Origin of the sequence: Candidatus Villigracilis vicinus, assembly GCF_016702885.1 — a bacterium.
Classification (GTDB): Bacteria; Chloroflexota; Anaerolineae; order Anaerolineales; family Villigracilaceae; genus Villigracilis; species Villigracilis vicinus.
The window spans coordinates 115,344-173,014 of the sequence record NZ_JADJDD010000026.1; the positions used below are offsets into that span (position 1 = coordinate 115,344).

52 protein-coding genes and 1 pseudogene (3 of these 53 running past the window's edge) are annotated in these 57,671 nt (G+C 51.0%); 30 read left to right on the plus strand and 23 right to left on the minus strand.

The annotated features are described in order from the left end of the window. Window positions 1-3: the end of a hypothetical protein gene (locus IPG80_RS19230; RefSeq protein WP_345110478.1), read on the plus strand. It extends 297 nt beyond the left edge of the window; the window shows 3 of its 300 coding nt (coding positions 298-300); its start codon lies beyond the left edge, outside the window; the stop codon is at window positions 1-3. After that, on the plus strand, window positions 1-1,319 hold the 3' portion of the coding sequence (locus IPG80_RS19235) for a CpaF family protein (protein WP_345110480.1). Its footprint begins 1 nt before the window's first position; 1,319 of the gene's 1,320 nt are visible here — the last part of the coding sequence; its start codon straddles the left edge of the window (only 2 of its three bases are visible, at window positions 1-2); the stop codon is at window positions 1,317-1,319. The genes IPG80_RS19230 and IPG80_RS19235 overlap by 4 nt, the downstream gene beginning before the upstream one ends. A 41-nt stretch (window positions 1,320-1,360) precedes the next feature. Continuing rightward, window positions 1,361-2,035, plus strand: a complete 675-nt coding sequence (locus tag IPG80_RS19240; RefSeq protein WP_345110482.1) for a helix-turn-helix transcriptional regulator — start codon at window positions 1,361-1,363, stop codon at window positions 2,033-2,035. A 5-nt stretch (window positions 2,036-2,040) separates the two neighbouring features. Further along, window positions 2,041-2,562, plus strand: coding sequence for a hypothetical protein (locus IPG80_RS19245; protein WP_345110484.1), 522 nt, complete (start codon window positions 2,041-2,043; stop codon window positions 2,560-2,562). Then, complete coding sequence (locus IPG80_RS19250; RefSeq protein WP_345110487.1) at window positions 2,559-3,431, plus strand: GNAT family N-acetyltransferase; 873 nt, start codon at window positions 2,559-2,561, stop codon at window positions 3,429-3,431. The genes IPG80_RS19245 and IPG80_RS19250 overlap by 4 nt, the downstream gene beginning before the upstream one ends. After that, window positions 3,428-4,033, plus strand: coding sequence for a 4-vinyl reductase (locus IPG80_RS19255; RefSeq protein WP_345110489.1), 606 nt, complete (start codon window positions 3,428-3,430; stop codon window positions 4,031-4,033). The genes IPG80_RS19250 and IPG80_RS19255 overlap by 4 nt, the downstream gene beginning before the upstream one ends. Window positions 4,034-4,035: 2 nt before the next feature. Continuing rightward, on the plus strand, window positions 4,036-4,878 hold the full coding sequence (locus IPG80_RS19260) for a lysophospholipase (protein ID WP_345110492.1): 843 nt from the start codon (window positions 4,036-4,038) through the stop codon (window positions 4,876-4,878). 86 nt (window positions 4,879-4,964) lie between these two features. Beyond that, entirely contained in the window at window positions 4,965-5,714 is a 750-nt protein-coding gene (locus IPG80_RS19265) for a thioredoxin domain-containing protein (protein WP_345110495.1), read from the plus strand. Window positions 5,715-5,770: 56 nt separating this feature from the next. On the opposite strand, the gene IPG80_RS19270 is transcribed toward IPG80_RS19265, so the two are convergent. The 7 genes from IPG80_RS19270 to IPG80_RS19300 all read right to left on the minus strand — a co-directional run bounded on the left by IPG80_RS19270 (window position 5,771) and on the right by IPG80_RS19300 (window position 19,278). Further along, window positions 5,771-6,436, minus strand: a complete 666-nt coding sequence (locus tag IPG80_RS19270) for a response regulator transcription factor (protein ID WP_345110497.1) — start codon at window positions 6,434-6,436, stop codon at window positions 5,771-5,773. A gap of 2 nt (window positions 6,437-6,438) precedes the next feature. Then, on the minus strand, window positions 6,439-10,182 hold the full coding sequence (locus IPG80_RS19275) for a two-component regulator propeller domain-containing protein (RefSeq protein ID WP_345110500.1): 3,744 nt from the start codon (window positions 10,180-10,182) through the stop codon (window positions 6,439-6,441). Between the two features lie 287 nt (window positions 10,183-10,469). Beyond that, window positions 10,470-11,507: a COX15/CtaA family protein gene (locus IPG80_RS19280; RefSeq protein WP_345110503.1), complete on the minus strand. Its 1,038-nt coding sequence runs from the start codon at window positions 11,505-11,507 to the stop codon at window positions 10,470-10,472. 138 nt (window positions 11,508-11,645) lie between these two features. Then, entirely contained in the window at window positions 11,646-13,961 is a 2,316-nt protein-coding gene (locus IPG80_RS19285; RefSeq protein WP_345110506.1) for a tetratricopeptide repeat protein, read from the minus strand. A gap of 109 nt (window positions 13,962-14,070) precedes the next feature. After that, entirely contained in the window at window positions 14,071-16,884 is a 2,814-nt protein-coding gene (gene polA / locus IPG80_RS19290) for a DNA polymerase I (RefSeq protein WP_345110509.1), read from the minus strand. Window positions 16,885-17,013: 129 nt separating this feature from the next. Beyond that, complete coding sequence (locus tag IPG80_RS19295) at window positions 17,014-18,639, minus strand: transposase (protein ID WP_345110511.1); 1,626 nt, start codon at window positions 18,637-18,639, stop codon at window positions 17,014-17,016. 99 nt (window positions 18,640-18,738) lie between these two features. Beyond that, a complete protein-coding gene (locus IPG80_RS19300; protein ID WP_345110513.1) occupies window positions 18,739-19,278 on the minus strand; it encodes a hypothetical protein in 540 nt (179 codons plus the stop codon). 20 nt (window positions 19,279-19,298) lie between these two features. Between IPG80_RS19300 and IPG80_RS19305 the strand changes: the two genes are divergently transcribed. Then, on the plus strand, window positions 19,299-20,309 hold the full coding sequence (locus IPG80_RS19305; RefSeq protein WP_345110516.1) for a glycoside hydrolase family 18 protein: 1,011 nt from the start codon (window positions 19,299-19,301) through the stop codon (window positions 20,307-20,309). Further along, on the plus strand, window positions 20,303-20,929 hold the full coding sequence (locus IPG80_RS19310) for a hypothetical protein (protein ID WP_345110519.1): 627 nt from the start codon (window positions 20,303-20,305) through the stop codon (window positions 20,927-20,929). The genes IPG80_RS19305 and IPG80_RS19310 overlap by 7 nt, the downstream gene beginning before the upstream one ends. Window positions 20,930-20,959: 30 nt before the next feature. Here the strand turns inward: IPG80_RS19310 and IPG80_RS19315 are convergent, their stop codons facing one another. Beyond that, entirely contained in the window at window positions 20,960-22,423 is a 1,464-nt protein-coding gene (locus IPG80_RS19315) for a pyridoxal-phosphate dependent enzyme (protein WP_345110522.1), read from the minus strand. A gap of 143 nt (window positions 22,424-22,566) precedes the next feature. Between IPG80_RS19315 and IPG80_RS19320 the strand changes: the two genes are divergently transcribed. Further along, window positions 22,567-23,007, plus strand: a complete 441-nt coding sequence (locus IPG80_RS19320) for a hypothetical protein (RefSeq protein WP_345110524.1) — start codon at window positions 22,567-22,569, stop codon at window positions 23,005-23,007. A gap of 117 nt (window positions 23,008-23,124) precedes the next feature. Here the strand turns inward: IPG80_RS19320 and IPG80_RS19325 are convergent, their stop codons facing one another. Further along, complete coding sequence (locus tag IPG80_RS19325) at window positions 23,125-23,556, minus strand: hypothetical protein (RefSeq protein ID WP_345110526.1); 432 nt, start codon at window positions 23,554-23,556, stop codon at window positions 23,125-23,127. 115 nt (window positions 23,557-23,671) lie between these two features. Further along, window positions 23,672-24,184, minus strand: coding sequence for a nitroreductase family protein (locus IPG80_RS19330; protein WP_345110528.1), 513 nt, complete (start codon window positions 24,182-24,184; stop codon window positions 23,672-23,674). 179 nt (window positions 24,185-24,363) lie between these two features. Here IPG80_RS19330 and IPG80_RS19335 point away from each other — a divergent pair, with 179 nt between their 5' ends. The 11 genes from IPG80_RS19335 to tsaD all read left to right on the plus strand — a co-directional run bounded on the left by IPG80_RS19335 (window position 24,364) and on the right by tsaD (window position 35,692). Continuing rightward, on the plus strand, window positions 24,364-25,206 hold the full coding sequence (locus IPG80_RS19335; protein ID WP_345110531.1) for a trypsin-like peptidase domain-containing protein: 843 nt from the start codon (window positions 24,364-24,366) through the stop codon (window positions 25,204-25,206). Window positions 25,207-25,292: 86 nt separating this feature from the next. Then, the gene (locus IPG80_RS19340) at window positions 25,293-26,300 is read left to right on the plus strand and encodes a MoxR family ATPase (protein WP_345110534.1); all 1,008 of its coding nucleotides are present in this window, start codon (window positions 25,293-25,295) and stop codon (window positions 26,298-26,300) included. Further along, complete coding sequence (locus IPG80_RS19345; protein ID WP_345110537.1) at window positions 26,269-27,168, plus strand: DUF58 domain-containing protein; 900 nt, start codon at window positions 26,269-26,271, stop codon at window positions 27,166-27,168. Before IPG80_RS19340 ends, IPG80_RS19345 begins: the two co-directional genes overlap by 32 nt. A gap of 8 nt (window positions 27,169-27,176) precedes the next feature. Beyond that, window positions 27,177-28,181, plus strand: a complete 1,005-nt coding sequence (locus IPG80_RS19350) for a VWA domain-containing protein (protein WP_345110540.1) — start codon at window positions 27,177-27,179, stop codon at window positions 28,179-28,181. 60 nt (window positions 28,182-28,241) lie between these two features. Beyond that, window positions 28,242-29,300, plus strand: coding sequence for a VWA domain-containing protein (locus tag IPG80_RS19355; RefSeq protein WP_345110543.1), 1,059 nt, complete (start codon window positions 28,242-28,244; stop codon window positions 29,298-29,300). A 116-nt stretch (window positions 29,301-29,416) separates the two neighbouring features. Then, window positions 29,417-29,830 carry a hypothetical protein gene (locus IPG80_RS19360; protein ID WP_345110546.1) on the plus strand — a complete coding sequence of 138 codons (414 nt, stop codon included), beginning with the start codon at window positions 29,417-29,419 and terminating at the stop codon, window positions 29,828-29,830. Beyond that, window positions 29,814-31,172, plus strand: a complete 1,359-nt coding sequence (gene selA / locus IPG80_RS19365) for an L-seryl-tRNA(Sec) selenium transferase (RefSeq protein WP_345110549.1) — start codon at window positions 29,814-29,816, stop codon at window positions 31,170-31,172. The genes IPG80_RS19360 and selA overlap by 17 nt, the downstream gene beginning before the upstream one ends. A 42-nt stretch (window positions 31,173-31,214) precedes the next feature. Further along, window positions 31,215-32,468 (plus strand): Xaa-Pro peptidase family protein, encoded by a 1,254-nt coding sequence (locus IPG80_RS19370; RefSeq protein ID WP_345110552.1) that lies wholly within the window; start codon window positions 31,215-31,217, stop codon window positions 32,466-32,468. A gap of 62 nt (window positions 32,469-32,530) precedes the next feature. Further along, a complete protein-coding gene (locus IPG80_RS19375) occupies window positions 32,531-33,340 on the plus strand; it encodes an AAA family ATPase (RefSeq protein WP_345110556.1) in 810 nt (269 codons plus the stop codon). A gap of 13 nt (window positions 33,341-33,353) precedes the next feature. Further along, entirely contained in the window at window positions 33,354-34,667 is a 1,314-nt protein-coding gene (locus IPG80_RS19380; RefSeq protein ID WP_345110559.1) for a TAXI family TRAP transporter solute-binding subunit, read from the plus strand. Then, the gene (gene tsaD / locus IPG80_RS19385; RefSeq protein WP_345110562.1) at window positions 34,664-35,692 is read left to right on the plus strand and encodes a tRNA (adenosine(37)-N6)-threonylcarbamoyltransferase complex transferase subunit TsaD; all 1,029 of its coding nucleotides are present in this window, start codon (window positions 34,664-34,666) and stop codon (window positions 35,690-35,692) included. The genes IPG80_RS19380 and tsaD overlap by 4 nt, the downstream gene beginning before the upstream one ends. A gap of 232 nt (window positions 35,693-35,924) precedes the next feature. On the opposite strand, the gene IPG80_RS19390 is transcribed toward tsaD, so the two are convergent. From IPG80_RS19390 to uvrC, 7 genes are all read right to left on the minus strand, one after another. Next, entirely contained in the window at window positions 35,925-36,533 is a 609-nt protein-coding gene (locus tag IPG80_RS19390) for an L-threonylcarbamoyladenylate synthase (RefSeq protein ID WP_345110565.1), read from the minus strand. Next, window positions 36,523-37,701 carry an HD-GYP domain-containing protein gene (locus tag IPG80_RS19395; RefSeq protein WP_345110568.1) on the minus strand — a complete coding sequence of 393 codons (1,179 nt, stop codon included), beginning with the start codon at window positions 37,699-37,701 and terminating at the stop codon, window positions 36,523-36,525. The genes IPG80_RS19390 and IPG80_RS19395 overlap by 11 nt, the downstream gene beginning before the upstream one ends. A gap of 22 nt (window positions 37,702-37,723) precedes the next feature. Further along, on the minus strand, window positions 37,724-38,587 hold the full coding sequence (gene prmC, locus IPG80_RS19400) for a peptide chain release factor N(5)-glutamine methyltransferase (protein WP_345110571.1): 864 nt from the start codon (window positions 38,585-38,587) through the stop codon (window positions 37,724-37,726). A 46-nt stretch (window positions 38,588-38,633) separates the two neighbouring features. Next, window positions 38,634-39,710 carry a peptide chain release factor 1 gene (gene prfA, locus IPG80_RS19405; protein WP_345110574.1) on the minus strand — a complete coding sequence of 359 codons (1,077 nt, stop codon included), beginning with the start codon at window positions 39,708-39,710 and terminating at the stop codon, window positions 38,634-38,636. A gap of 121 nt (window positions 39,711-39,831) precedes the next feature. Further along, window positions 39,832-39,981, minus strand: coding sequence for a hypothetical protein (locus tag IPG80_RS19410; protein WP_345110576.1), 150 nt, complete (start codon window positions 39,979-39,981; stop codon window positions 39,832-39,834). Between the two features lie 11 nt (window positions 39,982-39,992). Beyond that, on the minus strand, window positions 39,993-40,367 hold the full coding sequence (locus IPG80_RS19415; RefSeq protein WP_345110579.1) for a response regulator: 375 nt from the start codon (window positions 40,365-40,367) through the stop codon (window positions 39,993-39,995). Further along, window positions 40,364-42,235, minus strand: coding sequence for an excinuclease ABC subunit UvrC (uvrC, locus tag IPG80_RS19420; RefSeq protein ID WP_345110582.1), 1,872 nt, complete (start codon window positions 42,233-42,235; stop codon window positions 40,364-40,366). Before uvrC ends, IPG80_RS19415 begins: the two co-directional genes overlap by 4 nt. A gap of 267 nt (window positions 42,236-42,502) precedes the next feature. Here uvrC and IPG80_RS19425 point away from each other — a divergent pair, with 267 nt between their 5' ends. After that, window positions 42,503-43,195, plus strand: coding sequence for a Yip1 family protein (locus IPG80_RS19425; RefSeq protein WP_345110584.1), 693 nt, complete (start codon window positions 42,503-42,505; stop codon window positions 43,193-43,195). A gap of 33 nt (window positions 43,196-43,228) precedes the next feature. Here IPG80_RS19425 and IPG80_RS19430 read toward each other — a convergent pair whose 3' ends face one another. The 4 genes from IPG80_RS19430 to IPG80_RS19445 all read right to left on the minus strand — a co-directional run bounded on the left by IPG80_RS19430 (window position 43,229) and on the right by IPG80_RS19445 (window position 46,821). Next, entirely contained in the window at window positions 43,229-44,197 is a 969-nt protein-coding gene (locus tag IPG80_RS19430; protein ID WP_345110587.1) for a HAMP domain-containing sensor histidine kinase, read from the minus strand. A gap of 100 nt (window positions 44,198-44,297) precedes the next feature. Then, entirely contained in the window at window positions 44,298-44,978 is a 681-nt protein-coding gene (locus tag IPG80_RS19435) for a response regulator transcription factor (RefSeq protein WP_345110591.1), read from the minus strand. Window positions 44,979-45,087: 109 nt separating this feature from the next. Continuing rightward, the gene (locus tag IPG80_RS19440; protein WP_345110594.1) at window positions 45,088-45,570 is read right to left on the minus strand and encodes a hypothetical protein; all 483 of its coding nucleotides are present in this window, start codon (window positions 45,568-45,570) and stop codon (window positions 45,088-45,090) included. Between the two features lie 285 nt (window positions 45,571-45,855). Continuing rightward, on the minus strand, window positions 45,856-46,821 hold the full coding sequence (locus IPG80_RS19445) for an NAD(P)-dependent alcohol dehydrogenase (protein ID WP_345110597.1): 966 nt from the start codon (window positions 46,819-46,821) through the stop codon (window positions 45,856-45,858). A 300-nt stretch (window positions 46,822-47,121) separates the two neighbouring features. Between IPG80_RS19445 and trxB the strand changes: the two genes are divergently transcribed. The 3 genes from trxB (at window position 47,122) to IPG80_RS19460 (ending at window position 50,600) form a co-directional block, all read left to right on the plus strand. Continuing rightward, window positions 47,122-48,063, plus strand: coding sequence for a thioredoxin-disulfide reductase (gene trxB, locus IPG80_RS19450; RefSeq protein WP_345110600.1), 942 nt, complete (start codon window positions 47,122-47,124; stop codon window positions 48,061-48,063). A gap of 212 nt (window positions 48,064-48,275) precedes the next feature. Then, window positions 48,276-49,211, plus strand: a complete 936-nt coding sequence (mdh, locus tag IPG80_RS19455; protein ID WP_345110603.1) for a malate dehydrogenase — start codon at window positions 48,276-48,278, stop codon at window positions 49,209-49,211. Window positions 49,212-49,283: 72 nt separating this feature from the next. Further along, on the plus strand, window positions 49,284-50,600 hold the full coding sequence (locus IPG80_RS19460) for a citrate (Si)-synthase (protein ID WP_345110605.1): 1,317 nt from the start codon (window positions 49,284-49,286) through the stop codon (window positions 50,598-50,600). Between the two features lie 58 nt (window positions 50,601-50,658). On the opposite strand, the gene IPG80_RS19465 is transcribed toward IPG80_RS19460, so the two are convergent. After that, complete coding sequence (locus tag IPG80_RS19465; RefSeq protein WP_345110607.1) at window positions 50,659-52,728, minus strand: S9 family peptidase; 2,070 nt, start codon at window positions 52,726-52,728, stop codon at window positions 50,659-50,661. Between the two features lie 58 nt (window positions 52,729-52,786). After that, window positions 52,787-53,314 carry a DinB family protein gene (locus tag IPG80_RS19470; RefSeq protein ID WP_345110610.1) on the minus strand — a complete coding sequence of 176 codons (528 nt, stop codon included), beginning with the start codon at window positions 53,312-53,314 and terminating at the stop codon, window positions 52,787-52,789. A gap of 62 nt (window positions 53,315-53,376) precedes the next feature. Here IPG80_RS19470 and IPG80_RS19475 point away from each other — a divergent pair, with 62 nt between their 5' ends. The 4 genes and pseudogenes from IPG80_RS19475 to IPG80_RS19490 form a co-directional block, all read left to right on the plus strand. Beyond that, window positions 53,377-53,685, plus strand: a complete 309-nt coding sequence (locus IPG80_RS19475) for a hypothetical protein (RefSeq protein WP_345110613.1) — start codon at window positions 53,377-53,379, stop codon at window positions 53,683-53,685. A 106-nt stretch (window positions 53,686-53,791) separates the two neighbouring features. Continuing rightward, window positions 53,792-54,892 carry a succinylglutamate desuccinylase/aspartoacylase family protein gene (locus IPG80_RS19480; RefSeq protein ID WP_345110616.1) on the plus strand — a complete coding sequence of 367 codons (1,101 nt, stop codon included), beginning with the start codon at window positions 53,792-53,794 and terminating at the stop codon, window positions 54,890-54,892. Window positions 54,893-55,051: 159 nt separating this feature from the next. Beyond that, window positions 55,052-56,011 carry a deoxyribose-phosphate aldolase gene (deoC, locus tag IPG80_RS19485; protein ID WP_345110619.1) on the plus strand — a complete coding sequence of 320 codons (960 nt, stop codon included), beginning with the start codon at window positions 55,052-55,054 and terminating at the stop codon, window positions 56,009-56,011. A gap of 117 nt (window positions 56,012-56,128) precedes the next feature. After that, a pseudogene (locus IPG80_RS19490) lies at window positions 56,129-57,671 on the plus strand (aldehyde dehydrogenase family protein); it runs 889 nt beyond the window's last position.

Genomic DNA, 57,671 nt, shown 5'->3' on the forward strand with positions numbered 1-57,671 from the left:
TGAACAGTCAAATTCAGGGGATACCTCAACGATTGACCGGGCAGGATCTCATCCGCCTCAAAAAATATCTTGCCGATAATCTTCTGCGTGCGTTGGAAGTTGAAGGAGTGGATGCCTCACAACGCGTCACATTTATTCAACAAAATATAGGTCGCATCTTCGATACGACCCAGCTCAAACTTCCCGAAGACTTAAAAAAAGAAATTTATAAGCAGGTGCTCAATGACCTGCTTGGGTTTGGTCCCATTCAATCCTTGTTGGATGACCCGGATATATCCGAGATCATGGTGAATGGACCTAAAAAGATATTCGTCGAAAAAAAAGGACAGCTTACCAAAAGTGAGGTTACCTTTGATGACGATGACCATGTTGTCCGCATCATTGACCGCATTATTATGCCTCTGGGGCGTCGCGTGGATTTTGACTCTCCGACCGTGGATGCTCGTTTACCGGATGGTTCACGCGTCAATGCAGTGGTTCGCCCGGTTTCCATTGATGGACCTTCCATTACCATCCGTAAATTCCGAAAAGACAAATTGAAAGTTGAGAACCTGATCGAGTTTGGTTCCATCTCAAAACAAATGGCGGATTTTTTAGAGGCTTGTGTAAAGGCGCGTTTTAATATCGTCATCTCAGGTGGAACGGGTTCAGGCAAGACTACGCTTTTGAATGTAGTCTCTGGATTCATTCCGGAAGCGGAGCGCATCATCACCATTGAAGATGCTGCCGAACTTCAATTGCAGCAGGAACATGTCATGCGCATGGAAACGAAACCTGCCAACTCAGAGGGTCTCCATGCAGTTACCATCCGCGATTTGGTGAAAAACTCACTGCGTATGCGCCCGGACCGGATCGTGGTCGGTGAAGTTCGCGGCGGTGAAGCTCTTGATATGCTCCAGGCAATGAATACAGGGCACGACGGCTCATTGACAACGGTTCACTCCAACAGCCCGCGTGATGCGATCTCCCGTCTCGAAACACTGATATTGATGGCAGGTATGGATCTGCCTCTCAAGGTCGTCCGCCAACAAATATCCTCTGCCATTGATTTGATCGTCCAGCAGACCCGCCTCAAGGATGGCAAGCGCAAAGTTACAGCCATCACCGAAGTGGCAGGTATGGAAGGTGATGTTGTTGTGCTTACCGATATTTTCAAGTTCAACCAGACGGGTGTCACGCAGGATGGGCAAGTTCTCGGCGAATTAAGACCCACGGGTATTCGCCCAAACTTCACCCCGCGTCTGGAAGCGGCTGGCTTCAAACTTGGCGCCGAAGTGTTCATGGCACCCCGATCTCAGGAGTCTTCATCAAGGCGTTGAAACACTCTGCTATAATAGGCATTTACACTTGATGAGGTAACATGACCAACGCTCAAATAACCATTCGTGAAAAGAAACTCGGCTTGTTGATCCGAGATGCCCGTATGGCGGAAAGGCGCAGCATAAAAGAGTGCGCCGATGCCATTGGTGTCAAACCGGGATTGTTCCGCGCCTATGAAGAAGGGCGGCGCGCGCCATCCCTGCCCGAGTTGGAAGCCTTAGTATTCTTTTTGAAAATCTCGATCAATCAGTTTTGGGGAAACAATACCATCTCCGATGCCCCCGAACCTCTGGCGCATGAAGACATCACCCGCCTGATCTCTTTGCGGCAGCGCATGATCGGTGCCCTGATCCGTCAGGAGCGTACCAATGCCAACATGTCCATTCGCCACCTTTCGGCACAGACCGGCATTTCTCAATCCAAATTGAAGTCGTATGAATTGGGTGAGCGCACGGTGTCTGTGCCTGAACTGGAAGGTATCCTATTGGCGATGGGCAGCCGTATCGAGAACTTCTTCGATCAAAGTGGACCTGTGGGTGAGTATATGAACAGCCAGCAAGCCATGCAAAAATTTACGGATCTGCCCAAGGAATTTCAGGAATTCGTTTGCCAGCCCGTCAACCGCCCTTACCTTGAACTGGCCATGAAGCTCAGCAGCATGTCACGCGATAAACTCCGCTCCGTGGCAGAGGGTCTGCTTGATATTACTTTATAAACTCCATGACCCTCGATCCTCACCAACTCGATGCAAAGGGCAAGAAAGCCTTTGCAGAAAAGAAATATAACGAAGCCGCCGACTTTTTCCATCAGGCGGCTGAGGGCTTTACCGCCGGACGTGCCGGACTGCTTGCCGCCGAAATGAAAAACAACCAAAGCGTTGCACTAGTGCAGGCTGGGAAACCGCAGGAAGCTCTTGATGCCGTACTCGAAACTGATAAGGTTTTTGAAGGTGCGCAAGATATTAAGCGGCAGGCGATGGCATTGGGCAACCAGGCTGCCGCGCTTGAGGGACTTAATAAATACGACGCTGCTATTGAAAAATATGAACATTCTGCAGCCTTGTTTGGCAGCGTGGACGAAGGGGATTTACAGGCAATGGTCAAGAAATCGGCGGCTGCGCTCAAACTGAAGACCGGCAAGATCACCGAGTCCGCTTTCAAAATGATAGGGTATATGGATGTAAAAAAGACCCCAACTCTTTTTGAACGCATCATGAAATTCCTCCTTCGATTTATCAAATGATCAATCTTCATTTACAGGTCCGCCGCGCGGTGCCGCAGGATCATCGCCAGATATCCAACCTTATTTTTCAAGAATCGAATACCCACCGCCACCTCGATTGGCGCACCGCCCTTGAGTGGCTTGGCGCGCAAAACTTTTGGGTGTTGGAAGAAAATGGTAACGTGCTTGCCGCCCTGGCTTGCCCCGAGGACCCGGCGGATGTGGCATGGATCCGTCTTTTTTCGTATCAACCGCATCTTTCTGGATCTGAAGCCTGGTCTGCCATTTGGAATATTGCCCGCGCAGATATCTTTGCCGAAAACCCTCATGCGCAGATTGCTTCCATTGTCATGAAACAATGGTTTCAAACTCTGCTCCTGAATAGTGGATTTGAGCCAAAGTGGAATATCGTCCTATTGGAGCTCCGCAGTGAAGACTATGTCCCTGCGCACGCTATTTCTGGGAGTGTGAACATCCGTCCTATGCAGGAAACAGACTTGAGCGAAGTTGAAGAAGTTGATCGCGAAGCCTTCGGCGCTTTCTGGCACAACACACTTGACTCGCTGAAACGCGCTTGTGGACAATCTTTTTATTCATCTGTCGCAGAAAATGAGACTGGTGTGATTGGGTATCAGATCAGTACGGGCAACCCGTTTGGGGCGCACCTCGCAAGGCTTGGGGTTCGCACTGAAATGCAAGGCAGAGGAATAGGCTCGGCATTGATTCACGATCTTATTCAAAAAGCAGGGGCTTTACAATCTGGACGGCTTACAGTCAATACCCAGGGCGACAACTTTGCTTCTCTGCGCCTTTATCAAAAACTTGGGTTTGTGCGTACCGGCGAGAACTACCCTGTTTTTGTCAACACATTGGAAATGCCTTACTCATGAACCCTGCTCGTTTTTCTCCCCGCACCATGAATCGTTTCGTTGAGACACTTTCCACGGAGATCGGTCCTGATACGTACCATGCCGTTTTATCTAATTCCGGTTTATCTCACGCCTGGCGGAGCCCGGAGTTTTTTCTCTCGATGGATGCCTCGCAGGCAGCGGAGGCGTATGCCAAACTGCAAGGATCGTTGCGCACTTATTATGGGCGCGGTGCACGTGGCACATTGATGCGTATCGGTTCGAAGCTTTGGCAGCCGATCCTGGGTGATGCCCCGCTTGCTCTTAAAGCAAAAACAACCCTTCTACGCGGATTACCCAAATCGTTAAAACGGAAATCGGTATTGGAACTTCTTGCCGGGCTATTGGGCAGCGGGCGTGGTTCCATCACGATTCATACTTTGGACCTCGACTTGCTTCTTGTTGACCAAAACTCTCCGACCACCCTCGGGCAGACCGAAGATTCACCGATCTGCTTTGTTACTTTTGGATTGATTCGCGAGTCTTTGTATTGGGCAACTGGCGAAGAGCATGATATCGAAGAACGCGCCTGTCGGGCGATGGGCGCGCATCAATGCGAGTTCAAAATCACCATTGGAGCATAAAGATGAAACATGAGGAAATGAAGTGGAAAGCACGTGATGGCATTGAGTTGTTTGCGCAGGTATGGGAGCCTTCGGTTGTTTCTCCGCGGGCGGTGGTTTGTCTAGTGCATGGGCTGGGAGAGCACAGTTCACGTTATGCCCATGTGGCGGAAGCGTTTGAAAAGGAAGGCTTTATCCTTTTTGGTTTCGACCATCGCGGGCATGGGCGCTCTGGCGGCATTCGTGGTCACGTCTCTTCCATTGAGGATTTTTTACAGGATATTGATCTATTGTTGGAACAGGCGCGCAAGCGTTACCCGAACCTGCCTATTTTGCTGTATGGGCACAGCCTTGGCGGCATTTTAGTCTTGCATTATGGTTTGAAGCGCAAGCCGGATATTAAGGGTGTGATCGCTACCAGTCCTGGTTTGCATACAGCACTTGAGAAGCAGCCCGTTAAGATATTCATGGCAAAACTACTTGGTTCACTAATGCCGGGAACCACTCTGCCAAGCGGATTGGATGCAAAAGCAATTTCCCGTGATGAAGCCGTGGTGAAGAAATATCAGCAAGACCCGCTTGTTCACGATAAGATCTCGCTTGGGTTTGGAAAAAACATGCTCGGCGTCACAAAATGGACGCTTGATCACGCTGGAGAATTTCCTCTTCCGCTTCTCTTGATGCATGGCAAGAATGATGCCATCGCCTACGATACCAGCAGCACAGAATTTGCGGCGGCTTTGAAAGATAATTGCACCCTGGTTCTCTGGGAGGGAGGGTATCATGAGATGCACAACGAACCGGAGAAGGCGGAAGTATTCAAGACCATGACAATGTGGATGGACGCCCGCCTGCGCCAAGAATAAAGATAAGAGCCTCTTAACCGATTTCTGGACAAATCTTTTTCGGCATGAGAAAATTCAGCCCCAAATAAATATTTATAGGAGCCCGTATGAGTAACAGCACCAAAGAATTAAGCAAGCGACAGATGCGCAGAGAACAGATCAGGCGCAAAGAAGGCCGATCCCGTCTGGTGGCGATCTTGTTGATCACACTGGGGGCGCTTTTTCTTGCTTTTCTGATCATTTACCCTAGTTTGAAGCCGGTGGGTGAAATCGTTACCCCTGGTATCGCCAGCCGCCCGAACGCCGATTTTAATGCCGCAGGTGACCCGAACGCACCGATCACCATTACAGAATATTCTGATTTTCAGTGTCCGTACTGCCGTCTTTTCTTTGAAAATACCGAAGGACTGTTAATGGATCAGTTTGTCGCAACTGGGACGGCATACTTTGTCTACAAATCGGTTGGCGATTTCATCGGACCTGAATCTATAGCGGCTGCCGAGGCGGCCTATTGCGCAGGTGACCAGGGTAAGTTCTGGGAAATGCATGATATTCTTTTCGCGAACCAGACCGGCGAAAATGTTGGCGCATATGCAGATCGCCGCCTCGAGGCATTCGCAGATGAACTCCAACTGGATCGAGGGGCGTATGATGATTGTGTCTCGTCCGGAAAATACAAAGATCTGGCAGATCAGGATGCAAAAGATGCCACTGCTGCAGGCATTCAGGCAACTCCTTCCTTCATCCTGACCTATCAGGTCAACGGTGAAACGCAGACGCGTGTGATCCAGGGCGCACAGACGATTGAGGTCTTCACTCAGGAGATCGAAGCGGCTCTGGCTGATATGGGCAAATAGAGCAGATAACAAAAAGACACCGCTCGAACAAGAGCGGTGTCTTTTTGTTTAATAACTTACTTTGTTGTACTTTGCCGATTAACAATGCCCTGCTGCCAGGCATATACCGCTGCCTGGGTCCGGTCTGCAAGGTGAAGTTTACTGAGGATGTTGCTTACATGACCTTTGACCGTATTCTCGCTAATTACGAGCTTTTCTGCGATCTGGCTATTTGTCAAACCGTTTGCAATGAGTTTTAAAACATCTGTCTCACGGTCGGTTAATTCGGTGAAGAGGGGCTGTTCTGTGCCTTCGCCGCGGATATTCTGCAGTACCCTTGAAGCCACCCGCGGATGCAGGGTTACCTCACCTTGAACGGCACGGTGGAGTACCTCCACTAGTTTATCCATTTTCATATCCTTCAGGATGTAGGAGATCGCACCAGCTTTCAGTGCGGGGAAGATATGCACATCCTCATGATACGAGGTTAGCACCACAACTTTTGTGCGTGGGCTGATCTGTCTTATACGCCGTGTTGTTTCGATCCCGTCCATACCCGGCATCATTAGATCTAACAGCACAATGTCGGGGATCATTTCAGCGACCATATTAAGTGCTTCTTCGCCGGAAGAGCCTTCGCCGAGTACATTGAAATCGGCTATTCTTTCAAGATAGGAGCGAATGCCATTGCGTACGACTTCGTGGTCATCCACGATCAATATACTTGTGCGATGATTTTTCATTATCAATCTCCTGAACCGTTCCGTATTGGGATCTGAATTACCAAACGCGTTCCCTCCCCGGGAGCGCTATGGACTTGAAGTGTGCCGCGAATACTACTGATGCGTTCTCGCATGGAACGGAAGCCCATGCCCTTTGCTCTTTGGTTCATATCGAACTCGCAGCCGTCGTCCACTACCATGACCTGTAAAGCTTCCTGGTCATACACCAGAGAGACGTCCACCCGTTTTGCCCTACTATGGCGCGAGACATTGGCAAGCGCCTCTTGAATGACCCGGTAAATTGCCTGTTCCATTTCAAGCGGCAGCTTCTGCTCGTTTTGAATCGTCAAATTGACCAGGGCATCATTCCGATGCTCCCATTCGAATACATATTCTCGTAAAGTGGTCTGCAAGCCTTTTTCCTGTAAGGCAATGGGGTAGATCTCCTGGATCAGGAAATTCAGCTCCTGAATAACTTCATAGATGAGCGTTTCCGCTTCAATGAGATGCGGCGATACTTCCTGATCACCTGTGTGTGCCATCGCATTGACGGTTCCCAATTGTGCAAGGGCGGCAAAAGCTTTTTGTTTGGCGCTGTCGTGCAAGTCGCGGGCGAGGCGATTACGTTCCTCCATGACCGCCAGATCCTTGGTCTGCTCGAAGAGTTCCATATTTGCAATGGAGAGCGAGGCGCGGTTGACCAATGCCGTGAACAGACGGGCTGAGTCTTTTGTGAGCGCATTGGGGCGCCGATAAGCCACATTGAAGATCGCGATCACCTTGCCATCTACGGCAATGGGGAAGTATGCAAAGGATTGAATGTCTTCACTTGTGAAGGCGTTCTGGATGTCTTCGCGCTGGGATATTCCGAGAGCATTTGAGGCGATGACCGCTGACCCTGTCTTCATGGCAGTTCCAATGATGCCTTCGCCCTGGTCGTATTTCAAAACCGCCAGTGTCTCGGGTTTGAAGCCCTGGCTCACCCTAGGGAGGATCTTGCGCTTTTCTTCGCTCCATGAAAAAACAACACTGCAATCGGCTTTCAGCATGGTAACTGAGACATCCACCAGTGTTTGGAATATCTGGTTGAGGGTAATGCTTCGCAGGATCTTTTCATCTGCCTGATAGAGTGCCTCGATCTCGCCGGTGCGTTTTTCCAGATCTGCAGTGCGGTGACTGACAAGACGTTCGAGTTCACGGTTTTGATTTTCAATGCTTTTTACACGCCAGCGCAAACCGCCTGCTATGGTAACTCCGAATGCCACAACCAGCAGACTAAGGAACCACCAAGTTTCCCAGAAAGGCGGGACGACGATGATTTGAACGGTTTGCCCCGCTTCGTTCCAAACCCCGTCGCTGTTTGAGCCGCGGTAATGCAGGGTGTAGGTTCCGCCAGGCAGATTGGTGTATCTTCCGTTCCTTTGGTTGACAATATTAATCCACTCAGAATCAAAGCCTTCGAGCATGTAGGCATATTGATTCTTTCGAGGTTGTTCATAGGCGAAGGATGAAAATTCGAATTCGAATGAATCCTGGGGCCAAGTCAGGACGATCGTATCGAGATATTCGATATTTTTTTCTTCTTGTAACGGCAGCCCATCTACAGTGATGGATGTCAGTGCAACCTGAGGTGTAAATTGATTATCAGTGATCTCTTGCGGGGTAAAGATATTCAAACCATTGATGCCCCCGAAATACATGATCCCATTGTGGTCTTTGGCATAGGAGTTCTGATTAAATTCATTGCTCTGTAACCCGTCACTGGAGGTAAAGCGGCGGAAGGTTTTCTGAACGGGGTCGAACCGGGAAATCCCAAAATTGGTGCTCATCCATAATTTTCCGGTTTCGTCTTCAAGGATGCCATAGACGACGTTATTGGATAAGCCTTCCTGTTCAGTAAAGTTCGTGAAGGTATTTGAGTCGGCATTGTAGCGGATTAATCCGCCGCCATGCGTACCGATCCAAAGAGTCCCGTTCATATCTTGGTAGATACAGAGGATGGTATTCCCACCCAAAGATGAATTATCTTCCGGGTTATGCCGATAAAAAGTGACTTCGCCGGTGCTGGGATTTATGCGTTGCAAGCCGTCGTCGTAGGTGCCGATCCATAAATATTGTGATCGATCTTCAAAGAGTGTGTTGATTCTGGCGTCAACAAAATAATCGGGATCTGAGCCCTTTGCCCTGTAGTCGGAAAATTCGTTTGTCTGCCGGTTGAAGAGTTTTAATCCGCGGTTCGACCCGACCCAAAAGTCACCACTCGAATCTTCCAGGATGGCGAATACTGCAAAACGTGATGGGTCATTGATATTCGCATCCACTGGCTTGTAATGCGAGAAGGTGTTACGCCCTCGGTTGAAACGGTCCAGAGAACTGCCAGTGCCGATCCATAATACGCCCTGACTGTCGTTATACAGCGTGATCACATCATTATTACCAATGGTATCCGGGTCGTTCGGGTCGTGGATGAAATGTTTGAATTTTTCGGTCTGAGGGTTGAATACGTTTAGTCCATTATCGAAAGTTCCGATCCAGATCTGGTTGCGGACATCTTCCTGAATGGCAAATACAAAGTTACTGCTCAAACTGTTGGGGTCATCCGGGTTATGACGGAAGTAAGCGTAGCGGTCCTGTTGACGGTTGTATTTATTTAGCCCGCCGCCATATGTCCCTACCCATAACACTCCGCTGGCATCTTCGTAGATTGTTTGAACCTCGTTGTTGCTGAGGCTGTTTGGTACATTGGGTTGGTACTGGTGGTGAATGAATGTATCTTCACGCGGATCGTAGCGATCCAACCCTTTGTTTGTGCCAACCCACAATGCGCCGGAACGGTCTGTATACAGAGAGTAAACGACGTTACCTGCCAGGCTGGTGGGTGTTGTGCTTTGATTTTTGAAACGTGAGAATTCATTCCCCTCACGGTTAAAGCGGTTTAATCCTGAAGCAGTGCCGATCCAGATTTCCCCATTCGTGTCTTCTGTGATCGAGAGGACGCGGTTATTGCTCAGGCTTTTGGAGTTGTACCCATTGGTCTTGAAGGTCTTGAAAACATTGGACTCTATATCAAAAAAACTAACTCCCGCATCTGTGGTGCCGACCCAGAGGGTATCTGTCGAGTCTATGAACAGGGTGGTGATGGATGTACTGGGAGGGTTTAGATAACTATCGGATAGGGGGTAATGAATGAATATATTTGTCTCGAAATCAAAGAAGTCAAGCCCATTGTCGGTTCCGACCCAAAGACCTTTTTGGTCCAGCCATAAGGCCGTGACATAGTTACTGGCGATGCTCTGGTTATTATTCTTATCGTGCAGATAATGGGTGAATTGACCGGATATAGGGTCGTAACGATTTAAGCCGCCCAAACGGGTGGCAACCCACAAAAACCCCTGGCTATCTTCAACTATGGCTGTGATTGAGCGGTCGCTCAGGCTGAGCGGATCATTCGTCTCGGGTTTGTAAACCTTAAAACCGTAACCATCATAGCGATTAAGACCGTCATCGGTGCCAATCCATAAAAAGCCTTTGCGATCTTGCAAGATGACATTCACTGAACTTTGCGATAAGCCTTCTTCCAGGCTTATCTGTTCGAAGCGGACGTTCTTTCCGTACGGGATGAAAAAATCTGGAAGGGAGGTGTCAGGCGTTGGGTTAGGGGTGGAGGCGCTGGTAGACGCATCTGTTATTGATGCAGATGGAGTCGTTCCGCAGGAAGCTAGAAGAATAGTGGAAAGGATCGATAAAAAGAATAATATCTTACGCATTGCAAGTATTATAAGCAATTTGCCGCTCCCAGACTTTAATGTATCCTTCCTGAGAGGGGGTAGCGCCTCCCTCCAGAGGATGGTTTTTTCGAGCAGGTTTAACAGTTCGACCGAATGGGAAGAAGCAGCGTTGGTTGAGCATGACAATTTTCGCTATACTGTTTATTATTATAAAGAAATGCAGAAAGCCTCCTCCAAGAAGGTGTTATTACTGCACTTATACAACAGGCGAAAGCCCCAAAAATTCGGGCTTTCGCCTGTTGTGTTAGTAGACGATTTGATGACCGTTAGCTGACTTGTTTTGCATCCCACGCGCGGAAACGGTGAATGAAATATACAGCCAGTCCGAGCAGCACGATCGCATTTGCCTGATGGATCAATGCGATGGCTATGTTCACATAGGAGAGAATGGTCAATACACCAAGGGTGATCTGCAAAGCAACAACACCGATCAGCCATGCAATGCCCTTTTGGATATCGGCGGGGTAATTTTGTTTTTTGATCAGGTAATATACATACGGTACGAGGATGAGCCCCAGCCAGGCAAACCAGCGGTGGATGAAGACAATTGTCTGCGGGGTCTCGAAGATATTCACCCAGGAATTGAACAGATTTGGCGGGAGTAATTTCCCGAACATGAGGGGCCATGTCTCTGAAACGTGACCCGCTTTGAGACCTGCGGTCATACCGCCATAAGAGATCTGGATGATAAGGATGAATAACGAGGTCACTGCCAACTTTGAGGGGACAGACCATTTGGCAGGTTTGCCCGCTTCAGGGAATCCGTGTTTGTGTCCGAATGCAGTCCACATGGCGAGGCTGAAGAGGGAAAGTGCCAGTAAGAGGTGAGCGGTGAGGCGGAAATGGCTTACTGCAGGGCGGTCGACCAGCCCACTGTAAACCATCAACCAGCCCATGATTGCCTGCCCAATGAATAGGATGCCCATCCAAAAATAAATGCTAAATTCCTTGAACGGGATGGTCTTACGGAAGAGGAAGTAAAAAACGGGCAGGGCATAGAATAAACCGGCAAGGCGGGCAACGAGGCGATGAAACCATTCGACGTAGAAAATGTATTTGTATTCTTCCAGCGTCATGCCAGTATTGACCAGTTGGAATTCGGGTGATTCCTGGTATTTGGCGAATTCAGCTTCCCATTGATGCTGCCCCATGGGCGGGATGGTGCCGTTGATGGGATTCCATTCAACGATCGATAGACCTGAGCGGGTAAGGCGGGTAAAGCCCCCAAAGACAACGAGGAAAGCCACAACAAAGGCAAAAATATACAGCCAGTTCATCACGGCTTTGTTCTGAGTTTTCGGCATGTTATTCTCCAAATTTGAATTGGCGGGATTATAGCATTTGGCAAACAACCAACAGTTAGAACTTTTGTCACAAAAGTTCAGATATTTTGTCATACAAAAAACAACGTGGAGATGTTCTCCACGTTGTTTCAGGGTTCTCTACGTTCCGCTGCTCATTTGCTGGAGTAGGGCGCGGTAGTCTTGAACATTAGACGGGTTCATTAAAACGATCTGATTGATGACTTCCATGGCGCCTTCCTTATCACCGCGTTCAAGCAGTGTTTCGCCCAATTGATCCAGGATCGGAATGGCATCTGCAATGCGTCCAGAGCGGTGTAACAATGCTGCCAGTGTGCGTTTTAGCAGGGGCTGTTCGTCATGTTCACGTGCGAGATCTTCGAGGAAGTTGATGGCAAGTTCTTTTTTGCTTTGGTTCTCGAGATGGGTGATGTAGCTTTCCAGTTCGTTCATTGCACGGTCTTGTTGACCCATGCGTAGATTCAACTCGATCAACTGCTTGCGGGATGAGTCATCGTCGGGTATCAGGGTACGGATCTGTTCAAAGACGCGCACAGCTTGTTTCCAGTCGAGGCGCTGCATATCGATATCTGCCATGCGCTGAAGGATGTGGATATTCCAATCACGGCTGGCGCTGCCTTGTTGAACGAGGCGCAGGGCATTGGTATAGGTCTTGCGTGCCATATCCAGTTCGGCGAGGCGGTAGTAGATGGCGGCGAGTTCAAGATATTCCTGAATGGCGTCGTCCACCTGTCCGCGTGCCACGAGCTGGTCAATGAGGCGGTTGCGGGCGCCGAGATCCATGGGGGATATCTGAATGATGCGGCGCAGGAGTTTTGTGGCTTGCGGCACTTCCCCGCGCACACTATAGGAATGAGCCACAACGCTGAACTTGTTGATCGCGTCGGCAGTGCGCCCTTCTTGAACGAGCAAGTCACCCATGATGATGTGTAATGGCAGGTACGTTGGGGCATACTGGACGGCGTTGTAGGCTTCGTCCATGGCGGAACGCAAACTGCCCGAGCGCGCCAATTGGTTGATGCGGTTTATGGATTCAAGTACGGAACTGGATTGTGCCTGGAGGATCGTATCTGCCAGAGGTGCAGCAAGATCCCCGTCTTGTTTGGGCATTTGTTCGCGGGTTTTGTGTAGTTGTTCACGCCAGTCTGCCCGCATCAGCAGCCCTTGGATGTTGTCACAGACTTTTTGAAGTGCGTCTTCATCCTTTTGGCTTTGGTAGGATCTGATCAAGGGTTCATATTGCTGGCGAATATCGTCAGCCTGTTCAGGGGCGATTGTGGCGGCGTCGGCGAATTTCAAGGCTTCAAGGTATTCGCTTGCGGCTTCACGGATCGACCCTTTTGTGATGTGCATCTGTCCGAGCAGGAGCCGTGAGGCGAGACCGTAATCTACATGCTTGACTGAGTTCTGTAGGAAGCGTTGAGCGCTTTCATAGCGCTCGCCTTTGAAGCGCAGGTAACCGAGGTTGAAATACAGGGAGGAACTGCTGTATCCGGCGTTGAGTGCCGCCTCCATCTCTTCGGCTGCGAGGGTTTCGTTGCCTTTTGATTGTGCGTCGATGGCTTGCCCGAGGTGCAGCACTACTTTGATCTGTTCGGACTGTACGGAGATGGTGCCAGTTCCACGCATGATGGCTGAGATGCCTTTGCGATCTTGTGCGGCAGGGCTGCTGTCATCGGAGAAATCGAAGAGGATCTCTGCCAGTTGAGTCAACGCTTTTTGACGCGCTTCAGCGACCGGGTCCAAGCCGGAGGCGGGCTTTCGAGGCTGCGTTTGCAATTGCTTGACCTGTGCCATGCGAATGGGTCCCGTCCCGCCTTTTGCGCGGATCGGTTTGGGAAGCAGTTGCCCGGTTTTCAATAAGGTTTGGGCTTGTTTCACTTCAACACTGCCGGGCACAAGGGATTGGGCTTTGTTCACCATCTCTTGTGTTTTTTCCGGGTTGCCCGCTCGCTGCAGAATACTGGCGATCGCAAGGTATTCCATGGCAGCCTGTTGTTGATGCCCAAGCTTTTCATGCACCTGTGCCAGGCGTGAATGTGCGAGAGCGTTTTCGGGGTTAATACTGGTGACATGTACCCAGTTTTCCAGTGCTTTTTCGGTATCGCGTTGTTTGAGGAACAGGTCACCTGCCCGGATCGCGGCATCCATGGCGGTCTTCAGGTCGCCGACGCGTTCGGAGAGCTGTGCGACTTTTTCCATGGGAATGGGGTCGTCAGGAGAGATCTTGACCGCGCGCATGTAGATCTGCAGGGCTTCATCCACCTCGTTCATTTGATGGAGCGCAAGCCCAAGGCTGCTGAGGGCTTTGGGGTGGTCGGGGAATTCTTCCAGGGCGCGGCGATAGGCATTGGCAGCCTTGCTCCATTCCTGGTCCCAGGCAGCGGAATGTCCCTCGTTCATGGCTTTTTGAAAGATATCTTCTCGTCCGGGCATAGTGGTTTTATTTTACTTTCAAAAGGGGAATGTCGTCCTTAACATTCATGTAATTATAACCTTATCACGCGCAGAGCCGATCGTTTCACTCGAACTAGCTGACGTTGGTTTAATCCAGCACTTTCATTTCGCCCCAACTGATACCCGCCCTGGCTTCTGTTTCCAGTGGGATGCTCATCGGGTAGGCATTTGCCATCGTTGCCTGCACCACTTTTGCCGTCTCATCGATCTCTTTCTTGGGCACTTCCAACACCAGTTCATCATGGACTTGTAAAAGCATTTTTGCACTCAACCCCGCGTGCTTCAAGGCTGATGGGATCTTCAACATGGCGATTTTCATGATGTCTGCGGCTGTGCCTTGGATGGGGGCGTTGATGGCTTCCCGCTCTTCACGGTTCTTTACCTGGACCGGTGCCTTGGACTGCAATGCCGGAAAGTAGCGCCTACGCCCAAGCAGGGTTTCGACGTACCCGATCTCTGCGGCTTGACGGCGGATACCGTCCAGATATTTTTTGACGCCGGGGAATTTTTTGAAATAGGCTTTGACAAAATCTTCAGACTCTGCCAGCGTTAACCCCGTGGAGTGCATGAGTCCAAATGCAGACATGCCATAGATCAAGCCGAAGTTGATCGCCTTGGCATGACGGCGCATGTCTTTGGTAACTTCTGCCAATGGAATATCGTAGACCGCCGCAGCGGTCGTGGCATGAATGTCTTCGCCTGCACGGAAAGCCGCCAGCATGGCTTCATCTTCTGCCATGTGTGCCACGATGCGCAATTCGATCTGGGAGTAATCGACAGAAAGCAGGAGGTTGCCTTTATCCGCAATAAAGCCATTGCGGACTTTACGTCCCGTTTCAGTGCGGATGGGGATGTTCTGTAAATTTGGATTGTTGGATGAGAGTCGCCCGGTCACCGCGCCGATCTGGCTATAGGAGGTATGCACACGTCCTGTTGTTGGGTTGATAGCTGCGGGCAGGGCATCCACGTAGGTAGATTTTAGTTTGGAGAGTTCGCGGTGTTCGAGGATAAAGTCCAAGACCTGGTGTTGACCGCGCATCGCATCGAGCACGTCGGCAGAGGTGGAGTAAAAACCCGTGGTGGTCTTGCGTCCCTTGTCAGGTGGTTCGAGGCGCAAATGATTGAAGAGCACATCCGAAAGTTGCTGCGGCGAGTTGATATTAAAGGTCTTGCCGACGTGACCGAAGATTTCCTTTTCGATCTCTGCCAGGCGCGTGGCAAGCTCAAGGGACATCTTCCCAAAGAAATCAGTATCGATCAATGCGCCAGTCATTTCCATTTCTGCGAGGACGGCGGTTAGCGGCATATCGATCTCATCGAGGATTTTTCGTCCGCCTACTTTATTCAATTCTTTTTCTTCGATCGCCATCAAGCGCAGGGTGGTCTCGGCATCAGCGGCGGCATAATTGGCGACGGCTTCAATCGCGACCTCTGCCATGCTGACCTGCTTCTTGCCTTTGCCGATTAACTCTTCGATGTGCGTCATCTCTTCGCCCAACCGGTACTCGGAAAGGTTTTTCAACCCCAAGTGCCGAGAAGATGGGTCAACGATAAATTCTGCCAGCATGGTATCAAAGGTCAACGGAGAGATGGTCAGCCCGTAGCGAGCCAGCATGATGAAATCATATTTGGCGTTGTGCGCCACTTTGCCGATCTTCGGGTTTGTCATGGCGGGTTTGATGGCGTTGATAACTTTTTCAATGGGCAGGTTATTCCCCGCTGTATGCCCAACGGGGATGTAGTATCCCTGCCCATCTTTTACTGCCAGCGAAATACCGACCAGGTCCGCGTTCATTTCTTCGGTGCCGGTGGTTTCTGTGTCAAACGAAATTACCTGAGCTTGGTCGAGTTCTTTTGCCAGGCTTTTCAGTTTTTCTTCGCTATCGACAATGATAACTTCAATGTTCGACGGCTTAACCATCACCGCAATGGGCTGAGGCGCTGCTTCGGCGAACATGGTCATCTGCCCGGTCTTGTTCCTGCCAGTTTTTACTGCAGGTGCAGCGGACTCACTTGCAAGCATCCCGCCACTGATGGCAGGCACTTTGATCAACAAGGTTTTAAATTCCATCTCTTTAAAGAAAGTTTCCAGAGCCGCCCCGTCAAAGGGTTTGACTTTGGCATCTTCAAGACTGAACTTAAGCTTGAGGTTTGTTTCAATGCGCGCCAGGTCGCGGCTCATGTACGCCGTCTCTTTGCTGGCTTCGAATTTTCCCTGCCAACGTTTTTCCACCTTATCCATATTGGCATAAATGGCATCGAGCGTGTCGAATTTTTCGAGCAGGGCAACGGCAGTTTTTTCACCAACGCCTTTTACGCCGGGGATGTTATCGGAGGTGTCGCCGACGATGGCTTTGTAATCGACAACTTGATTCGGACGTACGCCGAGCTTTTTGATGACATCCGCATCAGTGATATAGGTCTGGTCATCGCCTGCAAGATAGACCGCCGTGCGTTCATTAACAAGCTGAAGCAGGTCGCGGTCGCCGGTGATGATCTTTACGCCAAGCCCTTGTTCCGCGGCAAGTTTTGCCACGCTGCCGAGTACATCGTCGGCTTCGTAGCCGTCCATTTCGAGGCGTGGAATGTGAAAGGCATCCACCATCTCGCGGATGCGTCCGAGTTGTGTGCGCAGGTCGTCGGGCATTTTTTCGCGAGTCGCTTTGTATTCTGGGAAGATCGCGTCACGGAAGGTCTTGCCAACATCGAAGGCAACTGCAAGATATTCGGGCTTTTCCTGTTCGAGTACGCGCACCAGTTCACGTGCAAACCCGTATACACCGGCAGTTGGTTCACTCTTGGAGGTCAGCCAGCGGGAATTATTTCCACCGCCAGCCGTCAGCGCAAAATACATGCGATAGGCGAGGGCGTGTCCGTCAATTAGATAAAGGGTAGGGGGCATGGAGAGGTTCCGGTCTGTTTTTTCAATCAGGGAATACTGCCTGACTTTTATTTATTTTTTGAACTAAATAAAAACGCAGAGCAATTATACTCTGCGTTTTCCATTGTAGAACTTTTGTTTCAGATAGCGTTAGCGTGAAACCGGCGGCATATCATCGAGCCCCTGCCGTTGGCGGGTCTGTCGGATGTAGTCACGCACCAGTTGCGGCGGGTGCGGTTGTGAGCCGCCCATGATCAGATACCCGGGCGCCCAAAAGTCGCCGGAGGGGTTTTCGCGCTTCATGCGCGGGAATTCGGCAAAGATCTTTTCGGAGGTTTGCTGGCGCATAATGCGCATGAGATGACCCGGTGATGTGTTCGGCTGAACATTCACCACCCATTGCAGGTACTCGGGGCGCACGGCTAAAAATTCCAACCGCCAGCCAAAGGCGACGCAAATGTTGGGCAGCCAATCGCTTAGCTGGTCAGACAAGTCACCGGTGAGGTAGTGCGAAGAAAAACGCGGCACGAGCAGGCAGGCGTACGTCAGATGATACAAACCGGCTGAGATCGGTTCTGAATTCAATTTGCGCGCTGCTTCGGTGCTGGGGCTTTCGCGGGTTGAATCGTTTTCGCCGGGGCGCGGTTTGGAGACGGGCGTTTCAGGCCTGGCTTTGGGGATCGATGGCGCCGTCACTTCCACTTCATCAAAGGCAGTGTTGGACGGTGGCGATTGTTTTACTTGTGCTGCTGGATGCTGCGCTTTAATTCTCGCAGCGGCAGGTGCAGGTTCGCGGCTGAAGACAGCGGCATTGGATAGTGAATCCGAAACACGCGTCTGATTTGGGTCGAACGTTTCTTGTTGTTTGCGCGGAAGGTTGAAGTCGTGAGTGGTCAGTGGTTCCGGGTTCGGTGTGGGGATATCGGCAAGAATATTGGCAATGGGTGGAATGTTCAGATCATCGCCATCTTCCATATCGCTGGTGTAGGCCGGTGCCTGGTTTCTCGACTCAGACCGGTCATTGCCGAATTCGTTCAACAATTGCCCCGCCTGAGAGCGGATGGTGCTAAAGGGAGTTTCTGCGTCAAATACAAGAGCAAGCACCGAGTCAGAAGTGAGGCGGGTGGCGTACAGCATGTGCTCCGCTTTGGTACTTTCGAGCCGGATAAAGCGCAACAGGTCGGAGCCTTTTTGCCCGTCCCAATTGCGGGTAACGGTTTGAGCCACTTCCTTGGCGGCGTTCTGAGAAAGTCCACCAGCATATGCCCAAAGATCGCTCTTCTTGGTGATCAAGGCGGCCTGTGCAGAAGATTCCAAGGTCAGGCGAGTGAGGTGTTGGGCGGCTTTATTTGGGTCACTTAACCACGGCATGAACTGGATCGTATTTGATGAAGCGGGAGCGGGGGAGCTTGCACTGGGCTTAGGTTGAGGTTGACTGATGGCATTCATAAAGTCTGAAGTCCTAAATGGCTTTCGAACCATGATCCACGGGCGCAATGCATCGAATGAAGGTGGGGAACCGGTTTCTTCGCAGAGAAGGATGAGATTGATACTTGAGCGGATGGTCCGCAGGGCGGTGCCGATTTCCAGCACCCATTCATCACCGAGGGCAAGGTCCAGCATTGCGATCGGAACGCCAACTTCATTTGCCTTCACGATCGCCGTGGCTTTATTGTTTACAACATGAACCCGGTAGAATTTTGTGTCTTCCAACGCACGGCGAACCGAATCACCAAGGCTTGAAGATGGGGTGACAAGCATGAAATCAGCAGGCATTGGTTAAAGTGTATCACTTCTATTATACGCATGCAAGGACGCTCGTGAGGGGTTTTCTTTCACTTTAGCAATTTCTCTGGACAACTTAGCGCGCTTCAATCACCAGTCTTTAATCCCCAACAATGCCATCAACACCTCAGGCGGAATGTCCGCTTCTGGCATATCCACTTTATACAGTTGCTCGGTCTCAGCGCGCTCTCGCAGGCTTTTCCACAAGGTGTTGCGTTCCTCTCCTGCGACCACCAGGTCGTTCAGCGTTTTAGCATTGAGCAGATATTCACCGGTCGAATAAAGGAAGGTCAACCGTTTCCACTTATCGGTGTGGATGGGTTCGTTCAACTTCTCCAACCCGCCAAGCTGGATCTTGAAATATTCTTCTTTGGCGCGGGGATGATCAGACTCGTCTTTGAGCAATTCGCCTCTTGTCGTTAATTCATGTCCGCGGACCTGGGCAATGTATTCGACCTGACCGCTTCGTTCTCCAAAGGAAGCAGGTTGGTAAAACGCCAGATAATCCACACTGACAACTTTCGGCGCCGACTTGAGCGGAATACGATACCAGCCAAGCAGCCGCGCAATCTCCATATCACGCGGGGTTGGCAGTAAACACACGAGGATCAGGTCCGTAGGCTTGAGCATGGAGTAATTATAATATTCGCATGCGACATTCCCTGCCGATTTTGACTTTTTTCCTGCTGACCGCCTGTGTAGGCAAAACTGCGCCGCAGCCTCCGCTCACAGCGGTTGTGCCATTTACAGCCGCTCCCACGCCACAAGTGACGGAAACTTTATATGCCCCTCCGCCTGAACCTTTGCCCGACTTTCCAGTCATTGGTTACCTGCCGGATTATCGCTCACTTAACCGCGCCTGGGCTGCTCACCTGACAGATATTATCTACTTCTCTGCCGAACCCCGCGCCGACGGCACACTCGACACTTCCCGTTTATCTGAAGAGACCTGGCAGACGCTGGCAGAGCTTAAGCAAGCATATGGCTTGCGGGTTCATATTTCCTTTGGCGGCTGGGAACGTGACGGTGCCTTTGCACAGATGAGCGCAAGCCTGCAAGCGCGCCAGGTTTTTATCACTCACTTATTGGAGTTCCTACAAACTCACGACCTGGACGGCGTTGACTTCGATTGGGAATTCCCCAAGACAGAGGCGGAATTTAACAACTACATCAGCTTGCTGACTGAAACAAAAGCCGTACTTACTCCTTACGGGTTTTGGGTCAGTGTAGCTTTACCAGCTGAATCCAACTTCCCCCTGGGCGAATTTGCTGTGGTAGACCGTATTCACCTCATGTCGTATGACCGGGGCGAGCAGCACTCCACGTATGTACAGGCAGTGACGGATGTGCAGGCATTTTTAGAGGCGGGCATTCCGCCTGAAAAGCTGATCCTGGGTCTTCCCTTTTATGGGCGCGAAATGTCGCCGCCGTATGACACCTTTTCCTACGCACAGATCGTACAAGCGTATGCTCCTGCGCCAAATGTGGATGAAGCCGGCGGCATTTATTTCAACGGTTTGAATACCATTCGCCAAAAAGTCTGCTATGGGATCGAGGAGCGGCTGGGCGGGTTCATGGTCTGGGAGATCGCTCTGGACACTGAAGACGCTTCGCTGCTCAATCAAATATATAATCTCGCCAAAGGAAAAGAATCATGCTGATCCACCCCTCTCCACACGAACGCATAACCGCACTTACCGATGTTTTTTTAGGAGCGCTGGCAGCCTGGGCTGCGGCACATCTTTTTATAAATATGGGTTTTCGTTATCAAGTGTGGGGCTGGGCGTTTAGCCTGCTGGCAGCCTCTTCATTGATCGGGGCGGTTGCTCATGGATTTGTAATGACCCAAAAAACGAATACCCGTATTTGGATGCCCTTGAATTTGCTGTTGGGTTTGGCGTTGGGGTTATTCGTAGTGGGGGCGTGTGTTGACCTGAGCGGCGAAGGCGCGGCGCGTATGCTCCTGCCGTTCATGCTTGTCGTTGGCGTGGGCTTCTTCCTTTTCACCCTGTGGAAGCCGGGCACGTTCATGACCTTCATCGCTTACGAGGCGCTGGCAATGTTATTTGCTTTGGGGGTGTATGCTTATCTATTCTTTACGGCTGCATTGGCTGGCGCTGGGTGGATGCTCGCCGGGGTACTGGTGACAATCAGCGCTGCCGTGGTGCAAGCGACCGGCAAAGCGGGCAAGAGCATCTTTTGGTATTTCGATAATAATGGCGTCTTTCACTTGATCCAAATGGCAGGGATGGTTTTGTTGTTTATGGGATTAAAACCGTAGGGGCGCGGTTTTCGCGCCCCTACATTTTTTTTACAACCCAACTTCTTTATTGAAATCGACGATCAACTCATCGATCTGGTCAGCTTGCTTCTGGACGCTTGTCCAGTAATCGGGTTGGTACCACTGGGCTTGAATTTCTTCGTAGGTCTTGCCTTGCTGTTCGACCCAGGTGTAATACTTGAGGTTATGCACGCGGCGGCGGTCGGTGTAGCGCAGCTCGAGCATATTGTCTGTAGACTGTCCGTGCAGGTAGCGGGCGAAGTCGGCGGCGGCGTTGACTTCGGAATATTCGCCGAATTCCTGGTGCATTTCATGCAGGCGCGAGCGATACAGTTCCATTGAGTCGGTCAGGACGGTGATCATCACGTCGTTCTCGTCCATCTCGTAATATTTGGCGGCTTTGATGCAGGAGAGCACGTTCGAGATGCCGGAGAAGCCAAGTAGGTCGAGCTTGTTGACGACGTCTTCAGAAACACCCATCTTAACCAGATAGGCTTTGCCGTTCTCTTCGTTGAATAGACGTGAGATGTTGACCACGGCGTTGTCGTCAATGGCGGTGATCATGTCGGTGTTCTTGCTGTTGTGAACCCAAGGGACGTGCTTATCGCCAATGCCTTCAATGCGATGTGCGCCGAAGCCATTCTCAAGCAGGGTCGGGCATTGCAGTGCTTCACTGGCGACGATCTTGGCGTCGGGATAAAGTTGCTTCATGTAATCGCCGGAAGCAATTGTGCCTGCCGAACCTGTCGCGGATGCGATGCCGCGGAAGCGTCCATTCTTGCCAGCCACTTGTTTGAAGACTTCTTCCATGGCGTGACCGGTGACTTCGTAATGCCAGAGGTAATTGCCGAATTCCTGGAACTGGTCGAAGATCATCAGGTCCTGCCCGGAGTTGCGCAGTTCCCAGCATTTATCGAAAATTTCTTTGACGTTTGATTCGGAGCCGGGGGTCTTGATGGTTTCGCCTGCGACTTTCTCCAGCCATTCGAAGCGTTCCTTCGACATACCTTCGGGCAGGATCGCAATTGATTCACACGCAAGCAGCGCAGAGTCATATGCGCCGCCGCGACAATAATTGCCCGTGGAGGGCCATACGGCTTTTTGCGTGGTCGGGTCGAATTGACCGGTGACCAGGCGCGGTACCAAACATGAGAACGCGGCGCCGACTTTATGCGCGCCGGTGGGGAACCATTTGCCGACGATGGCGATGATGCGGGCTTTGACTCCCGTCAGCGAAGAGGGCAGTTCGACGAAGTTGACTCCGCCATAAGTCCCGCCGGATGCGGTGGGTTGGTTGTGCCAGTTGATGCGGAAAAGATTGCGGGGGTGAATATCCCAGAGTCCGATGCCCTTCAATTCATCCTTTATTTTTGCAGGGATCTTTGAAGGGTCTTTCATTTGTGCGTAGGTGGGAATGATGATGTTGCGCTCTTTGGCGCGTTGAATGGCGCGGGCGCGGCGGTCTTTATGAATGGTCAGGTCAATTGTGGTCATTTGGGGTGCCTCCTGAAATTTGTCAGACAACTTGATTATAGCGCACAAGTTTATCAATATAAAGGGGGATTCTATTTCTAGGATGAATGTCTATAATGGGGTATGACGGAAGCGTTTTTTATTGGTATGAAAAAGGAGAAGACATGAGCAGTAATGTAAAGACCAGTGCGATCTCTGGATGTGTGATCTGGCTTGTTCTGATCTCATTCATTGGCAGTTGTATTCTCCCCATCTTTTTTGTGGTCGGAACGATCAGTTCATTCAGTGAATTTGCGATCCGAACCACGGGCGGATGGTTGTGCCCCGAAGGCACCACACCCCAAAGCCACACCTATGCCACGACATCTCGTGATGAGAACGGATTTGAGCACCCTGCCACGGGTTATGAATTGCAATGCGTTGATGCCAGCGGAGAAGTGGTGAAGACCGACCCAATCTTGTATTCCTTTATTTGGATCGGCATTTGGGCTGGGATCGGTTTGATCGTCTCTGCGGTGTTGACCTTCATCCTTGCCGTCCCTGGCGGGATGTTGGTGACGAGGGTGTTGAATAGTATGCGCGTAACACGTAGTAATCCAGTATAAAAAACGTGGAGGGGTCTCCCCGCCCGTTGTCATGGGGACGTCCTTGGAGCCCCTGTAGCATCTTGAACTCCTGAATAAACAGCCCCTAAAGACTGAGACTTTTAGGGGCTGTATGACTTACAAAAAGAAATAGATCACCAACAGCACCGCAATAATGGATCCATACAACAGTACGATGGTGAATGAACCAAAGACATCCCAAAACGAATGTTTTTTCTCGTTATAAAGATGAATGGGCATCTCAAATGGTCTAACCGCTTGGGGATGTTCCGAGATCCCTGCCACGTCATTGTAGATGCCTCTGAACTTTCGTTCCTGTTGAAGGTAATAGGTATCAAGACACCAGAAAATGAATGTTGGAAAGACCGCCAACAGCGCGAAGTTCTTGCTCCCCGTATTGGCATAGGAACCAAGCAGGGCAGTGACGACCACCAGCATCCAACTTTTCATTTGAAATGAGTTCGCCCCCATTCGACCGATCGCGCCCTGAATGAATTCCAAGTGTTTGATCTCGTGATCCGAAAGTTCAGCCTTCTTTTTCGTAGCCATGACTTTACCCTTTCTCTACCCGCGGATTTCCATCAATTATACGTCAGCAATCGGGTCTCGGCTGCTTGCGCTCGGCCACCAATCGTCAATCGTAAATCTAAAATCGCAAATCGTCTCACCACTTCTCCCAATGGACAACATCTTCGAATGCAGCCCGTCCGCCCTTCTTTGGCGGCGCGGATAACTTCGTCTCTTCAAGCGGGTATCCAAATGATAGCGCGATACGGGCATGCCACTCGGCTGGGAAGCCCAAGATCTCGCGTGCCTTTTCATGCTCATAAAGAGAGGCTGGCACCGAACCGACTCCCAATTCCCATGCGGCAAGCTGCATGAACGCCGCCGCCTGACCGGCATCGAACATGGTCTGAAATTTCTCCGTCGGTTCGGGAGTGAGAATTGCAACGGCGAGTGCTGCGCCTGCGAGATGTCCCGCCCATTCGCCGCAGGTCGAGAGTTCCTTCAGAATATCTTTATCGCGGATGGCAATGAATTGCCACGCCTGGTTATTTTTCGAAGACTGTGACCGCCTTCCTGAATTTAAGATGGCGTGAACCACGTCATCGGGCAGGGGCTTGTCCTGAAATTTCCGCACTGCGCGCTTCAACCGGATCGCATCTGATACCTTCATTTTTCACCTCGTCTGATTTGCTCTTGCGGTTAAAAGTATACATTCCCCCCGTCCAAATGTGTGGATTTTGAAAAAAACTGCTCCGCTAAGAAAGAGTCCGTCAGAGTTTCTCATCTTCAACTAAAATAAACCCCTTATAGTGTCTTTTGAGTTTTAAGTTCGACATTGAGGAATTATGCATGAGTGAATCGACCGGGTCCAATAGAGAGCGGCTTAAAGAGGGAATGAAGAAAGCCGCTTCACTTCTACGGAAAGGCTTGCCCTTTGCTTCGGGAGTTTTTGCCGCCCTTTTGGCTTTTCTAATTTATCACCTTGTTTTTGTCCTGCCCAACCAGCTCAGTGAGGAGGATGTCAACCAGACGGTTGCAGTGGCGATCGGGTCAGCGACTCCACCTCCGGCATATTCGGCGCAGGTGTACGAGGTCATTCAACCGTCACTGGTGCTGATCCAGACGGAGGAAAGGCATCAGGACGCTGAATCAGATTTCGGCTTGGGCAGCGGCGTGATCGTCGACTCGTTCGGCGACATCCTCACCAGTCTGCATGTGATCTCAGGCGCGAGCCGCATCAAGGTCACATTTGCAGATGGTACCGAATCAGAAGCACAGGTAATTAAAGAAGTGCCCGAACTCGACCTTGCCGTCCTTCAGGCATTGGATACGCCGCTGGTGATCGTTCCGGCTGTATTGGGCAACCCTGCGAATATGCGGGTGGGGGATGAGGCGTTTGCGGTGGGACACCCGTTTGGGTTGTATGGTTCCATGAGTGCCGGGGTGATCTCCGGCTTTGACCGTACGTTCAAAATGCCGGATAGCAATGTGGTCATTCCCGGTATGATCCAATTTGATGCGGCGGTAAACCCGGGGAATTCCGGCGGTCCGTTAGTGAATCGCGCCGGGCAGGTGATCGGCATTGTGACCGGGTTGTTGAATCCTACAGATGCTAATTTCTTTATCGGTATCGGGTTCGCTGTTCCGATCAACACCGCTGTTGGCGGCATGGGCGGCTCACCGCCGTATTAGTATAAATACTTCATGTGCTTATGAGATTGTTTTGTGTGGATGAACACCGCCTGAAACAACGACGAACATAATAAGGAGACTCAAGTATGGAACAATCAAATCGTGAGAACAAACTTCCGATGGAACAGGTGTTATACGAAGTAAAGAAGGTCATTGTAGGGCAGGATCATTTGCTTGAACGGCTGATCGTGGCATTGCTCGCTCGTGGACATATCCTAGTGGAAGGTGTGCCGGGTTTGGCAAAGACCATGGCGATCAAGACGCTGGCAGATACCGTCGGCGGCGAGTTCAAACGTATTCAGTTCACACCAGACCTTGTCCCTGCGGACTTGATCGGTACACGCATCTACAACCAGAAAACGGGTGAATTCAACACTTCGCTCGGACCGGTTTTCACAAATTTATTGCTTGCGGATGAGATCAACCGTGCGCCTGCCAAGGTGCAAAGCGCACTGCTCGAAGTGATGCAGGAACGCCAAGTGACCATTGGGCGTGAGACCTTCAAGGTACCAACCCCGTTTTTGGTGCTGGCAACCCAAAACCCCATCGAGACCGAAGGAACTTATCCACTGCCTGAAGCGCAGGTGGACCGTTTTATGCTCAAGGTTTTGATCGGCTACCCAACCTCCACCGAAGAATTCGTGATCGTGGAACGCATGACGAGTGCGATCACGGCAGTGCAAAAAGTGATCACCACCGACCAGTTGGTGGAATTGCAAAAGATGGCAGACAAGGTCTATGTTGACCCGGTGTTGATCGAGTATGCCGTCAAATTGGTGACCGCCACCCGCAGCCCCAAAACAGTAGACCTGCCAGACCTCGAACATTACATTACATTTGGAGCCAGTCCGCGTGCTTCGATCAATTTGATCCTGGCTGCCAAGGCGATCGCTTTCGTACGTGGTCGTACGTATGCCCTGCCGCAGGATGTGGTGGATATGGCTCTGGATGTTATCCGGCACAGACTGGTGCTTTCTTATGAAGCATTATCTGATGAAGTGACCAGTGACGATATCCTGGAAAAGATCCTTGAGCGCATTCCCGTCCCTGTGGTGCCACTGAATGAACACACCAATATCCGCGCGAACTCCTGAGCGCATCCTGCATCGACTGGACTGGCAGGTGATCCGCCGCCTGGACGGTTATTTGCAGGGTGATTATCGCAGTCTGTTTCGCGGCTCTGGTATGGATTTTGCCGACTTGCGTGAATATCAACCGCAGGATGATATCCGTTACATTGACTGGAACGTCAGTGCGCGCATGGACACGCCTTACGTCCGTGAATATATGGAAGACCGCGAGATCATTGCTTGGTTCCTGCTGGACCTGAGCCCATCTGTCGATTTTGGTGCGTTGGATAACCCAAAGCGGAATGTGCTGATCGATTTTGTCGGCACGCTTTCACGCCTGCTGACCCGGCACGGGAATCGCGTCGGGGCGGTGATGTTTGGGAGCGGTCTCCAGCATACGGTCCCTGCCAAAAGCGGACGGCTGCATGTGTTGCGTCTTCTGAATGATCTGCTCAAGCAGCCGCGTCTCACACGCACGCCTTTGACCGATCTTTCCACGCTGATCAAGGGGGCGTTGCACACCATTAGAAAGCGTTCGCTCGTTTTTGTCGTCTCTGATTTCATCAGCGTGCCGGGCTGGGAGCGTACATTGAGTTTACTCAGCCAGCGGCATGAAGTTATCGCGATCCGTTTGCTGGATCCGCGTGAGTTGACCTTGCCGGATGTCGGGCATGTCATCCTTGAAGATGCGGAAACCGGCGAGCAGGTTTATGTGGATACGAGCGATAAAAAATTTCGTCAACGTTTTGCTGAAGCGGCGCAGAAGCGTGAGGCGGCATTGAACGAAGCCTTTAAACATGCCGGTGTGGATGTGTTGACGCTTTCCACCGAAGCGGACTTGATCCATGCCATTGCAAGTTTTGTGATGCTGCGTCGTCAGCGCCGAAAGTGACGGGAGATGTGATTACCTTTATTTGGGAGAGCTTTCTCTGGTCACTGATCTTGATCCCCATGCTGGTCCTGTTGTATCTGAACATGCAGGGGCAGCGTCAGGAAATGGCAAAGCGTTATGGAAGTTTAGGGTTGGTGCGCCAGGCATCTGGGCGCGACGTGGGGGTGAGGCGGCATATTCCCGCCATTCTGTTCCTGCTTGGGCTGACGGTCCTATTTTTCGCATTGGCGCGTCCGCGGGTGATCGTCCGCTTGCCGAAGGTGGAAGGGATCGTTATTCTGGCTTTCGACGTTTCCGGCAGTATGGCAGCAGAGGACTTTTCTCCAAATCGGCTGGAAGCCGCAAAAACGGTGGCGGTCGATTTCGTGGAACGTCAGCCGCCCACGGTGAAGGTTGGTGTGGTGGCGTTTAGTGAAGGCGGCATCACCGTGCAGATCCCTTCGAACGACCAGAAGGCTGTCATTGATGCCATAAATCGACTCACGCCGCAGCGCGGCACGTCGCTGGCAAATGGGATCGTGGTTTCGTTAAATACCATTGCCAACTTCACCGGCGATGAACCGATCACCAATTTGGACCGTATCGATATGCCTGTGCCCACGGCGCCCGCCGCCGCACCAGATGAGTCTGTTTCGATCATCCTTTTTACTGATGGCGAAAATAATATGGATCCAGATCCGTTGAATGCAGCCATGTACGCGGCGGAACGCGGGGTTCGCATTCACACCATTGCCATCGGCAGTACCGAAGGCGTGGAGTTGACCATCAACGGTTTCACTGTTTTTACCCAGGTAAACGAAGCCGCCCTAAAAGAACTCTCAGACCTTACTGATGGGGTCTACTTCAACGCTCAAAAAGAAGGCGACCTGAATAATGCCTATGCAATCATTGAGCCAGGGTTAAGAGTTGCCTACGAAGAAACAGAAGTTACCGCGATCTTTGCTGCTGTCAGCATTTTGTTGTTCCTGCTCGGCGGCATTTTATCGCTATTGTGGTTTAGCCGTGTGCCGTAAGAGCCAATATCCACATCCTACTCTTTACGAGTTGGAGTGTGGTCGGCACTGGAGGTTGTAATGGATTTACTTTGGTCGCCAGTTTTATATTTATTTGCTTTGATCCCGATCTTGATCCTGGGATATGCTGTCATTTTGCGCAGGCATAAACCGTATGCGGTGCGTTACTCCAGCCTGTCGCTGATCCGTGAAGCGCTGCCGAAGCAGGCGCAATGGAAGCGGCATTTCCCCTTTATTTTATTTCTTCTGGCGGTATCCAGCCTGATCATGGCAATGACCCGCCCAATGTCCACTGTGACGCTGCCTTCCACCAACTCAACGATCATCCTTGCCATTGATGTGTCACGCAGTATGTGCTCGACCGATATTGAGCCAAACCGGTTGGAGGCTGCCAAGGCGGCGGCGCTGCAATTCATCGAATCACAGGATGCTGATACTCAGATCGGGATCGTTGTCTTTGCCGGTTTTGCTGCTATTGCCCAACCTCCCACCAAGGATCGCACCTTGTTGACCGCTGCGATCACGAACATTGCAACTGCCCGCCGGACGGCGATCGGTGAGGGCATTCTTATGTCCATCAACGCCATAGCAGAAATTGATAATTCGGTGATCAGTCCGTATTCTTCTGTATCGTTCGTGCCATTGCCCGAAGGGGAATACGTCCCTGCGATCATTGTCCTGCTTACAGACGGTGTGACCACATCTGGTATTTTGCCGGTGGACGCCGCCCAAATGGCAAAAGACCGCGGCATCCGTGTTTACACCATTGGGTTCGGTACTGCAAACAACTCTGCCCCAATGAACTGTGACCCTTATTCCCCTCAGCCTGAATCTCAAGACCAGTTTGCTCCAGGCATCGATCCTTTTTTTGGAGGGGGAGGCGGCAACTTCCGGCGTGAGATCGATGAAGAGACTCTCAAGGAAGTGGCTTCCATGACTGGTGGTTCCTATCATCTTGCCGAAACCTCAGCTGAATTGCAGCAAGTCTTCGATAACCTGCCAACCCAGGTATTCATGGTGACTGAAACCACAGAGATCAGCGTCATTTTTGTGGCAATTGGAGCTTTGTTTTTCGTGCTGGCGATCCTTTTGTCGCTACGTTGGAATCCATTGTTATAGAAGAATGATCTCGACACAAAGACCGCGAAGAGAGGAACTCTCTTCGCGGTCTTTGTGTGTAGGACTGGCTCACTCCATCTCAATTCAAAAAAACTGATACGGGTATAATTCTTCAAATGGATGAACACCTTCAATTCAAGCCCTTTGGCTTGTCTGCTTTTGCTCTTGCGCTTATAGGTTGGGGTGGGTTGTATTTGATCGTTTCCATGACCCTGCCCTTTGTCTGGTCACGTTGGGGGTTCTTTGCCCTACTGCTTATGGCACTGACCGGCACTGTGCTTCCCATAGTTTACTTCCTTCACCAACGCTTTCCCACCGACCCGCCCGCCGATGCCAATGTGCTCATTCGTCAGGCGATGTGGGTGGGTGTGTATGGAGCCACACTTGCCTGGCTGCAGCTTGGTCGTCTTGTGACCTTGTACGTAATCCTTGGTCTGGCTGGCGGCTTGATCGCCGCCGAGTATTTCATTCGTATCCGCGAGAAAGCCAATCGTCGCCCGCCTATGATCCACGATGACAACCCTTCGTAACCTTCCCTCTATCGAACAACTCTTACAAACCGAGACAACCGCGCAATTCATTGCGCGGTTCGGACGCCCACTCACATTGGATGCGCTCCGCCAAACCTTGGATGATATCCGTGCGCGCTTCAAACTAAATCCCGAAGCTGGGGTGCCATCCACTGAAGCGATCCTCACTCAAGCCGAATCCACTCTCACCGCATGGACGACGTCCACTCTACACCCCGTCATCAATGCCACCGGCGTGATCTTGCATACGAACCTTGGGCGTGCCCCCATGAGCGATGCGACCATTCATGCCATGGACCTGGTCTCGCGCAGCTATTCCAATCTTGAATTTGACCTTGAAACAGGCAAGCGCGGCTCAAGGTTGATCCATGCCGAGTCTATTTTGCAGAAACTCACCGGCGCAGAAGCAGCTCTGGTGGTCAATAACTGTGCTTCGGCTGTCTTGTTGACCCTTTCTGCTTTGGCAAACAAAAAGCGTGTGGTCATTGCTCGCTCGCAGTTGGTGGAGATCGGTGGTGGGTTCCGTGTACCCGATGTCATGAAACAATCTGGCGCAAAGCTTGTAGAAGTAGGCACGACCAACAAAGTTCGCACAGCCGATTACGCCGCAGAGTTCGAAGAACCGACCGCATTAGTCATGCGTGCGCATCGTTCCAACTTCAAGATTGTTGGTTTTACCGAAGAGCCAAATTTCAAGGATATTGTGGATGCTGCTCATAAGGCGGGTGTTCCGGTCGTAGATGATCTTGGCTCAGGCGCCTTGTATGACACCGCCAAATACGGTTTCTCTCACGAGCCGACCGTACAAGAATCCATGCAGGCAGGCGCAGATGTGATTCTCTTTTCCGGCGATAAATTGCTTGGTGGTCCGCAGGCGGGTATTATCATTGGCAGGAAAGCCTTGCTTGATAAGATCAAGAAACACCCGCTTGCCAGAGCTGTCCGCGCGGATAAGGCTTGCCTGGCGGGCTTGTCTGCAACACTCACACATTACCTTAAGGATGAAGCCGAGCGGGAAATCCCCATTTTGAAGATGATGTCCCTGACGCTGAAACAGGTTCAGGGGAGGGCAGAGGCGTGGCGTGCCGCATTGGGTCAGGGCGTAGTTATCGAAGGTCGATCTACTGTGGGCGGCGGTTCGCTGCCAGAAGAATCCATCCCCACTTATTTGCTTGAGTTGCAAGTGAAATCTGCCGATAAATTTTTGCGTGCTTTGAGAAGGAACAGTCCTCCCATCATCGCCAGAACTGAAAATGATAAGGTCCTGCTCGATCCTCGTACTGTTCTGCCTGAACAAGAGGGTGCATTATTGGTTGGGTTGAAGAACTGCTTAAAGCCCTAAGATGTTCGGTCAAACCAGGTCATCCATAAAAAAGGAAAACAAATGAAATCAGATCTCGATGCCATTATGCAAGCCCGTGATTTAGATGCGTTCATTGTTTTTGGGAACGCCGAAAATAATCCGCCCATGTATTACCTGACGGGTGGCGGACATGTCAGCCATGCCACCATCATCAAAAAGCGCGGAGAGGAACCCGTCTATTTTTTCAATGATATGGAGCGGGACGAAGCCGCCAAAAGCGGACTGAAGCTGATTCCCTATACCAAGTATGACTACAACGAATGTATGCAAAAAGCCGACGGGAATCAGTTGCTGGCAAATGCCTTGCGTTATCAGATGATGTTTAGTGATGTTGGTGTTTCCCAGGGGAAGGTGGGGGTATATGGGCATTATGATGTTAGTTCGGTGTTTGGCGCTTTGAGCCACCTTCAAAAGTTGATGCCGGGGCTTGAGTTTGTTGGTGAGGCACGGGATGAGTCGATATTCTTACGTGCCATGGAAACCAAGGATGAGAACGAAGTAGCACGCATCCGCAAGATGGGGCAGATCACCACGGCAGTTGTGGCGAAGGTCCGCGACTATCTTACTTCCTGTGATGTGCGTAACGATGAAGTTCTTCTCAAAGAAGATGGCACGCCGCTTTCTGTGGGCGATGTGCATTCAAGGATCCGTTTATGGGTAGCCGAGCATGGTGCGGAACTTCCTTCCGGCTTCATCTTTGCCATCGGGCGCGATGCGGGTGTTCCGCACTCCGCTGGCAACCCAACCGACCTGATGCGCCTCGGTCAGACGATTGTCTTTGATATCTATCCTGCTGAAGCGGGCGGCGGTTATTACTATGACTTCACCCGCACCTGGAGCCTCGGGTACACCACACCCGAAGCGCAGAAGTTGTTCGACCAGGTCAAGGAGATCTATGATACGTTGAACGATAACTTTGACCTGAACGTGGCGTTCAAAGATTACAACAAGATGACCTGCGATTATTTTGACTCGAAGGGTCATCAGACTCCGATGAATACCAAGGCGCCTATTGAGGGCTACGTCCACAGTTTGGGGCATGGTGTCGGCTTGAACATCCATGAACGTCCATTTAGCGGCTTGACCGCAGGCGATGACCAACGCCTCAAACCCGGCGTGATCATCACCTCCGAGCCGGGCTTGTATTACCCTGAAAAAGGGATGGGTTTCCGTATCGAAGATACACTTTGGGTGCGCCCCGATGGTGTGATGGAAAAACTGGCAGACTACCCGTATGATTTTGTCCTGCCGATGAAAAAATGGAAGAAGAAATAATAATGACGGATGATGGTTCATAAAAAGCCCATCCTCTGTCGTCCGTGGTCTATCGTCCCTAAATGATCCATCTCCAATCTCTTACCCCTCGTCCTTTCCCTGAAAGCGAAATAGACGAATTCCCATTCACAGTTCCGGTGATTCGCTCTCTCCCCGAGATCAAGTTCACCGCGCCTGTGACCTTTTTTGTGGGGGAGAATGGCTCTGGTAAATCGACGGTGATGGAGGCGCTGGCTTGTGCGGTCGAGTCCATTACGGTGGGCAGTGAAAGCGTAAAGACCGATAAGACTCTCGCTCCGATCCGTAAGCTGGCAAAGTATTTCAAGCTGGTATGGACAAAGCGCACGCACAAAGGGTTCTTTATGCGCGCCGAGGATTTCTTCGGCTATGCCCGCTCTATGCGTGAGACGCGTGAAGAATTGGAAGAAGAATTAACGAATGTTGACCGTGATTACAAAGGGCGCTCAAAGCTTGCACAAGACCTGGCACGCTCGGCATATTCCGGTCAGCTGGCGGCGATGAAACACCGCTACGGCAAAGACTTGGATAATTTCTCGCATGGCGAAGCTTTCCTTACGTTGTTCCAGGCGCGTTTTGTCCCCGGTGGTTTGTATCTGTTGGATGAACCCGAGGCGGCGCTTTCGCCGTCCCGGCAGCTCAGTTTCCTTTCGGCACTCAAGCAAATGGTCGAGCAGGAGGCGCAGTTCGTCATCGCCACACATTCGCCGATCATCCTCGCCTTCCCTGAAGCGCAGATCCTCAGCTTTGAGAATGGCATGATAAAACAAGTAAAATATGAAGACCTTGAACACGTTCGTTTGACAAGGGATTTTCTGGAAAACCCACAATCTTTTTTGCGGCATTTAATGTAGTAGGAATTTTTACATGTTAAAGTCACGCACATTTCTATATTCACTTATTGGGCTTTCGGCTGTGCTGGCGCTGGTCATTGGCGGGTTTTATTTGTACGATACGTTCCGGGTTCAGACGGTGGTGATCGCTACAAATGAAGAAGGCAGTCAGAGTTACATCATCATGGATGCGCTGGCAAAAGCTGTCCAGAATCGCGATCCGCGAATCAGGATCAGGCTCGTGCAAACGGGCGGCTCGACCCAGATCATGGACCTGTTGCGTACCCATCAAGCCGATTTTGGCACCGCTCAATTGGATGCAGAATTGAACGATCAAGTGCAAACTGTGGCTTTGTTATATCCACAGGTATTTCATATGATCGTCAAAACAGATTCAGATATTCGCACCCCGGCGGATCTACGAGGGAAGAAGATCGCCACTTCTTCTCAAAGCGGCGGCGGATTCCAATCCGTTTTTGATCTGCTCTCCTATTACGGCGTCACAGCCGATGACGTGGAAGTGATCCCATTTGAAGATGGTACACTGCGGGATGAAGCATTTATCAATGGCGAGGTAGATGCCATGTTCCGCGCGAATACCATTGGCAACGCAAGCCTGCGTGAGTTGGCCGCAAAAACGAATATCCGCTTTCTGCAGCTAGAGCAATTTGATGCCATGCGCATCCAATACCCGTTTTTGTTTCAATATGTCCTTCCAAAGGGCACTTACCTGGCGGCAGACCCGGTTACGCCAATGCAAGATACAAAGATCGTGGGCGTGCCGACCATTCTGTTCGTCAATGCGAATGTGGATGAAGAGATCGTCCATTTATTCACAGAAGTGATCTTTGAGCATCAAAATGACATTGTCCAAAAGACCACACAAGGGATATGGATCGAATCTCCCGTGGCGTATCAAACCATTGTTCCCGCCATTCATCCCGGTGCGCTTGCCCATTACAACAGTGATGAACCCGGATTTTTTGTGCGGTATTACACCGAATTCAGTTTATTATTCACTTTTGGTCCAGTGCTGGTTTCGATCTACTTTGCCTTGCTTGCCAGGTTTCAGGAAAGGCAGAAATCGGCGGCGTCTCAATATAATTTGGAGCTCGCCAAACTGCTCGCCGACCTGACCTACACAAAGAAATTGCGTGTCGTGCAATATATTGAACGCAGCTTGTTCGAGTCGCTGAATGAAGTAGTGGAAGCCGTGGAAGATGGCAAGATCTCATCAGCAGACCTTCAATTATATTCTTTGGTCTGGGAAAAGGCCATGGATGCTGTCCGGCGGCGGTACGATACCTTGAAGAAACCGGTTCGAAGAAAGAAAAAGATAATCAAATGAGCGAATTAAAACCAGCCAGAATCCTAGCCATTGAGACCTCCTGTGATGAGACCGCCTGTGCCATCCTTGAAAATGGACGGGCGTTACTTTCATCTGTAGTGGCTTCTCAAATGGAGATCCATGCCCGTTATGGCGGCGTATTTCCCGAAGTGGCATCACGCCAGCATGTATTAAGTATCACGCCGGTCGTTCAACAATCGCTTGCTCAAGCGCACTTGACCCTCAACGATATTGATGCCATTGCCGTTACACAAGGACCCGGTCTCGCCGGTTCGCTCATTGTGGGTATGAACATGGCAAAAGGCATGGCGCTTGCGATGGATAAGCCGCTTGTTGGCGTGAATCATTTGGAAGGGCATATTTATTCTTCATGGGTTTATGAGGCAGGAGAGAAGGCTCCACCTGCGCCGGAGTTCCCGCTCATGGCGCTGCTCGTTTCGGGCGGTCACACTGAATTGAATTTGATGACCGATCATTTGACCTATCAACGCCTCGGCTCGACCTTGGATGATGCCGCCGGGGAAGCCTTCGATAAGGTGGCTCGACTACTGGAATTACCGTATCCGGGTGGACCGTCTATTCAGAAAGCGGCAGAGGAAGGCGAACCAACCCGCTTCAATTTTCCCCGTGCCTGGCTCGATGGAACCTGGAATTTTTCCTTCAGTGGAGTGAAAACCTCGGTACTGTATGAGGTAAATGAACTGAAGAAACGCAGTAATGGGCTCCCCGTACATGATCTGGCGGCGTCTTTCCAGAAAGCTGTGGTGGATGTGCTTTTCAAAAAGACGATGAATGCGGCGCGTGAATTTGGCGCAAAACAGATCCTGGTGGCAGGTGGTGTTTCTGCCAACCGCGCCTTGCGTCAGGCGTTCAAGGCACAGACGGAATTCCCTGTTCACATTCCGCCCATTTCACTGTGTACGGACAATGCCGCGATGATCGGTGCCGCGGGATATTTCCGTTATGCACTTGGGCATGTCTCCGAAATGGAGATGGATGTGCTGCCTGCCTGGCCGTTGTCGTAGAATAAGTTCTATGCAGTTAAAAGACCAAACCCCCAGCCGCTTGCCCGAGCGAATGGGGGTTTGACATCAGGAGAATGCAATGCTTATTATATACTCCGAGTTTAATGGTTCCTGAAGTTTGCTTAAGGATTGGATTAGAGGAATAAGAACTTATTGGAATGCCTCAAAATGAAAACCCCGCTTTATGGATGAAAATATCCAGGAAAGCGGGGTTTTTGTTGGTGCTCAAGCACTATTGCAGGGCTGAGATTAAATTTTCCATAGTTAGTGGACCTTCACGCAAAATGACGGGAGTTTCTCCTGTACAGTCCACCAAGGTGGATGGAATGCCGCCGGGCGTGTTTCCACCATCGAGAATCAGTGGGATGCGTCCGTTTAGTTGATCATAAACCTCTTGAACGCTGATAGGGCTTTGCCTGCCGGAGATATTGGCAGAAGTGACGGCCATGGGTCCGGCAGCTCGTAAAAGCGCCAGAGCGTCGGGGTGATTGGGAATGCGTACGGCAACGGTCTGAGTGGCAGATACGGCTGGAGGGAGACTTGGCTGTTTTGGGATGATACAGGTCAACGGTCCGGGCCAGAAGCGGGCGGCAAGGCGCAAAGCCATATCTGGAATGTTGAGTCCGATCACCTCGAGGTCTTTTAGGTCTCCGATCAGAATGGGAATCGCTTTTTCAAGCGGGCGATCTTTGGCAGTGTAGATGCTTTCGATGGCGGCATTATCGAATGCGAGCGCACCGACGCCATAGACGGTGTCGGTGGGGAAGGCGACGATGCCGCCGTTTTTTAGAACATCCAGCGCGGGTTGGAGTTGTGCAGCGGGGCGAACTTCAGTTTTCACGATTATTGATCTCGCTTAAAAAGACGCGGACAACTTCCGGGTCGAATTGTTTGCCCGCTTCAGATTTGATATATTCCAATGCTTCATGAGTTGGCATTGCTGCGCGATAGGGACGGTCGTGGGTGAGGGCATCGAACACATCTACGATGGCATAGATGCGTGCTTCAAGCGGTATGGTCTCACCGGATAGCCCATGCGGATAGCCTGTGCCATCCCATTTTTCATGGTGATAGCGCGGAATGTTCAAGGCTGGTTTGAGATAGTCGATCGGCGATAATAAGTCCAGGGCGATCTGGGGGTGCAGGCGCATGATACGCATTTCCTGTTCGGTGAGCGGACCTTTTTTATGCAGGATGTCATCGGGGATGCCGAGCTTGCCGATGTCGTGCAGAAGCGCGCCGCGATAGATATGGACGAGCATATCTTCTGAAAAGCCCATTCTACGGGCAATGCGAATGGTCAATTCGGTGACGCGTTTTGAATGTCCTTGTGTTTCCCGGTCGCGTACTTCGAGTGCGCGTGACCAGCCTTCAAGCGTGGTAGCGTATGCAGCCTGGATCTCACTATTTGATTTTTTTAGTGTATCCACAAGGGTCTGATTTCTTTTAAGCGTACGTTCAAGTTGGTTGGCGGTTGCCCAGGTCATGAAGGCGAGTGCAAATAATGCCATGACCGCTGTAAGATTATATTCCCAGGTGTAGCCGCTTATTAAGCTGCTGATCGTGTATCCTGTTGCGGTGAGCCCGGCATACCAAAAGGAACTGGATGGGCGGATGATGAAACTGGACATCCCGATCGGAAGCGCGAAAATAACCATGAGGTATTCAATATATTTTGCGTCGCTTAAGAACACACCGGCAAGGATCGAAAAACTGATGGCAAGGTTGGCTGTCAGGAAGACCTTGCCTTTTTGATTCATTTTCCAAAAGATGTGCAATGGAATAAAGACCAGCAGGTCTTCGATTAGATAGATCGTATATTCATAGGTAGGATGAAGGATGAGTACAACCGCAGTATTTACGACGGAATAATTCAAAAGCCCCCAACATAAGCCGATGAACAGAGCGAGCAGTTCGCCTTTGCGCCTGATGCTTGGGTCGTCAGTTTCGATGTGGGTCAGTAATTGGAGTAGACCCTGCCATGTGAACTTTCCCTTGTTCCTGCTCATTTTTTCATTATATCTTTAAGCATTAAAACGATTGAGTCCGAATTTGGATCTCAAGCAGGCGGTCGTGACCAGCCAGGTCTTGGTGCAGAGAGATGCTGGATTCGGAGAACATATCTGACGCAAGGTTTAAAGCGGCAATACCTTGCGTGGCTTCGATCTCAAGCAGGATCATGCCGTTGGGGGCAAGCCAGTCAGGTGCGATACGGAGCAGGCGGCGATACAGGTCAAGACCATCTTCGCCGCCATCGAGGGCGAGGGTGGGCTCGCGCCCATAGATCGGAAGCGAGCGCATGGTTGCAGTGGAAATGTAAGGCAGGTTCGCGCAGATTAGGTCGAAGTGCTGGTCGGTTGAGAGCGGGTCGATGTGTTGTGGCAGCAAGTCGCATTCCAAAAAGTCGATGCGGTGATGGACGTGGAATTTCTCTGCATTCTGCTTGGCAACCTTGAGCGCGGCAAGCGAAATGTCGGTGGCGAGGATGTGAACCCTCGGGACATGCATGGCAATGGATGTGGCAATGATGCCAGACCCTGTGCCAATGTCTGCGACGGTTCTTCTCTCAGGAGATGCTGCCAGCCATTTAATGGCTTTTTCCACCATTTGTTCTGTCTCTGGTCTCGGGATGAGCACATCAGGTGTGATGTTGAAATCAAGCCCGAAGAACTCGCGGTGACCGAGAATGTAGGGCAGCGGTTCACCCGCTGTCAGACGGGAAAACGCCAGGGTTGCTGATGCAATTTGCGGCGGGGTCAGAGGCTCGTCAAGATGGGTAAGCAGCCATGTGCGTGTACGTCCAAGGACATGGGCGAGCAGGAGTTGCGCATCCAATGCTGACGAATCAGAATTGATCTGTGGAATGAATTGTTTGAGCAGGGTTTCAGGGTTCATTGCTGGTAATAAAAAAACATGGCGGCTTTAAGTGCCGCCATGTTTTTTATTCATCATCTTCGACGCCGGTGGCGGCAAGTTTACCGGCTTCGTCGCGAGTGGTTAACTCGTCGATGAAGCTTTCGATGTCTCCGTCCATGACGGCGGGCAGGTTGTAATTTGAGAGACCGATACGGTGGTCGGTAACGCGGCTTTGCGGGTAGTTGTAGGTGCGGATCTTTTCGGAGCGGTCGCCTGAACCGACTTGTGAACGGCGGTCGGCTTCGAGTTCTGCGCGGCGTTTTTGTTCTTCTATTTCATACAGACGCGCACGCAAGATCGAGAGGGCGCGCAGTTTGTTTTGCAGCTGTGAGCGTTCATCCTGACAGGTGACGATCATGCCGGTGGGTTTGTGATACAGGCGTACAGCTGTGGAGTTCTTTTGTACGTTCTGACCGCCCGCACCAGAGGAGCGATACACTTCGATCTCGATATCCGACTCGGGGATATCCACTTCCACGTCGTCTACTTCTGCCATCACGACCACAGTGGCAGTAGAGGTGTGGATGCGCCCTTGCGACTCAGTAGCAGGTACGCGCTGAACACGATGCACCCCCGATTCATATTTCATCTTGGAGTAGGCACCTTTGCCTTTGACTTCGAAGATGACTTCTTTGTATCCGCCCACGCCAATAGCATTTTCAGACATCAGTTCGGTCTTCCATTTTTGGCTGTCTGAAAAACGCGTATACATGCGGAAGAGATCAGCCGCGAAGATGGCGGCTTCATCACCGCCCGCACCTGCGCGGATTTCCACGATGACGTTCTTATCATCACGCGGGTCTTTGGGGACGAGCAAGCCTTTGATCTCTTTTTCGAGGATTTCGATCTTCGGTGTCAGGTCGTCTACATCTGCTTTGGCTAGCCCGACCAACTCCGCATCGTTCTCTGTAACGATGATGGTTTTGGCTTCCTCCAGGCTTTTCATTGCCTGACGGTATTCTTTCGCCTTCTCGATCAGGGGTTCAAGGCTGGTACGTTCCTTGCTGATCTCGGCGGCGCGTTTATAGTCATTGCCGATCTCGAGCAGTTCGTTGCCGAGTTGTTCGAATTTTTCTTCGATGGCTTGTAATTTATCGAGCATGGTTCCTCAAATAAGTGACGATAGACCAAGGTCTACCATTAATGGTTGGTTTTCCGTAAATTTGCACAAGAAAGCGCGGCACCGGGTAGGCGCCGCGCGGGGAATCAAAACAAAACCAGCGCTAGTATTTAGCGACTGCGGAAAGCACCATGGAAATGATCAGGATGATGGCGAAGGCAGCGAACAGGATCTGTGCTGTTTTTTGACGCTTTGCGACGCTATCTTCCATTAATTTATTTTGTTTTTGAGATTTTGAATTTTTTCCAGCCATTTCAATTCACCTTATAGATTTTTATAGAAAGCTTGAGCCATTGCCTTCTCAAGTTCCTCGATTGTAACAGGTTTCATCACGTACCCGTCCGCGCCGAGCTTCATGGCTTTGTCCACCATAATATCGGCAGCTTCGGAGCTGAGCATGATGACCGGCAGCCGCTTCCATTCCGGTCTGCGGCGCAGAAATTCAAGCATGTCCAACCCGGTCACTTCAGGCATGTTGATATCAAGGATCAGCAGGTCGGGGCGTTTACCTGCCAGTAATGCCTGCGCCGCCGGGCGCGGACCTAGAAAATGCTTCGACTCATAATCGAGCAGTTTTAACATCAAACTGACCGCACGAGCCATTTCTTCATCATCGTCAACGACCCAAACTTCTTTCATTCCAAATTCGCCTTTACATTTTTGGCGGCTGTTTCGTTCATGCCTTTTACCACCAGTAACTCTTCGATGCTTGCTTCCTTAATCTTATCCATGGAGCCAAAATGTTTCAAGAGCGCTTTTCGGCGTGTGGGACCAATGCCCGGAATGGAATCAAGCTGGGAAGCCAGCCCCAATTTTGTGCGCTTTTTCCGATGTGCCGTGATCCCGAAGCGATGGGCTTCGTCGCGGACACGTTGTACGAGGTAAAGTCCCTGTGAGTGACGGGGGAGCAGCAACGGCTCGCTTTTGTGCGGGAAGAAGATCTCCTCTTCCTGCTTGGCAAGCCCCACTACCGGCACAACGCCCATCAACCCATAGTCTTCCATCACTTTGACGACCCTGCCCAATTGACCTTTGCCGCCGTCGATGATGATCAGGTCTGGGAGGAAGGAGAACGCCTCGTCTTTTTTCGACCCGACCTCTGCCTCTTTTTCCTGTGAGCCTTTCCAACGCCGGAAGCGGCGGGTGAGCATCTCTTCCATCGAGGCAAAATCATCCGGTGCGCCAATGCTGGTGCTGTCGATGTTGAATTTGCGGTACAGCCGTTTGGCAGGCACTCCTTGTTCAAATACGATCATTGCACCAACGGTTGCCACACCTTGTGTGTGACTCACATCGTAACACTCAATTCGATTGGGCGGGGAAGATAAATTCAGGTAAGTTTGCAGATCCGCAAGCGCCTGCTCCTGCCGGTGGGCGTCTGCCTGCCACTGTGTGCGCAGGGCCTGCAGGGTTTCAGATGCGTTCTCTGAAGCCATTTGCACGAGGTCCTTGGGTTGACCTTCATTGGGTACGAACAATTCCACTTTCTGCCCGCCGCGTTTGGACCTAAGCCATTGCGCGATGATCTTGCGCTCTTCCAACTCCTGAGGCAGCATGACCTGTTCCGGGATGTTTGCCGCCTCGGTGTAGAACTGTTTGACGAACTCTTCCATGACCTGGTTATCAGTTGTATCTTCTGTGCCTTCGAGAATGAAGTACTCGCGCCCGATCAATTTGCCGCCGCGGATGAAGAATATCTGCACACAGGCTTCACCGTCTTCGCGTGCCATCGCTATAACGTCTGAATCGGCATAATCGGTGCCGAAGATGATCTTCTGTCGTTCGATGATGGATTGCATGGCTTTGAGTTGGTCACGCAGGGCGGCTGCTTTTTCAAAACGCATCTCGTCCGAGGCTTTTTGCATTTCGCCCTGAACCCGTTGAATGACAGGCTCGCTATGACCGCTGAGAAATTCCATCAGGTCCGAGATCATTTGACGATAGCCATCTTTTGAAATAGCGCCGATACACGGGGCAGTACACAGCTTGATGTCGTAATACAAACATGCCCGCGGGTCATTGCCGTTAATTTCACGGTCGCAGGTCAGGTAGGGGAATATCTTGCGCAGCACTTCCAATGTTTGATACACCGCCCATGCCGAGGTGTAAGGACCGAAGTAGCGCGAGCCATCCTCTTCCATTTGACGGGTAACGGTGATCTTTGGAAACGCTTCATTCCAATGGATCTTGATGTATGGATATCGCTTGTCATCCTTGAGGCGGATGTTGTACTTCGGACGGTGCTTCTTGATGAGGTTCATCTCGAGGATGAGCGCCTCAAGTTCCGACCCGACCACGATCCACTCAATATCCGTAATATCCCGCACCAGGCGGCGGGTCTTGTTGTCATGGCTTGAATCCGCGTGGAAATAACTCCGCACGCGGTTCTTTAAATTGATCGCTTTGCCGACGTAGATGATCGTCCCTTCGGCGTTGCGATACAGATAACAGCCTGGTTTGGTGGGCAGGGTGGCAAGAATGCCCTGAAGTTTCTCGGAAATTTCCATTGGCGGTTATTCTATCGCAAATCACTGATCCAAGTTGTGCCTTGAAATTTTTCACAAAAACTTTTTAGAAATCTTTTAAAAGTACCCGTAGGGCGATTATTTTTACCCACCATCCGTTGAATATTCAAGAGATGTCAACTCAAACGTGAGTCTCTCTTACTTTTACGCCTTGTTTGTTACAATTGGGTTAAGGCGGGTTGATTTCGATAAAATGCCCGTAAAATAAAACCAAAGTCAAGCCAATTAAGGAGAATGAAAATGGAGCAAATGCCCTCGAATACCCCTGTAACCGAATCAAAACCGGGTCCTGCTGGTTGGGTTCAAACCTGGATCATGGCAGTTACAAAGCCAAACGAACAGACGTTTATTGAAATTTCAGAAAGCCCTGATGCAAAGGTCCAAACTGCGCTTATTTGGGCTGTGATCGCGGGGCTTATTAGCGGAATTATGCTCGGCATCGGTTTTGCTATACAATCACTTATTCAAGGAGGCGGCAGCTCAAATGATATGGGCACGATCGCTCTATTGATCTGTGGAATGCCGATCGCAATGGCGATCATTAATCCCATTGGACTTTCTTTTTCTACTGCCTTGTTTCAATGGGTTGCAAAACTTTTTGGCGGGGTTGGTTCTTTTGAGAAGCTAATCTACCCGCTCTCAGCGATCACGTTACCAATCACGATTGTCTCAGGAATATTCAGCTTACTAAGCAGTATACCGATTGTGGGGGTATGTATTAGTTTCTTTAGTTTTGCCATAAGTATTTACGCAACCGCCTTGAACATTATGGCTGTTAAAGCAGTGAATCGGTTTGACTGGGGAAAAGCGATCGGTTCGGTGTTGATCCCCGCTTTTGCGATCGGTATATTCTGCGGGTGTGTCGTGTTCATTGGGCTGATGATCCTCGGTCCAGCGATCGCGAATACCTTCAATCAGATCAATCAAGGCTTGGTACCGTAGGCGCAAAAAGTCCTCCCAAACGGGAGGACTTTTTTATAGTTCGATGGTAAAGGTCGTTCCTTTGCCAACTTCGCTTTCCACATCTATTGTCCCTTTGTGCGCAAGAACCAGTTGTTTTGAAATCGCCAGCCCAAGTCCGCTGTTGCTTCGGTTTGTGCGCGATTTTTCGCCGCGCCAGAACCGGTCAAAGATGAAAGGCAGATTTTCGGGAGCGATCCCCACACCCGTATCTTTGACCCTGATCCGTACGCTTCTTTCCTGCACTTGAATGGACTCTGCTTCGAGAGAAATTTTTCCACCCGACGGCGTGTGACGTAAAGCATTTGAGATCAGGTTGGAGAGCACCTGGTTGAGTCTGTCGTAGTCGGCAGTGAGTTCCTGTGTAATGTCATCAATTTGCGACAATAGTTCCACGCCTTGGGTTTTGGCTTGGGCGGAAAAGCTTGAAGTGAGATCGGTTATCAGGTCAGCGAGCAGGAAGCGGGTGGGGTGAAGCGGAAGTTGTCCCGTTTCGGCGAGCGAGAGTGTTTGTAGATCTTCCACAAGCCGGGCGAGTAATCTTGTTTCATCCAGTGTGTTGTTGATGTGGTCTGGTGTGGCTTCGTAAACACCATCTAACACGCCTTCAAGATTCCCTTGAATGATGTGCAAAGGCGTGCGAAGCTCGTGGGCAATGTCGGCGGTGAGATTGCGGCGCTGCTTATCGGCACGTTCGAGTTCTTCGACCATTTTATTGAAACGCTTGATCAACTCGCTGAACACATCTGAATTATGTTCTTTCACGCGGACCGAGAGATTGCCTTCTGAAACCGAATCGATGGCGTTGAAAATACCGCTGAGCGGCTCACCGAAGCGCGTATATAAAGTAAAAAGGGTGAGTACGGCAACGACCACCACTGCCACCGGTGCGCCGCATACCAATAACCAAATATTCCTGAAGCCTGAATATTCTGAGAATGCCCAATATAAAGCAGCCGCTGTGCCTCCAATGAAAAGCGTCAATGTACTGATAAAGAAAATTGCGAATGGAAAAAATCGCCGTCCGCTGCGACGCATATGAGGAGGGGGGAGGTGTCTTGGAAAGGGCGGGCGCATGGTATGTTTATTTGATCTCTAAAAAGCGATATCCAATGCCGTAAACCGTTTCGATCATGGATTCGCCTGAAGCGCTTTCGAGTTTCTTTCTCAAATTCTTGATGTGCGAGTCGATGCTGCGGTCGAAGCTGGAAGCAATGCCGTGTAGATCGTCCAGCAGTTGTTCGCGGGTGAGGGTTTGCCCGGGACGGCTGGCAAGCAATTGCAAGAGTTTGAACTCGTTGGGCGTCAGTTTGATGGGGCTGCCATTAAAGGTGACCGAGTAACGATCCGGGTCCACTTCCAAGCCGCCGAGACGGATAAGGCTGGGCGCTTTGATCTCGCCTTTGGAACGGCGCAATAAAGCACGGACTCGCGCCACCAAGGCGCGCGGTGAGAATGGCTTGGTGATGTAATCATCTGCACCGATCTCCAAGCCAGTGACCTGGTCCACTTCTTCGGCGAGAGCGGTCAGCATGATGATGGGCACGTCGCTTTCGCGGCGCAAGACCTTGCAAACTTCGCGCCCGTCCATGATGGGGAGCATCAGATCAAGGATGATGAGGTCGGGTTTTTCGCTGCGTGCAACTGTCAGCGCAGATTGACCGTCCGCAGCGGATGTGACGCGGAAGCCGTTCTTCTCCAGATAGTCACGCGCAATGCGTACGATCTTGGGTTCATCATCAACAACGAGGATAAGTTCAGGCATGGGGGGAGTATAAATGCAGAATGAATAATGAGGAATATTGAAAGATGGGACGAGTAACGGGGAAAGACTTGTGCTTCTCCACGTTACTCGTCTCTTTTTACGTCACGGGTTACTTTTCTTCAGGCTTGTCCGATTCTTCGCTGTTGCTTTCGGCAGGCTTTTCACCGTGAGCGCGTTTGTGCCACTCTTCGAAAGGCGGTGGGACGTTACCTTCCCAGCCTTTGCCCCAAGGACCGTGATGTCCGTGGTGACCCCAGCCATGTCTCATGCGGCGGAAGAACATCATCTTCATGAAGCCGAAGAACAGAAAGAGAAAGAATATTGAGCCGCAGATCGCGCCAAAAGGATTGAAGTGGTGATGGAAACCAAAACCATAAGGTTGCGGGTAGCCATAGGCGTATCCGTGACCATACATCGGTGCGGCAGGCTGACCGTCCTCAGCGGCTTTTTCAATGGCGGCGGCTACTTCGGGTGCCTGTTCGATGCCACGCATCATCCCGGCTTTGAAGCCAAACGCCCCTGCGCCTGCGATCAACCCAAGTACAAGCAGAAGACCGAGAACGCGAAATACAATAAATGGACCTTTTTTCATTTTTACCTCTCAATAGGATTTTGATTTGGTTTGTTCCTATGCGCTAAATGTATCAATCCATTGTGGAGGAAATATGGATGGGTGGGTGAGGGATTGTGGAGGGAATGTAGGAAAAATGTTAGCAGAGAAGCGGACAATGTTCGATGGGTATGGATGGCGTTTCCATCTTCTTCTGAGTTTCTTCCAGTAACCCTGCTGATCTACTGTCAACGCCATAAAATTAAGAAAGGTTGCCATAATGATATTTCAGCATATTGAGTCTCATACGGTTCCTTCTTTTATCTTCTACTTCACTTTTAACACAATCTTACCGCGTGCATGTCCCGTTCCTAAATGCGTCATTGCCTCAACCACATTTGCCAGGGGATAGACCTTTTCGACTATTGGTTTCACTTTTCCGCTTTCGATCATTTCTCGCAAAATATCCAGATCGGGACGGTTGAACTGGGCAATGAAAAAAGATATCTTTTGGCTGGCGCCGATACTTGCAAGTTTCAAATTGAAAATCCGTGCCAGCGGACCCAGTACTTTATTTCCTTTTGGCGCACCGACGATCACAAAATTAGCATTCGGTTTGAGGACCCGCTTGTATTCTTTCCAGGTTCGGCTTCCGGCAATATCAAAAATTAGATCGTATTGCTTGCCGGCGCGAGTGAAATCATCTTTGGTGTAATCGACCACATGATCCGCTCCAAGCGAACGGACCAACTCCACATTTTTGGTGCTGGTCACGCCGGTCACTTCTGCGCCGAGGGCTTTGGCGATTTGCACTGCGAACGTGCCCACGCCTCCTGCCGCGCCGTTGACCAATACCTTATCCCCGGGTTTTACCTTTCCGTGATCTCGTAACCCTTGCAAGGCGGTGATCCCCGCTGTGGGAACGGCTGCCGCCTCTTCAAATGTCAAGTTGACCGGTTTGCGCACCACAGCATTTATCACGCTGACATATTCGGCAAATGCACCATTTCTTCCACCATACACTTCATCACCGGGCTTGAGGTGGGTTACTTTGCCTCCGATCGCTTCTACCACTCCGGCAAAATCTCCGCCAATACGTGAGTCTTTGGGTTTGAACAAGCCGCTTTGTAAACGGGCAACGACCAGACCTGTCATTCCATACCACTCTGCCGGGTTAACCGACGAAGCATGGATACGAACCAGCACGCCATCCTCCGTGACAGTGGGCTTTTCTATTTCTTCAACCTTCAAAACATCGGGTGAACCATAGGAATGATATACAACGGCTTTCATGAATTGACTCTCCTTGGGTGATAAGTACTTGGAATTTAACATCTCATTATGGAGGAAATGTGGACATCCACGCCAGAGATTGTGGAGACTGTGGAGGTTGCGTTGGAGGAGTGTTAATGGACAACGAACGATAGACCATAGATGATGGATGGTTTGGGTCGTCCATCGTCTATGGTCAGCCGTCAATCGCCGAATTTGCAACCTTTTCCTGCCTTGTGCATCTGATAAAATGCATCCAGTAATAAGTGACTTCACCCCATCGTCTCAAAGATGAAATAAATCATAATTTGGCAGGAAACCATGACAGATAATCGACACATAAAAGTTCTCATCCTTGGCGCAGGTCCCGCAGGTTTATCGGCAGCTTTGTATGCTGCCCGCGCCGAACTCGCCCCCGTGGTGCTTACCGGTATGCAGCTGGGCGGGCAGGCTGCACTTACACACACCATCGAAAATTACCCCGGCTTTCCCGAAGGCGTGGGCGGACCGCAACTCGGCGAGCTTTTCCAAAAGCAGGCGGAACATTTCGGCGCGAAGGTTGAATTCGATATGGCGCACGAAGTGGACTTCTCCCAGCGCCCATTCAAGGTGACTGCCGACAGCGGCGATTATTATGCCGAAAGCGTCATCATTGCCACCGGTGCCAGCCCCGTACATCTCAACGTCCCTGGAGAAGTAGAGATGACCGGTCGCGGCGTTTCTTATTGCGCCACCTGTGATGGCTGGTTCTTCAAAGATAAGAAAGTCGTCATCGTTGGCGGCGGTGACAGTGCGTTCGAAGAAGCTCTTTTTATTACTCGCTACGCATCCTCTGTCACGCTCATTCATCGCCGCGAAGATTTCCGTGCTGGCGCCATTTTACAGAAACGCGCCAAAGAGCACCCCAAGATGAACTTCATCCTCAATACAGTTGTCACAGAAGTGAATCAGGGTGATAAGCTCACCACACTCAAACTCAAGAATGTAAAAACCAACGAAGAAAGCACCTTCGACACCGACGGCTTGTTCATCTTCATCGGTCATACACCCAACACCCAAATGTACAAGGGGCAGCTTGAAATGAGCGACCTCGGCTACCTCAAGGTCAATGACAAGATGGAAACCAGCATTCCCGGCGTGTTTGCGGCGGGGGAGGCGGCCGATGCCACCTTCAAACAAGTGGTCACCTCGGCGGGCATGGGCGCCGCAGCAGCAATTCAGGCGACGCGCTATCTCGAGGAAATGGAAGCAGTTCACAGTTAAGGAAGAAGCGGACGCCATCCCGCTTCAGCCTTAGGGACAGTTGCTTCTGTCCATTTGGTGCGCCAGCCCCAAGTTTTCCCATAAATGGGCTCGTCATAGGCGAGCCTATTTTTTTGACCAAAAATGTGACATTTTGTACTTTTGGTCTAGGTCACTTTCGGATAGAATTATTGAAAAATATGGCGTTTTACGCCGATTCCATTGGAGGAACGATGAAGAAAATCTCAATCGTAGGTGCAGGAAATACCGGCGCAACCGCCGCGCACTGGATCGCTGAACGTGAACTCGCCGATGTTGTGCTGTTGGATGTGGTCGAAGGTATGCCGCAAGGCAAGAGCCTTGATATGCTGGAAGCCATGCCCATTATCGGCAAAGATACACACGTAGTGGGAACCAACAATTACGAAGACACCAAAAATTCAGATATTATCATCATCACGGCTGGCATTGCCCGTAAACCCGGCATGAGCCGCGAAGACCTGCTCAAAACCAATGCCGAGATCGTGGGGAAAGCCGCCACAGAAACCCTCAAACATTCACCCAACGCGATCTTCATCGTATTGACCAACCCGCTCGACACTATGGCATACCTCACCATGAAGGTGACCGGTCTGCCGCGTGAACGTGTGATTGGTCAGGCCGGCATTTTGGACTCTGCCCGCATGCGCGCCTTCGTTGCCATGGAATCTGGCGTAAGCGTGGAGAACGTGCAGTGCTACGTCCTTGGTGGTCACGGCGATGAAATGGTTCCGCTAACCCGTCACTCCAATATCGCTGGCATTCCGTTGAAGGAATATTTCCCTGCTGACAAACTTGAAGCCATTGTCAACCGCACCCGCAAGGGCGGCGGTGAGATCGTAAATCTGCTCAAGACTGGCTCGGCGTATTACGCGCCATCCATGGCTTGTGTGCAGATGGCAGAAGCCATTTTGAAGGATAAGAAACTGATCGTCCCATGCGCCACCTTGATGCAGGGCGATTATGGTTTGAACGATATGTACTTCGGTGTGCCGGTTATGCTCGGCGCTGGCGGCATGGAAAAGGTGATCGAATACAAGTTCGATGCCGACGAAAAAGCCATGTTCGAGAAGTCGGCTGCCTCTGTCAAGGAATCGCACGAAGCGCTCAAGAGCGTGGTGAGTTTATAAAAGTCAAAGGTCAAAAGTCGAAGGTCAAATGTGGCTTTCGACTTTTGTATTGAAAATTAAAAGGAGTCTGTCATGATTCTGCACGAGAAACTGTCTGCTCAATTACCCGCATGGCGCGAACGCATTAAATCCCTGGCAAAGGAACACGGCGATGTAGTGATCGATCACGTGACCGTGGGTCAGGTCATCGGTGGGATGCGCGATATCAAATCCCTGCTGACCGATGTTTCATTCGTAGACCCCGCTCATGGAATTCTTTTCCGTGGCATGCCCATTCCTGATATGCTCAAGGCGCTTCCCAAAGCAAAAGGCGGAAAAATGCCTTTGGTGGGAGGCTTGTTCTATTTATTGTTGATCGGTGAAGTTCCTACCAAGGAACAGGCTCTTGAAGTGGAAGCCGAATGGGCAAAGCGCGCGAACGTTCCCGATTACGTTTTCAAGATGCTCAAATCGATGCCGAAGGAAACGCACCCAATGACTCTGCTTTCTCAGGCGGTGCTTGCCTTGCAGAACGGCTCAGTCTTTGCTGCGAAGTATCACAGCATGAAAAAAGATCAATACTGGGAAGCTGCGCTCGAAGACAGCCTCGACCTGACAGCAAAACTGCCCATTATTGCGGCATATATCTACCGCATGAAATATTTCGGCGAGACCAGCAAGCCCAAATATAACCCCAAGCAGGATTACGGCTTGAACTTCTCGCGCATGATGAAGGTGTCGGATAAGAAAGGCTATGCCGAACTTGCCCGTTTGTATTTCATCCTGCACAGCGATCATGAATCTGGCAATGTTTCTGCTCATGCAATGCACCTTGTCGGTTCGGCTCTTTCTGACCCGTACCTTTCCTTCTCTGCCTCTCTCAATGGATTGGCTGGACCTTTGCATGGTCTTGCCAACCAGGAATGCCTGGGTTGGTTGATCGAGGTTAAGGAGAAATTTGGCGGCGTTCCTTCTCGCGATGAATTGTATAAATTCTCATGGGATACGCTCAACGGCGGACACGTCATCCCTGGCTACGGACATGCTGTGTTGCGTGTGCCTGATCCGCGCTTCACCGCGCAGATGGATTTCGCCAAGAAGCGCTTCCCGGATGATGATCTGGTACGCCTCGCCGACATGGTCTTTGACGTGGTCCCGGCTGTGTTGAAAGAACAAGGCAAAGCCAAGAATCCGGCACCAAACGTCGATGCCATCAGCGGCACGCTCCAGTATTACTACGGCGTACGTGACTTCGACTTCTATACCGTGTTATTTGGTGTGGGTCGCGCCCTGGGTGTGACTGCCAACTATATTTGGATGCGCGGCCTCGGCATGCCGATCGAACGCCCCAAATCGCTGACCACCAAGATGGTGGAAGATGCCGTTGCGAAAGCAGCTCAACCTGCGTAAATAAATTTTGAATCAAAAAGACCCTCGAGTTTTTTCGAGGGTCTTTTTATTTATTACTTTATTTTATTCCCATTCGATCCAACAAGAACGCATAATCTAGCGCGATCTCTTTGATGTAGTCATAACGTCCACTTGCCCCGGCGTGACCAGAGTCGTAGTTGACGTAGAAGATGACCAGGTTATCATCTGTTTTTAGCTCGCGTAATTTTGCTGTGAACTTGGCAGGTTCCCAAAAAGAGACACGCGGATCGTTCAAGCCGGTAGTGATGAGCAGGTTGGGATAGTCCGTTTTTTGCAGGTTGTTATATGGGGAATAGGAAAGCATGTACTCGAACATCGCCTTATCTTCCGGGTTGCCCCATTGATCGTATTCCTGTGTTGTGAGTGGAATGCTGGCATCTTCCATCGTCGTGACCACATCCATGAACGGCACTTTGGCAATGACTGCCCTGAAGAGATCCGGACGCATCGTCATGCAAGCGCCGACGAGTAATCCGCCAGCCGAGCCGCCCTGAATGGCAAGCTTATCTTTGGCGACATAGCCTTCTTTGACCAAATGCTCTCCGCAGGCAATGAAATCTGTGAAGCTGTTGCGCTTGAATTCCATCTTGCCTTTTTCGTACCATTCCCGTCCCATGTCATATCCGCCGCGGATGTGTGCGATGGCGTACACAAAGCCACGGTCGATCAGGCTGAAGCGATTGGAGTCGAAGTAGGGATCAATCGTCGCGCCATAAGAACCATAGCCATACATCAACGCTGGATTTGTCCCATCTTTCTTTTGCAGGTCTTTGCGATACGCAATAGATAGCGGCACCTGTGTTCCATCGGGCGCGGTGGCATGGATGCGTTCCATCACATAATTTTTCTTATCCAACCCGTGGATGACTTCCTCCTTCTTTACATCCCATTCGCCAGTATCCATGTTGACATCTACAATGGTGAATGGCGTAATGAGAGAGGAATAGCGCAGGCGCAATAAATTTGTTTCAAAAGCAACATTGCTTTCGGGGTAGACGCTGTACGTCGGTTCGGGGAATTGAACATAGCGAACATTGCTCAGCCCATCCACAGCGCTGATGCGATATTGTTTCAATCCGCCTTTGCGTTCATGAACGACGATGTGATTCTCGAAGGTATCCACACCTTCCACCAACACATCTTCGCGATGCGTCAGAATATCTGTCCAATTCTCTTTGCCCGGGTTCTCAACCGGTGCAAGGCTTACCTTGAAATTCTTCGCATTCTCGTTATGGACGATGAAGAACTTCCCATTGTGATGCGATGCGTAATAATCCAGCCCATCAATTCGTGGCTGTAGGATCTTCAACTCACTGGCAGGGTCGTTCGCATCCATAAAGCGGAACTCGCGCGTGTTGGTGCTGTAATGATACGTGGTGATAAAAACATCGTCGCGAGTCTTGTTGCAGAAAAGATAATAGGTTTCATCTTCTTCGTGCAAAACCAGCACATCCTCTTTCGGGTCGCTGCCCACCACATGGCGGAATAATTTATCCGGGCGCAGAGTTTCATCAAGCGTGATGTAGAAAATGGTCTTGCTGTCATTTGCCCATTCCACGCCCATGCGTTCGTAGGCGCTGCCTGAAATATTCTCAAGCACTTCCGGGTAGTACTCGCCGCTGGCGATGTCTTTGATATAAATTTCAAAAATTTCCCGTCCACCAAAATCAACGAGATAGGCAAGCTTCGTGCCATCGGGGCTGGGGACGAATCCGCTGATGCCGCAAAAGGATTTGCCCTCTGCCAGTTGATTCTGGTCGAGCAGAATTTCTTCGGGTGCCTCGAGCGAGCCTGCTTTGCGGCAGAAGATGGGATATTGCTTGCCCGCTTCTGTCCGCTCGTAATAGAAAAAATCGCCTCGCTTCTCCGGGACAGTTGTATCTGTTTCCTGAATCCTATTTTTCATCTCGGAGAAGAGTGCCTCACGTAAAGGCTGGGTATGTCCCATCACTTCGTCAAGATAATCGCTCTCTGAACGCAGATACTTTAGGGTCTCCGGGTCTTCCTTGTTACGGAGCCAGTAATAATCGTCGACACGGGTGACACCGTGGCTGGTGAGTGGATGAGGTCGTTTCGGTGCACTGGGTTGATGCGTTTTTGAGGGCATGAGGTTTCCTTGTAAATAAAAATGACAGCCGTAAAAAATACGACTGTCACGAATGGATTTACGCGAAAGGCAGATATTTTTCGTTCAGGCTCGCCATGTGGTGTTCCACATGACCCACCAACATGTAGACCAACGCCCGTGCACTGACGGGGTTTCCGCTGGCGGTGCCTATCTCGGCAAAGTTCGCTTCCTTTGTATTCTTGATGGCAAGGATATTGGCGCGGCGCAGGTGATCAAATTCAGCCAGCAGGTCGGCGAGCGGAATTTCATCTGAGCCCGACTCGCGGACGTAATCATCCTGCTCAAAGCCGGGGAAGGGAGTTTTATCTTTGCGGGAGATGCAGAATAGCCGATAGGCAAAGACCCGTTCGGTATCTATCAGATGAGTTACGACTTCTTTGATTGACCATTCTGCGGGTCCGGGTTTGAAGCGTGCTTGAGGGTCAGATAAAGTTCCCAGCGCAGTTCTCATCTCATCGAGTTGGAGCGGCAGGGCGATGGAGACATCCCCGCGTTTTAGGGCGAATTGGATGTACCCATCGTAGTAAGGAGCGTATTCTGTGGAATTTGGAGGGGGGATTTTCATAGTATTAATGTCCTTTCAGAAATTATATCTTACCCCTTATTGCCTTTATAATAAGAATGATTATGAATGCTTCAAAAACCTATTTGCAATTTTTTCGTGTGCCCAGTATCAACGACAAATTAAGCCTGCTTCGAAATTTATTGGAGGCGCGTGAGCTGAATGAGGATATTGCGCTGGCTATGCTTAAATCCGTCCATAAAGAACTTGGTGCCGAGCAAACGCGCGACCGCACTGAATATAAACGCTATGCAGAGATGATCGAGGTGTTACGCTATCATCAGACAGACCTTCTAGAATACATTGTGGATGCCTGGAATGTCGGCAAATCCACTGCGGATCCGGAATGGATCTCGGATGGATTGATCAAATAGACGTCACATTCGCTGAAGTATTTCCGATTGAAATCGACACCCTCTGACCTTTTTTCGGAGGGTCGTTTTTTGTAGAACCATATTCTGGGCAAAAAGGATTATCAGTATGACACTTACCATTGGTACTGCTGCTGCAAAACCCGGCGAGATCGTGTATGGCGAATATGTTCTTGTGCAACATCCTGTGGGCGGCACGGATGTTGCGCCTGTTGTCATTGCGCAAGGGCAAGAAGACGGACCTGTGTTTTGGATCACGGCAGGTATTCATGGTATCGAGCACGCAGGCATTCAGGTGATCCACAAGTTGATCACGCCAGAATTGGTCAAGCAGATGCGCGGTACGATCGTTGCCATCCCGGCTTTGAACCCTGCTGGTTTAAGGACGTTGAACCGCCAGGCATACTATCATGACGGCGACCCGAACCGCCTCTTCCCAGATGGGCGACTATCAACCTCTACGGATCCAGATCATGCTCCCATCTCGGCATTAGAGCAGGCATATGGACGTATTTTCGAAGATATCAAGAATTCGGCTTCGTTCTATTTTGACCTGCACTGTATGAGCAATGGTTCATTGTCATTCATTTTTCGTGACCGCATTTTGTATCGCAAAGGTGACGAAGCCGCACGCAAACGCGCCGCGGAAGTGAGCGCAAAAATGGATGAAATGGCGCAGGCATACGGACACACCGTCACTGCTGATTTTGCAGTAGAAAAATATATTAATGAAAAATTACATCGTGCCACCACAGCGGCTGTATCCATGCTGGTGGGCATCCCTGCATTGACGGCTGAACTTAGCAGCCCATACACACCCGCTCCTGAAGTGGTGAATGCAGGTGTGGCAGGCTTGCGAAATGTGATGCGCTGGGGCGGCATGTTGGGCGGCGAGATGGAACCGATCACGGGGATCAAGGTCGTTGATCCCGGCTTCGCTACTCATCGCCGCAGTGTGGCGCGGGTGACGCAAGCCTGCATCGTTCATCATCTCAAGGAACCGGGCGATCTTGTGAAGGTCGGCGACCCGCTGGTGGAAATGCGCGATGCGTGGGGACGATCTCTCGGCGTATTGCACTCGGAATATGATGGTTTTGTCATCTCACGCCCGTCTGGGATTTTGTATTATCCTGGCGAATCAACAGTGCTGTTGGCGATCCGCGATGAAGAGCCAAGAATTGGCGAATATCCTGAAACGTATTTCGATTAGAAATTCCAAAAAACCATTTTTAACTACGAAGGCACAAAGATGCCAGGACTCAAGGAAAAGAGACTTTGCGCCTTTGTGCTTTTGAGTCTTGGTGGCGAATTTGCTTGTTCTTTCACTGTATAATAGATTTGTACGACAACTTTGAAAAAGGCATATCTTATGACTTCAAATCACACTCGTAACCCCGGCACTCCCCTCGACCTTGATTGGGTCATGGGCGCGCACATCAACAAAAGCGCGGTGGAGCGACGCACCGCTACGCTCACAGGTCGCCGCACCGTCAAGAAGGACTGGCAGGCGGCATGGCTTTTGCGTGCCATCACCAACATTGACCTGACCACCCTTGCAGGCGACGACACACCTGGGCGTGTTCAACGTCTGTGTGCCAAGGCAAAACAACCACTACGCCCCGATATGCTTGAAAAACTTGGATTGGATGGTGAGAAGATCACCGTTGGCGCGGTGTGCGTCTACCCCAACCGTGTCGCGGATGCAGTCCACGCGCTTCAAGGCTCTAACATTCCAGTTGCCTCTGTCGCGACGGGTTTTCCTGCGGGACAGACTCCTCTGCCACAGCGCATTCAGGAAATTGAGCAAGCCGTGGAAGCAGGCGCCAAAGAAATTGACGTGGTCATCGCCCGCAATTATGTGTTGACAGGGGATTGGCAAGCCATGTACGACGAGTTGCAGCAATTCCGCAAAGCCTGCGGTGACGCGCACATGAAGACCATCCTCGCCACGGGTGAACTCGGTTCGCTCAAGCAGGTCTATCAAGCCAGCCTCGTGTCCATGATGGCAGGCTCGGACTTTATCAAGACCTCAACAGGCAAAGAGCCGACCAATGCGACTCTTGAAGTTAGCTTGGTTATGCTCCGCGCCCTGCGGGATTATCTCGACCGCTTTGGCTACAAAGTGGGATTCAAACCTGCGGGCGGCATCAGCTCTGCGAAGCAGGCGCTGGCGTGGCAGTCGTTGATGAAGGAAGAACTCGGCGATGAATGGCTGAAGAATGACCTGTTCCGCATTGGCGCAAGCAGCCTGTTGACCGACATCGAGCGGCAGTTGTATCACTACATCACAGGTCACTACGCGGCGAAACATCACATGCCGATGGGATAGACGATTACGTCATTGCGAGGAGGGTGTTCTTCCCGACGACACAAAGGAAGAACAATGAAAGGTTTTCCTTCGGGTGAAGAACAGAACGCCCTTGCATGGTTGAATCTTGGAGTTCTTATGAGCAAAATACTTGAAATCTTCAACACCATGGAATACGGACCTGCGCCCGAAGCGCCTGATGCTGTCAAAGCGTGGCTGGATGAGCATGGACGCAAGTTCGGCTTGTTCATCAACAACGAGTGGGTGACGCCGAAGGGTGCGAAGTTCTATCCTTCGTACAACCCTGCGAATGGCGAATTATTAGCCGAGACCACGCAGGCTGGACAAAAAGAAGTGGATGCGGCGGTCTCTGCGGCGCGTGAGGCGTTCAAAACTTGGAGCAAGACTCCTGGTGTGACTCGTGCGCGTTATCTTTATGCGATTGCGCGCAACCTTCAAAAACATTCGCGCTTGCTGGCGGTGCTCGAAAGCATGGACAACGGCAAGCCGATCCGCGAGTCGCGTGATATTGATGTGCCGCTGTTGGCGCGTCACTTTTACTATTATGCGGGCTGGGCGCAGTTGATGGAAACCGAACTGCGCGATTATCAACCCGTCGGTGTGGTCGGGCAGATCATCCCGTGGAATTTCCCGCTGTTGATGCTGGCGTGGAAGATCGCGCCTGCGATTGCGATGGGCAACACGGTTGTGTTGAAGCCTGCTTCGTACACAAGACTCACGGCGTTGTTGTTCGCGGAAATTGTCGCCGAGGCGGGGTTGCCCGCTGGCGTGGTGAATGTCATCACGGGTCAAGCAGCGCGGGTTCGATGATCGTCGAACATCCCGATGTGGATAAGATCGCGTTCACGGGTTCAACGGATGTCGGGCGCACGCTCCGCAAGCAGACGGCTGGCTCTGGCAAAAAACTCTCGCTCGAACTGGGTGGCAAGAGTCCATTCGTCGTGTTTGACGATGCCGATTTGGATGGAGCAGTTGAAGGCGTGGTCGATGCGATTTGGTTTAATCAGGGTCAGGTTTGTTGCGCAGGGTCAAGGCTGATAGTGCAGGAAAATGTCGCAGCGAAGTTTATCCAAAAATTAAAAAATAGAATGCAACACATGCGCGTGGGCGACCCGCTCGATAAGTCGATTGACATGGGCGCGATCGTTGACCAAAGCCAATGGGACACGATCGATGGTTGGGTGAAGACGGGCATTGCCGAAGGCGGCGAATGTTTTCAGCCGAATATCGCGCTGCCCGAAAAGGGACTGTTTTATAAACCCACGCTCATCACGGGGCTTGATGCTGCGGCTTCAACTGTGCAGGAAGAAATTTTTGGACCCGTGCTGGTCTCGCTCACGTTCCGCACGCCGAGCGAAGCCATCGAACTTGCGAACAACACGCGCTATGGTCTCGCGGCGAGTGTGTGGAGCGATAACATCAACCTCGCGCTCGATGTCGCGAGCAAGATCAAGGCGGGCTCGGTGTGGGTCAATTGCACCAATCAATTCGACGGCGCTTCGGGCTTCGGCGGCTATCGCGAGTCGGGCTACGGGCGCGAAGGCGGACGTGAAGGTCTGTTTGAATATTTAAGACCGACATGGATGGATCGTCCACGCCCTGAGTTTGTACTGGATGAAAAGAAGAAGTGGGGCGAACACGTGCCCACGCTTCCTTCTCA

Excerpts from the sequence above, each read along its gene's own strand:
- IPG80_RS19280 (WP_345110503.1), bottom strand. The coding sequence starts at position 11,507 with ATGCCGAAAACTCAGAACAAAGCCGTGATGAACTGGCTGTATATTTTT.
- IPG80_RS19310 (WP_345110519.1), top strand. The coding sequence starts at position 20,303 with ATGCTGATCCACCCCTCTCCACACGAACGCATAACCGCACTTACCGAT.
- IPG80_RS19275 (WP_345110500.1), bottom strand. The coding sequence starts at position 10,182 with ATGCGTAAGATATTATTCTTTTTATCGATCCTTTCCACTATTCTTCTA.
- prfA (WP_345110574.1), bottom strand. The coding sequence starts at position 39,710 with ATGCTCGATAAATTACAAGCCATCGAAGAAAAATTCGAACAACTCGGC.
- IPG80_RS19260 (WP_345110492.1), top strand. The coding sequence starts at position 4,036 with ATGAAACATGAGGAAATGAAGTGGAAAGCACGTGATGGCATTGAGTTG.
- IPG80_RS19270 (WP_345110497.1), bottom strand. The coding sequence starts at position 6,436 with ATGAAAAATCATCGCACAAGTATATTGATCGTGGATGACCACGAAGTC.
- IPG80_RS19315 (WP_345110522.1), bottom strand. The coding sequence starts at position 22,423 with ATGACCACAATTGACCTGACCATTCATAAAGACCGCCGCGCCCGCGCC.
- IPG80_RS19410 (WP_345110576.1), bottom strand. The coding sequence starts at position 39,981 with ATGGCTGGAAAAAATTCAAAATCTCAAAAACAAAATAAATTAATGGAA.
- IPG80_RS19295 (WP_345110511.1), bottom strand. The coding sequence starts at position 18,639 with ATGCCTGCTGATTTCATGCTTGTCACCCCATCTTCAAGCCTTGGTGAT.
- IPG80_RS19340 (WP_345110534.1), top strand. The coding sequence starts at position 25,293 with ATGGAACAATCAAATCGTGAGAACAAACTTCCGATGGAACAGGTGTTA.
- deoC (WP_345110619.1), top strand. The coding sequence starts at position 55,052 with ATGACTTCAAATCACACTCGTAACCCCGGCACTCCCCTCGACCTTGAT.
- IPG80_RS19265 (WP_345110495.1), top strand. The coding sequence starts at position 4,965 with ATGAGTAACAGCACCAAAGAATTAAGCAAGCGACAGATGCGCAGAGAA.
- tsaD (WP_345110562.1), top strand. The coding sequence starts at position 34,664 with ATGAGCGAATTAAAACCAGCCAGAATCCTAGCCATTGAGACCTCCTGT.
- IPG80_RS19355 (WP_345110543.1), top strand. The coding sequence starts at position 28,242 with ATGGATTTACTTTGGTCGCCAGTTTTATATTTATTTGCTTTGATCCCG.
- IPG80_RS19360 (WP_345110546.1), top strand. The coding sequence starts at position 29,417 with ATGGATGAACACCTTCAATTCAAGCCCTTTGGCTTGTCTGCTTTTGCT.
- IPG80_RS19480 (WP_345110616.1), top strand. The coding sequence starts at position 53,792 with ATGACACTTACCATTGGTACTGCTGCTGCAAAACCCGGCGAGATCGTG.
- IPG80_RS19245 (WP_345110484.1), top strand. The coding sequence starts at position 2,041 with ATGACCCTCGATCCTCACCAACTCGATGCAAAGGGCAAGAAAGCCTTT.
- IPG80_RS19240 (WP_345110482.1), top strand. The coding sequence starts at position 1,361 with ATGACCAACGCTCAAATAACCATTCGTGAAAAGAAACTCGGCTTGTTG.
- trxB (WP_345110600.1), top strand. The coding sequence starts at position 47,122 with ATGACAGATAATCGACACATAAAAGTTCTCATCCTTGGCGCAGGTCCC.
- IPG80_RS19415 (WP_345110579.1), bottom strand. The coding sequence starts at position 40,367 with ATGAAAGAAGTTTGGGTCGTTGACGATGATGAAGAAATGGCTCGTGCG.
- IPG80_RS19330 (WP_345110528.1), bottom strand. The coding sequence starts at position 24,184 with ATGAAGGTATCAGATGCGATCCGGTTGAAGCGCGCAGTGCGGAAATTT.
- IPG80_RS19465 (WP_345110607.1), bottom strand. The coding sequence starts at position 52,728 with ATGCCCTCAAAAACGCATCAACCCAGTGCACCGAAACGACCTCATCCA.
- IPG80_RS19375 (WP_345110556.1), top strand. The coding sequence starts at position 32,531 with ATGATCCATCTCCAATCTCTTACCCCTCGTCCTTTCCCTGAAAGCGAA.
- IPG80_RS19300 (WP_345110513.1), bottom strand. The coding sequence starts at position 19,278 with ATGCTCAAGCCTACGGACCTGATCCTCGTGTGTTTACTGCCAACCCCG.
- prmC (WP_345110571.1), bottom strand. The coding sequence starts at position 38,587 with ATGAACCCTGAAACCCTGCTCAAACAATTCATTCCACAGATCAATTCT.
- selA (WP_345110549.1), top strand. The coding sequence starts at position 29,814 with ATGACAACCCTTCGTAACCTTCCCTCTATCGAACAACTCTTACAAACC.
- IPG80_RS19435 (WP_345110591.1), bottom strand. The coding sequence starts at position 44,978 with ATGCCTGAACTTATCCTCGTTGTTGATGATGAACCCAAGATCGTACGC.
- IPG80_RS19335 (WP_345110531.1), top strand. The coding sequence starts at position 24,364 with ATGAGTGAATCGACCGGGTCCAATAGAGAGCGGCTTAAAGAGGGAATG.
- IPG80_RS19470 (WP_345110610.1), bottom strand. The coding sequence starts at position 53,314 with ATGAAAATCCCCCCTCCAAATTCCACAGAATACGCTCCTTACTACGAT.
- IPG80_RS19440 (WP_345110594.1), bottom strand. The coding sequence starts at position 45,570 with ATGAAAAAAGGTCCATTTATTGTATTTCGCGTTCTCGGTCTTCTGCTT.
- IPG80_RS19250 (WP_345110487.1), top strand. The coding sequence starts at position 2,559 with ATGATCAATCTTCATTTACAGGTCCGCCGCGCGGTGCCGCAGGATCAT.
- IPG80_RS19325 (WP_345110526.1), bottom strand. The coding sequence starts at position 23,556 with ATGGCTACGAAAAAGAAGGCTGAACTTTCGGATCACGAGATCAAACAC.
- IPG80_RS19380 (WP_345110559.1), top strand. The coding sequence starts at position 33,354 with ATGTTAAAGTCACGCACATTTCTATATTCACTTATTGGGCTTTCGGCT.
- IPG80_RS19255 (WP_345110489.1), top strand. The coding sequence starts at position 3,428 with ATGAACCCTGCTCGTTTTTCTCCCCGCACCATGAATCGTTTCGTTGAG.
- IPG80_RS19305 (WP_345110516.1), top strand. The coding sequence starts at position 19,299 with ATGCGACATTCCCTGCCGATTTTGACTTTTTTCCTGCTGACCGCCTGT.
- IPG80_RS19285 (WP_345110506.1), bottom strand. The coding sequence starts at position 13,961 with ATGCCCGGACGAGAAGATATCTTTCAAAAAGCCATGAACGAGGGACAT.
- mdh (WP_345110603.1), top strand. The coding sequence starts at position 48,276 with ATGAAGAAAATCTCAATCGTAGGTGCAGGAAATACCGGCGCAACCGCC.
- polA (WP_345110509.1), bottom strand. The coding sequence starts at position 16,884 with ATGCCCCCTACCCTTTATCTAATTGACGGACACGCCCTCGCCTATCGC.
- IPG80_RS19475 (WP_345110613.1), top strand. The coding sequence starts at position 53,377 with ATGAATGCTTCAAAAACCTATTTGCAATTTTTTCGTGTGCCCAGTATC.
- IPG80_RS19425 (WP_345110584.1), top strand. The coding sequence starts at position 42,503 with ATGCCCTCGAATACCCCTGTAACCGAATCAAAACCGGGTCCTGCTGGT.
- IPG80_RS19395 (WP_345110568.1), bottom strand. The coding sequence starts at position 37,701 with ATGAGCAGGAACAAGGGAAAGTTCACATGGCAGGGTCTACTCCAATTA.
- IPG80_RS19345 (WP_345110537.1), top strand. The coding sequence starts at position 26,269 with ATGAACACACCAATATCCGCGCGAACTCCTGAGCGCATCCTGCATCGA.
- IPG80_RS19370 (WP_345110552.1), top strand. The coding sequence starts at position 31,215 with ATGAAATCAGATCTCGATGCCATTATGCAAGCCCGTGATTTAGATGCG.
- IPG80_RS19460 (WP_345110605.1), top strand. The coding sequence starts at position 49,284 with ATGATTCTGCACGAGAAACTGTCTGCTCAATTACCCGCATGGCGCGAA.
- IPG80_RS19320 (WP_345110524.1), top strand. The coding sequence starts at position 22,567 with ATGAGCAGTAATGTAAAGACCAGTGCGATCTCTGGATGTGTGATCTGG.
- uvrC (WP_345110582.1), bottom strand. The coding sequence starts at position 42,235 with ATGGAAATTTCCGAGAAACTTCAGGGCATTCTTGCCACCCTGCCCACC.
- IPG80_RS19445 (WP_345110597.1), bottom strand. The coding sequence starts at position 46,821 with ATGAAAGCCGTTGTATATCATTCCTATGGTTCACCCGATGTTTTGAAG.